Here is a 55020-nt window from a genome sequence, read left to right on the forward strand (position 1 = left end):
ATAACCTGACATCGGGCAAGGTCTTTGCCGACCTGAACCTGCCGCCGATGGATGCAGCGAATGACCGCGCCATGATCTGCGGCAGCCTTGCCTTTAACACCGACGTCAAAGCGGTGCTTGAGGGCTTTGGCCTGCGCGAAGGCGCCAACAGCGAACCGCGCGAATTTGTGGTCGAAAAGGCCTTCGTGGGCGACGGGATCTGATTTGGCACAGCCCGAAACCCTGAATTTTCAGGGATATTCGGGCGGGACGGCAGGCCGGCGTTGACAGTTCGTCGGCTGCCCCCCATGTTCCGGCGCCGAATCAAGCGAAGGAATCTTCATGCCTGTCGTCGTCGTTGAATCTCCGGCCAAGGCCAAAACGATCAACAAATATCTGGGCGACGACTATACCGTTCTGGCCTCGTTCGGTCATGTGCGCGACCTGCCGCCCAAGGATGGCAGCGTCGATCCCGAGGCGGATTTCGCCATGAAATGGGAGGTCGCGGCCGAATCGAGAAAGCACGTCAAGGCGATCAAGGACGCGCTGGCTTCGGACCCGACCCTGATCCTTGCCACCGACCCTGACCGCGAAGGCGAGGCGATTTCCTGGCACCTGCTTGAAACCCTTGCCCCGGCGCTGAAGAAAGGGGCCGAGGTCAGCCGTGTCACCTTTAACGCGATCACCAAATCCGCAGTGACCGAGGCCATGGCGAACCCCCGCCAGATCGACCAGCCGCTGGTCGATGCCTATCTGGCGCGGCGGGCGCTGGATTACCTTGTCGGTTTCAACCTGTCTCCGGTCCTGTGGCGCAAGCTGCCGGGTGCGAAATCGGCAGGCCGGGTGCAATCGGTCGCCCTGCGCATCATCGTTGACCGCGAGATGGAGATCGAGGCCTTCAAGGCCCGGGAATACTGGACCGTCCACGCCCGGCTTGCGACGCCGCGTGGCGATGAATTCGATGCCAACCTGACAGTTTTTGGCGGCAGGAAGCTTGAGCGTTTCGACCTGGCGACCGAAGAGCAGGCGAAATTGGCTGTCACTGCCATCACCTCGCGCGATCTCAAGGTGCTCAGCGTTGCGGCCAAGCCTGCCAGCCGCAATCCGTGGCCGCCCTTCATGACCTCGACCCTGCAGCAAGAGGCCAGCCGCAAGCTGGGTCTTGGCGCGCGGGCTTGCATGTCCGCGGCGCAGCGCCTCTATGAGGCGGGCTATATCACCTATATGCGAACCGACGGCATCGACATGGCGCCCGAGGCGGTGATGGCGGCGCGCGATGCGATCAGGGCGCGGTTCGGCGCCGAGTACCTGCCGAAATCGCCGCGCATGTACAAGAACAAGGCCAAGAACGCGCAAGAGGCGCATGAATGTATCCGTCCGACCGACATGATGCTGTCGCCGGACCGGTTGCCGGTTTCGGACAAGGATCAAAAGGCGCTTTACGACCTGATCTGGAAGCGGACGCTGGCCAGCCAGATGGAATCGGCGCGGATGGAGCGTACCACGGTCGAGATCGGCTCGGCCGATGGACAGGTCGGTCTGCGGGCCACTGGTCAGGTGATGCTGTTTGACGGCTTTCTCAAGATCTATGATCAGGGCCGCGACGACGAAGAGGATGAGGACGGCCGCCGCCTGCCGCTGATCCACGAGGGCGAGACCCCCGAAAAGCGTTCGGTCACGTCCGAACAGCATTTCACCCAGCCCCCGCCGCGCTATACCGAGGCAACGCTGGTCAAACGCATGGAAGAGCTGGGGATCGGCCGGCCTTCGACCTATGCCTCGATCATCGGCACGATCCAGGAACGCGACTATGTCCGCAAGGAACAGAACCGCCTGATCCCCGAGGATAAGGGCCGCCTGGTCACGATCTTTTTGCAAAAATACTTTCCGCGCTATGTCAGCTATGACTTCACCGCCAATCTGGAAGGTGAGCTGGACGATATCTCGTCGGGCGAGCGGGCCTATCGTGAAGTGCTGCGCCGCTTTTGGCGCGATTTCACCGCGGCGCTGGAAAGCACGGCGGATCTGCGTATCGGCGAAGTGCTTGAGGCGATTGACGACGCGCTGGCCCCGCATCTTTACCCGCCGCGTCCCGATGGTTCGGACCCCCGCGAATGCCCGCTGTGCCACAAGGGGCGGCTGCATCTGAAAACCGCGCGTTCAGGTGGGGCGTTCATCGGGTGTTCAAACTATCCCGAATGCCGCTTTACCCGGCCGATCAGCTCGCCCGAGGGCGAGGTCATGGGCGACACCGTCCTGGGCGTCGACAATGGTGATGAGATCAGTCTGAAGAACGGCCGATTTGGCCCCTATGTCCAGCGCGGCGAGGCGACGGCCGAGAATCCCAAGCCGCCGCGCGCCTCGATCCCCAAGGGTTGGGATACCGGGTCGGTCGATCTTGAGCGGGCGCTGGCGCTGCTGGCCCTGCCGCGCGAAATCGGCCCCCACCCCGAGGACGGCGTGCTGGTCGAGGCCGGGATCGGCCGCTATGGCCCCTATGTCAAACATGGCGCGACCTATGCCAACCTGCCCGATGTGGACGAGGTGTTTACCATCGGCATGAATCGCGCGGTCGAGGTCCTGGCCTCGAAACGGGGTCGTGGCCGGGCGGCGCCCGCTGCACCTTTGGCCGAACTGGGCGAGCATCCCCAGGGCGGGCCGGTGCAGGTGCTTGATGGGCGTTATGGGCCCTATGTCAAATGGGGCAAGGTCAACGCCACGCTGCCCAGGGATCTTGCCCCCGGCGATGTCACGCTTGAGCGCGCGCTTGAGCTGATTTCGGAGAAAGCGGCGAAATCGGGCAAGAAGCCGGCCAGGAAAGCTGCGGCGAAAAAGCCGGCAGCCGTCAAAAAGCCTGCTGCCAAGAAGACGGCCTCAAAGGCGAAAAAAGCCGAGTAACGGCGTTCCCCCGGTGGTGGGGGCGCTGACCGGGACCGGATGCGGCGATCCTTTGCCGCATCGCAGGCTTGCGGCATATCGCTTTTGACCTTCGCCATTCTGCTGCTAGGCTCGCCCCTGCGCGGGTCAAGCAGAGGGCGTGATGAACAAACGAATTTTCAAAACGGGCAGCATTGCAGCATTCGCCTTGGCAGTCGGCATCAGCCAGCCTGTCATGGCGCAAGAGTCGGCGTTCTTTGATCCGATGGATCGCATCCATCCGGTCTGGGCTGAAAATGGCATGGTATCGGCCCAGGAGCGGCTGGCGGCCGAGATCGGCCGTGATATTCTGGCCAAGGGCGGCAATGCGGTCGACGCCGGTGTGGCGGTGGCCTTTGCGCTGGCGGTGACGCTGCCACGGGCAGGCAACATCGGCGGCGGTGGTTTTATGCTGATCCATGACGCCAAGACCGGCCAGACCCACGCCATCGACTATCGTGAGATGGCGCCGCAGGGTGCCTCGCGCGATATGTTCCTGAATGCGGCGGGTGATGCCGACAGCGACAGGTCGCTTTACAGCGGCGCGGCATCAGGGGTGCCGGGGACGGTCGCGGGGATGAAACTCGCGCTTGAGAACTATGGCAGTATGGAATGGGCCGAGGTCATCGCCCCGGCGATCCGGCTGGCCGAAGAGGGGATCTCCGTCACGCCCGAGCTTGCCGACAGTATCGAGGCCGAGCGTGAGCATCTGGAGAAATTCCCCTCGACCGCCGCGGTCTTTTTCAAAGAGGGCGGGGAAGCCTATCGCCCCGGCGACCAGCTGGTGCAGGCCGATCTGGCCAAAACGCTGAAAAAGATCGCTGCCGGAGGGCCGGACGGTTTCTACAAGGGCGAGGTGGCCGAGGCTATCGCCAAGGCCGTGCAAGAGGCGGGGGGCGTGATCACGCCCGAAGATATGGCCGCCTATAAGCCCATCCTGCGCGAACCCGTGCGCGGAACCTACCGCGGCTATGAGGTGGTCTCGATGCCGCCGCCGTCTTCGGGTGGGGTACACCTGATCCAGATCCTGAACGCGCTTGAGGGCTATCCGATCGGGGCGCTGGGGCAGAACTCGGGTGCGACGATTCATCTGATGGCCGAGGCGATGAAGCTCGCCTATGCCGACCGCTCGGAATATCTGGGCGACCCGGATTTTGTCGATGTGCCGGTAGAGGCACTGACCAGCAAGGATTACGCGGCCGAGATGCGCCGCAAGATCAGTGCTGATTTCGCCACGCCCTCGGTGATGATCAAACCGGCCGGTTTGGCCCCCTATGAATCCGACCAGACCACGCATTTCTCGGTGGTGGACAAGGACGGCAATGCGGTCTCGAACACCTATACCATCAACCTGAATTATGGTTCGGGGCTGGTGGCGGCGGGCACCGGCGTTCTGATGAACAATGAGATGGACGATTTTTCGGCCAAGCCTGGGGTGCCGAATGCCTTTGGCCTTGTCGGGGGCGACGCCAATGCCATCGCGCCGGGCAAGCGGCCGCTGTCGTCCATGACGCCGACCATGGTGCTTAAGGATGGCAAGGTCTGGCTGGTCACCGGCTCGCCCGGCGGGGCACGGATCATCACCACGGTTCTGCAGGTGATCATGAACATGATCGACCACGGCATGAACGTGGCCGAGGCCTCGACCGCGCCGCGCGTCCATCACCAATGGCTGCCTGATGAACTGCGGGTCGAAGAGGGGATCAGCATTGACACCGTCCGCGTCCTGCAGGCCAAGGGTCATGCCGTGGCGCTGAAAGAGGCGATGGGTTCGACCCAGTCGATCATGCGCGACCCCGAGACGGGTTCGGTCTATGGCGCCTCGGACCCGCGCCGGCCGGATGCGGCGACGGTGGGTTACTGAGCCAGATAATCGCGCAGGGCGACGGCGTTGTTATGTTCGCCGTCCCTTGCACCATAAAGCAGCGTCACCGGCCCTGCGTCGATCAGGTCGCGCAATTGCTGCAAGGGGCCGGGGTTCGCATCAAGTTCGGCGGCGTAGCGGCGGCGGAACTCGTCCCACTTTGCCGGGTCATGGCCGAACCAGCGGCAAAGTCCGGCCGAGGGCGCGATTTCTTTCAGCCACAGATCCGCAGCCAGAGCCTCGCGCCGGATACCACGCGGCCAAAAGCGATCGACAAGCACGCGTCTGCCCTCATGTGGCTCGGGTTTGTCATAGGCGCGACGCAAAATGATTTCGTTCATGGCGCACCTCTTTACAGCGTAGCCGGTTATGGTTTGGCAGGTTTTCGCTGCGTTGACTAGCTGTGCGAAACTGGCCAAAACGGCCCCGGTCAGCGTGGGAAAGGAGCATGAGCATGATCATCTCTGGTGCAATGAGAGGCATCGCCAACCGCGCAACCTGCGACACGACAAGGGCGGGCATCGCCTGCTGAAGGCACCCGGCGCCAAGGTATTCACCGGTCAAGGAAAGGCGACATCATGCTCGATGCCGAAGGGATCGCAGCGCTCTTCACGCGCGAGGGGCAATATCTCTGCGCGCGCTGGGGACGGCCGGTTGCGCCGGTGATCTTTGGCCTGACCGATGAAAGTCTGGCGGTCTTTCGTGACGCCACCCGGGCCGTTCTGGCCCATGCCCGCCACCCGATTGCCGATACCGATCCCGAGATGGGCGCGAACATGCTGACCTTTTTCGTGCGCGACTGGGATGAGTTGCAGGGTGTACCCGATCTGGACCGGCTTACCGGCCAAAGCGGGCTGCCCGAGCGGTTAAAGGCCAGCGCCGCTGATCAATACCGGCTGTTCCGCTTTGATGCCGACGGGGCGATCCGGGCCTGTATGGCCTTTGTCAATATGGGCGGCGCGCTGGCTGACGCCCATCCGGGCCAACTGGCCGAGACGCTGGCGGTGCGCGCGATGCTGTCCTTTACCCGCGATGTGGTACCGACGCCGGAACTCGCCAGCCTGATCCGCGCGGCCTATGACCCGGTCATGCCCGCCGTGGCGACCGATCCATCACATGCGCTGCGGCTGGCGGCGCGAATGGATCGTGAAGGCTAGAGGGGGCTGTCTGCCAGATAAGGCGACAGTTTTTCGATCAGGGCTGCTGGTATCCGTGCCGCGCGCATCTGGGCGTTGATATGGGCCAGCTCAATCTCGATCTGCACCAGCATTTCCTTATCGCGGTAGAATGCGTGGCGAATGCGCAGGCTCGCGCCCCGGATGGCGATGACCGAGGATTCGCAGCGGATCAGATCGTCAAGCCGCGCCGGCCGCTGCCATGAGATCGAGGCGTTGCGCGCGACGAACTGCCCGCCCTCGGCGCTGACCAGCGGATAGCCGACATGGCGCAGCAGCTCCGAGCGGCTGCGCTCGGCGAACTCCATGTATTTTGAATGATAGACGATCCCGCCCGCGTCGGTTTCAGCGTAATAGACCCGGTAGGTCTGGACAAAGACGTTTTCGGCCTGCACGGGGGATGTAGACGGCATGTTCCGGGTTTCCTTGTTCTTTGGGGACAGGGCCCAAGGACATGAAATCAGCGTCCGCAGGTGCGGGGCGGCTCATGCCCTGCTAGCCAGATTGCCCCTTTGGGTCAATGCGGGCGCCCCCTTGGACCGATGTGGCGGGATCGCCGCGGATGGCTGTTCTCGCGGTCAATTGACGCAGATTTGACGCAAGCCGGCTTTGCCCCGTTCGGCGGTTCTGTTAACTGCCCATGCAGAAGCCGCACGTCAGCGGCCCAAGGACAGGCCGAATTCCATGGAACAACTCGCCGGAGCCGGACAGCCGGTCGATTTCTCGCTTATCGCGCTTTTCGCACGCGCCTCGCTGACCGTTCAGATCGTCATGGTGATCCTGATCCTCGCCTCGTTCTGGGGCTGGGCGATCATCATTCAGAAGTTCATCACCTTCAACGCCGCCCGGCGCGAGGCGGATCGCTTTGACCGCGCCTTCTGGTCGGGTCAGCCGCTGGATGATCTTTACGACCGGATTGGCGAAAATCCCTCGGGTCCTGCCGAACGCATCTTTTCCTCGGGCATGGCCGAATGGCGCCGCAGTTTGCGCGACGACGGCAATCTGATCGCCGGTGTAACCGCGCGTATCGACCGGGCCATGAATGTCGCCATCAACCGCGAAAATGATCGCCTGACCCGTGGCCTGCCCTTCCTTGCCACGGTCGGTTCGACCGCGCCCTTCATCGGGCTGTTCGGCACCGTCTGGGGCATCAAGACCGCGTTTGAAGAAATTGCTATCTCGCAAAACACGTCGCTTGCCGTGGTTGCGCCGGGCATTGCCGAGGCGCTGGTTGCGACCGCGCTGGGTCTGCTTGCGGCTATTCCGGCGGTGATCTTCTACAACAAGCTCAGCTCGGATGCCGACCGTATCACCGGTGGCTATGAGTCCTTCGCCGACGAATTCTCGACCATACTTTCACGCCAGCTGGACGACGAATAAGATGGGTGCCGGGGTCGTCAAACGCAGCCGCAACGGCAGGGGCAGGGCGCGCGGGCGCAGCCAGCCGATGGCTGAAATCAACGTCACGCCCTTTGTGGACGTGATGCTGGTGCTGCTGATCATCTTTATGGTGGCGGCACCGCTCCTGACCGTGGGCGTGCCCCTGGAGCTGCCCAAGACCGCCGCCCAGGCCGTGCCGGCCGAGCCGGAGGAACCGCTGAGCGTCTCGGTCACGCCCGAGGGGCCGATCCTTGTCATGACCACCGAAGTCCCCGAGGATGAACTGGTCAGCCGTCTGCGCGCTGTCGCCACCGAACGGCAGAGCGACAAGATCTATCTGCGCGCCGACGGCTCGATCCCCTATGCGCGGGTGATGGAGGTGATGGGCGCGCTGAACGCGGCGGGCTTTAACAACATCGTTCTGGTGACCGATGCCGGCGGGCCGCGTATGGATGCGGGTGGGGAAGGCTAGGACGATGGACCGCGCTGAACGCATCGGCTTCTGGGTCTCGGGCGTCGCCCATGCCGGACTGCTGGGCGCGGCGCTGGTGGGCGGCGCGCTGTTCCGGCCCCAGCCGCTGGAGGCCGTGCGCATGGCCGAGGTCGCAACCATGACCGAGGCCGAATTTCAGTCCCTTGCCGCCGCAGCCGCCGGGCGCGGGCCGGTGTCGGACGAGGCTGCGACTACGCCCGCGCAACCGCGCCCGCCCGCCGATGAGAACCGGCTGGGCGAGATCGAGGCGACGAGTCCGCCTGATCCCGATGCGACGGCGGCTGAGCTGTCGCGCCCCTCGGACCGGCCCGAGGCGCGTCCGGACCTGTCAGATTTCGAAAACGCCAGCCGCCCGGTCGAGGTGGCGACCGACACGCCGCGTCCGACCGAGCCTGACAATGCCGTCGAGCTTGCGGCGCTACCGCAAAGTCAGGATCGGCCCGACCCGGCCCGCAACCCGGCACAGCCGCAATCTCCGGCCCCGATTCCGCAGCGTTCGGCGCTGGCTCCGGTTGACTCGGTGCGCCCGCGTGGCCGTCCCGAGGGGCTGGCCGAGGCCGTTCAGGCCCGCCGCGCCGCTGCCGAGGCTGCCCGTGAGCGTGAGCAGCTTTTGGCCCGCGAAGAGGCCGAGGCTGCTGCTGAACGTGCCGCCGCGGCCAAGACTGAGGAAGCCGCCGCCAAACGCGCCGCCGATGAGCGCGCCAAGGAAGAGCGGCGCGAGACGGAACGTAAGCAGGCCGAAGCAGAAGCCGCCCGTAAGGCCGAAGCTGCCGCCGAGCGCGCGCGCCGTCTGGCAGCAGCCGAAGCGGCCGAGAAAGCCGAGGCTGACAAGGCGGCTGCCGAAAAACGCGCCGCTGAGCGTAAGGCAGAGGCCGAGCGCCGCGCAAAAGCCGAAAAGGCCGCCGCCGAGAAAGCTGCCGCCGAGAAAGCTGCTGCTGAAAAAGCAGAGGCAGAGCGCAAGGCCGCTGAGGCCAGGGCCCGCAAGGAGGCTGAGGAAAAGGCGGCCGCTAAGAAAGCTGCCGAGAAGGCCGCAGCCGAAGCCAGGGCCCGGGAAAAGGCCGAGGCCGAGCGCAAGGCAGCCGAAGCTGCCAAACAGGCCGCGCTGGCCGAGGCGATGAAGGATCAGGGCTCGGCCGGTTCGGGTGGTGGCGGGGCTGCCGCGAGCGGTCCTCCGCTGAGCCAGGGCGAAAAGGATGGCTTCCGCGTCGCGGTCGAGGCTTGCTGGAACCGCGGCTCTCTTTCGACCGAGGCCAGCCGTACCACGGTTTCGGTTCGCTTCTCGATGGCCCCGGATGGCACGGTCGAAAAGGGTTCGTTACGCATGATCGGCCATGATGGCGGATCGGACGCGGCGGCGAAACAGGCTTATGAGGCCGCGCGCCGGGCGATCCTGATGTGCGAGCGTGGCGGCTACAATCTGCCGCCCGAGAAATACAACCGCTGGAAGGATGTCATCATCGACTTCAATGCCAGCGGCGGCGCGCGGGTAAAGTGACATGGTATCTCGCCGCGCGACACTTTATCCTGCAACCAAGACCTCCAGAGGGCGATTCATGTTGCGAAAACTTTTTCTGACTTCTGTCATGGCCCTTGCGGGGCTGGGGCTTGCTGCGCCGGTGTTTGCGCAGGACGGGCCGTTGCGAATCGAGATCACCGATGGCGTGATCGAGCCGATGCCCTTTGCTATCGCCCAGTTCCATGATGAGGGCGGGGCAGGCGAATACCTGCAACAGGTGCAAAGCCTGATCGCCGCCGACCTGACCGGGACGGGCCTTTTCCGCGAAATCCCCGCCAGCGCCCATATCGCGCGGCCTGAAAGCTTTGACGCACCGGTTTCCTACGAGGACTGGAAAGCGATCAACGCGCAGGCGCTGATCACTGGCGCCGTGCGGGTCGAAGGTGGCAAGGTCATCGTCAAGTTTCGCCTGTTTGACGTTTTTGCCGGTCAGCCTTTGGGCGATGGCATGCAGTTCGACGCGGCCACGGGCAACTGGCGCCGCGCTGCGCATAAGGCCGCCGATCAGGTCTATTCGCGCCTGACGGGCGAGGGGCCTTATTTCGACAGCCGTGTGGCCTTTGTGCAGGAAAGCGGTCCCAAGGATGCGCGCCGCAAGCGTATCGGCATCATGGATTATGACGGCGCCAATGTGAAATGGCTGACCGACGATTCAACTCTGGTGCTGAAGCCGCGTTTCTCGCCTGACGGGTCGCGGCTGCTTTACACCAGCTATGCCACGGGGTTCCCGCAGGCGATGGTCATGGATGTGAACACGCTGGCCACCCGCTCGCTGGGCTCGGCCCAGCAGGGCACGATGAGCTTTTCACCGCGCTTTTCGCCCGACGGGCGCTGGATCGTCTATTCGCTGGAAAAGAACGGCAATACCGATATCTATCAGATGGATGCCGCGACCGGTGCGCAGCGGGCGCTGACGAATGCCCCGTCGATCGAAACTTCGCCCAGCTACAGCCCCGATGGCCGCCAGATCGTGTTTGAAAGCGACCGTTCGGGTACGCCGCAGCTTTACATCATGGGTGCGAATGGCGGAGAGCCCAAGCGGATCAGCTTTGGCGAGGGGCGCTATGGGACCCCGGTCTGGTCGCCGCGCGGTGACATGATCGCCTTTACCCGGCAGGTCAGCGGCAAATTCCACATCGGGGTCATGCGCACCGATGGTTCAGAAGAGAAAATGCTGACGGAATCGTTTCTTGACGAGGGGCCGACTTGGGCCCCCAATGGGCGCGTGGTGATGTTCACGCGGGTGACACCGGGCGGCGACGGCGAGCCGCGCTTGCATTCGGTGGATATCACAGGGCGCAATATGCGTCCGGTCAAGATCAACGGTGCGGCCTCGGACCCCGATTGGGGACCGTTGCTGCCCTGAGGCGCGTGAAATGGACAGAGTTATGAAAACTTTCATTAAAATTGCCGCAGTCGGCGCCGTTTTCGCGCTGGCGGCCTGCGCCCGGCCTATGCCGGATGCGCAGGTTCAGGATCCCTATGCCGGGGCAGGCGGTGCTGGCGGCGTCGGGTCAACGGCGCTGCCGGGCACGGCTGAATATTTCAAGACCGCCGTTGGGGACACGGTTCTTTTCGCCGTTGACCAGTCGACGCTTTCGCCCGAGGGCCGGGTTATTCTGGCCAATCAGGCTGGCTGGCTGAACCAGAACCAGGGTTTCTCGGCGGTGATCGAGGGGCATGCGGACGAACAGGGCACCCGCGAATACAACCTTGCCCTGGGCGCGCGCCGGGCCAACTCGGTTCAGGAGTACCTGATTTCTCAGGGCGTGCCGCCGGGCCGTCTGCGCACGGTCAGCTATGGCAAGGAACGTCCGCTGGCGATCTGTTCGACTGAGGAATGCTATTCCAAAAACCGTCGGGCTGTGACTGTGGTCAGCCCCGGGGCAGGTATGTGATGACCGTCCGGGGCCTCAGGGGATTGATGCTTGCAGCCGGGCTTGCGCTGGCTGCGCTGCCGGCGATGGGGCAGGATGCGGGCACCCTGGCCGACATCCGGGCCGAGCTGAACCAGCTGTCGGCTGATCTGCAGTCGCTGCGGGCGCAGCTGGTTGCCTCGGGACCGGCCGGTTTCGCGGCGGCCGGAGGCGACAGCGCCATTGACCGCATGAACTCGATGGAAATGCGTCTGCAGCAGCTGACCGGCCAGACCGAGCAGTTGCAGAACCGCATCGACCGCATCGTCAGGGATGGTACCACCCGTATCGGCGATATCGAGTTTCGCTTGTGCGAGATGGAAGAGGGCTGCGATCTTGGCAGCCTGACCACGCCTCCGCTGGGCGAACAGGGCGGGACAGGTGCGCTGCCCTCCTCGGACCAGCAAGGTGCCTTGACGCAACCCAGGACCCCTGCGGCTGGGGTCGCCGTGACCGCGGCGGAAAAAGCCGATTTCGACCGGGCCCGGGAGGTGCTCGGTCAAGGTGACTTTCGTCGTGCTGCGGAGCTCTTTGCGGCCATCGCCGAAACCCATACTGGCGGTCCACTGACCGCCGAGGCGCTGTTCCTGCGAGGGGCGGCGCTTGACTCTGCCGGTGATCTTTCAGGCGCGGGGATCGCCTGGCTTGAAAGCTTTGCCGCCAATCCCAACGGACCACAGGCGCCCGATGCCCTTCTGGGCCTGTCCCGGGCCATGTCTGCCAAGGCCGGCCCGCAAGAGGGCTGCTATTACCTTCAGGAAATCCTTGCCCGTTTCCCTGATGCGCCACAGGCCACCGAGGCCGAAAAGCGCATCGCAAGCGCCGGCTGCGACGCCCCGGCCGAGGGCGAGCCCGGGGAGATGGACCCCGAGGCTGCAGCGGATCTTGTTGATGGCGGCTGAGCCCGCAACAGTCGAACCCCTTGTCCATACCGTGCTGGACCGCCTTGCCGGTGAACACCAGGCCATCGGCATCGCCCTGTCAGGAGGCGGAGACTCGATGGCCCTGATGCACCTTGCCCATGGCTGGGGGCGCAGACCACTGTTTGCCGCGACAGTCGATCACGGTTTACGCGCGGCCTCGGCTGATGAGGCACAGCAGGCCGGTCTGGCGGCAGCCTCACTTGGTATTTCCCACGAAACTCTGCACTGGACCTATGGCGGCGACGGCAATCTGATGGCGGCCGCGCGCGAAGGACGCCTGCGCCTGCTTTCCGACTGGGCGCGGCGGCGCGGGCTGTCAGCCGTACTTCTGGGCCACACGCTGAATGATCAGGCCGAGACGCTGTTGATGCGGCTTAATCGTGGAGCGGGGGTGGACGGGTTGTCAGCCATGGCCCCCGCGCGTGAGGCTATGGGCGTCACCTGGCTGCGCCCCTTGCTGGAGGTTTCGCGCGCCGATCTGCGGCAATGGTTACGTGGGCGCGGCATTTCCTGGGCTGATGACCCCTCGAACGAGAATGAGGATTATGAGCGTGTGCGTGTCCGCAAGGCCATTGCCGCGCTGGACCTGCCCATACGCCAGATCGCGCGTTCGGCGGCCAATCTTTCGATGGCGCGTGAGGCGCTGTGCGATTTTGCAGCGCGGTTGTCCGAGGGGGCATTCAGTCGCGCGGGGTCTCTGGCACTGCCATTGGATGCCTTTCGCGGTGCCCCGGTCGAGATCAGGCGGCGACTTCTTGTCGCAGGGCTGCGCTTTGTCAGTGGCGCGGCCTACCCCCCCCGGGGGGAGCCGGTGCTGCACGCGCTTGAGGCGCTGGCGGACGGTGCGCGTCTGACACTTGACGGGGTGATCCTGCAACCGCGCGATGGGTTTTTGCTGATGATCCGCGAACCCGCTGCTGCGCGGCGCAGCCCTCCGGTCGAGGGGGAGGGGGCGATTTGGGACCGCCGCTGGCAGATCAAAGGGCTAGAGCCGGGCCAGCAGGTCCGGGCGCTTGGCCACGAACCGCTGCCCGATCTGGAATGGCGCGCCTTGGGCCTGACCCGGGATGAGGCTGCAGCAACGCCGGGTATCTGGGCGGGCAGGAATCTGGCTGCTGCGCCAGCCCTGCAACCGGACATAAAGCTTACCGCGCAACCGCTGCGCGGGCTGGGCGAATTCCGCGCGTTGCTCTATACGCATTGAACCTGACGCCGGAATCCCTATTTTCAAGCGGAAGCCTGTTTACCCGCGGAGGACATGCCTTTGGGCAATGCGCGCAATATCGCCTTCTGGGTGGTTCTGTTTTTGATGATCCTGGCGCTGTTCAATCTGTTCAGCGACGGATCGGCTCAGATGAACAGCCGCCAGATCAGCTATTCCGATTTCATCCAGCGGGTGGAAAAGGACCAGGTCGCCGCCGTCACTATTGATGGCGAGAATGTCGGCATTACCGGCAAAGACGGCCAGCAATACTCGACCGTCCGTCCGCAGGGCGAAGAGCTGGCAAGCCGCCTGGTCGACCGTGGCGTCGATGTCCGGGTCGAGCGTCAGCAGCAATCCGGCTTCATGTCGCTTCTTGGCGTCTGGCTGCCCTTCATTCTGCTGATCGGCGTGTGGATCGTTTTCATGAACCGCATGCAGGGCGGCGGCAAAGGCGGGGCGATGGGCTTTGGCAAATCGCGCGCCAAGCTGCTGACCGAAAAGCACGGCCGCGTGACTTTTGACGATGTCGCCGGTATCGACGAAGCCAAAGAAGAGCTGGAAGAAATCGTCGAATTCCTGCGCAATCCACAGAAATTCAGCCGTCTGGGCGGCAAGATTCCAAAGGGTGCGCTGCTGGTCGGCCCTCCCGGCACCGGTAAGACGCTGCTTGCGCGTGCCATCGCGGGCGAGGCCGGCGTGCCCTTCTTTACCATCTCGGGCTCGGATTTCGTCGAAATGTTCGTCGGCGTCGGTGCGAGCCGCGTCCGCGACATGTTCGAGCAAGCCAAGAAATCCGCCCCCTGCATCGTCTTTATCGACGAGATCGACGCCGTCGGCCGCGCCCGTGGTGTCGGCATCGGTGGCGGCAACGACGAACGCGAGCAGACGCTGAACCAGCTGCTGGTCGAGATGGACGGCTTTGACGCTAATGAGGGCGTCATCATCATCGCGGCCACCAACCGCAAGGACGTGCTTGATCCTGCGCTGCTGCGTCCGGGCCGCTTCGACCGTCAGATCTATGTACCCAATCCCGATATCAAGGGCCGCGAAAAGATCCTTGCCGTCCATTCACGCAAGGTCCCCGTCGGCCCTGATGTGGACCTGCGCATCATCGCGCGTGGGACCCCGGGCTTTTCGGGCGCCGATCTGATGAACCTTGTGAACGAGGCTGCGCTGATGGCTGCCCGTATCGGTCGCCGCTTTGTCACCATGGAGGATTTCGAGAACGCCAAGGACAAGGTCATGCTGGGGGTTGAACGTCGCAGTATGGTGCTGACGCCCGAGCAAAAGGAAAAGACTGCCTATCACGAGGCCGGGCATGCCATCGTCGGGCTTAGCCTGCCGAAATGTGACCCGGTCTATAAGGCGACGATCATTCCGCGCGGCGGTGCCTTGGGCATGGTGGTTTCACTGCCGGAAATGGACCGGTTGAACTACCATAAGGACGAGGCCAAGGAAAAAATCGCCATGACGATGGCCGGCAAAGCAGCCGAGATCATCAAATATGGCGAAGAAGGCGTCTCGAATGGTCCGGCGGGCGACATCCAACAGGCCAGCCAGCTGGCCCGGGCCATGGTGATGCGCTGGGGCATGTCCGACAAGGTCGGCAACATCGACTATGCCGAGGCACATGAGGGCTATTCCGGCAATACCGGCGGCTTCTCGGTCTCGGCCGCGACCAAAGAGCTGATCGAGCAAGAGGTTCGCGACCTGATCGAGGAAGGCTACCAGACCGCATATCGCATCCTCACCGAGAAAAGCGAGGAATTCGAGCGTCTGGCCAAGGGCCTGCTGGAATATGAAACCCTGACGGGTGAGGATATCGGTCGCGTGATCCGGGGCGAGCCTCTGGGCGGTGACGATGATACGCCCGGCTCCTCGATCCCCTCGGTCAGCGCCATCCCGCGGGCCGGCGTGGCCACCCCGCCCTCGGATGCCGCGCCTCAACCCCAGGGCTGAGCCTGCGCGCTGATGAAATAGCCCCCGGTCACCAGGCCGGGGGCTTTTTGTTGTCTTCCAACGTGGTGACTGGCGGAAATTTGTCCTGTGCTGGGGGTCAGTCAGGGGCTGGCGGGGCTTGCACTGCCAGCCGGCGCAAGGCATGGGACAGACATGAACCGTCGCTACCCTGAACTGTCGCCGAACTCTGCCATGCCTGAACTGCGCGCGCGCATCGACGCGCTGGACGCGCAGCTGGTGGCGCTGCTTGCCGAACGTTCGGCGCTGATTGACGAGGCGGCACGGATCAAACTGCGCGAGAAACTGCCCGCCCGTATCGACAGTCGTGTCGAAGAGGTTGCTGCGAATGCCCGCCGCCTTGCCGGCAAGCATGGACTTGACCCCGATCTGGCTGAACGGCTGTGGCGGCTGATGATGGAGCATTTCATCGCGCAAGAGGATCGCGTCCTCTCCGCCCGCCCCGAGTGAAAGCCTCAGACGCTCCGACCGTCACTTACTGAACCGCACATGCAGCCTCTGGCCCGGCCCATGCATTCTTCCGTGATTAAATATCCATTCCGGAGGCCGCGATTGCGGATCTTGCGCATAGCGAGCCGGTCAGACCGGGATCATCGTGCCCTGCAACATGGCGACCTGTTTGCGTCCGCCCTCGGCTTCGGCCCAGACATCGGCGGCGACCACGGTGATACGACGGCCCGAGCGGACGACCCGCCCTTCGGCCACCAGCCTGTCCCCGATGGCGGGCGAGAGCAGGTTGATCTTCATCTCGACCGTCATCACCTCGGCACCCTCGGGCATCAGTGTCAGCGCCGCATATCCTGCTGCCGAATCGCCGATCGAAAACGCCAGTCCGGCATGACCCGCACCATGCTGCTGCAACACGGTCGGCAGGATTGGGGCGGTGATGACGACCTTGCCCCGCGCGACCCGGTCAATGCACGCGCCCAGCGTGTGCATCATGCTCTGGCGGTCGAAACTGCTGCGGATGCGGCTTTCCAGGTCACTCATCGAACAGGCTTTCCTGTGCACGTGGCGCATCAAGACCCAGATGCCGCCAGCCCAGTCGCGCCAACATGCGACCGCGTGGCGTGCGGCTGACCAGTCCCTGCTGCATCAGATAGGGCTCGATCACCTCCTCGATGGCGTCGCGGCTTTCCGACAAAGCGGCAGAGAGGGTTTCCACCCCGACAGGCCCGCCGCCGTAATGTTCAGCGATCAGCGTCAGATAACGCCGGTCGGCACCATCAAGGCCCAGATGATCCACCCCCAGCCGGGTCAGCGCCGAATCGGCGATCTGGCGCGTCAGTCGGCCGTCGCCCTCGACCAGAGCAAAGTCGATCACCCGGCGCAGCAGCCTGCCGGCGATACGCGGGGTGCCCCGGGCGCGGCGGGCGATCTCGCGCGTGCCGTCAGGCTCGCTCGGGATGCCCATCAGCCGCGCGCCCCGGCTGACGATCAGGTCGAGTTCTTCAATTGTATAGAATTGCAGCCGTGTCGGGATGCCGAAGCGATCACGCAGCGGCGTGGTCAGCAGGCCAAGACGCGTGGTCGCGCCGACAAGGGTAAAGGGTTGCAGCTCGATCCGCACCGTGCGGGCGGCGGGACCCTCGCCAATGACCAGATCCAGCTCGAAATCCTCCATCGCCGGATAAAGGACCTCTTCGACTGCCGGGTTCATGCGGTGGATCTCGTCGATGAACAGGACGTCGCGTGCTTCAAGATTGGTCAGAATTGCGGCCAGATCGCCCGCACGTGCCAGAACCGGTCCCGAGGTCATCTTGAAGTTCACGCCCAGCTCGCGCGCCATGATCTGCGCCAGCGTCGTCTTGCCAAGACCGGGTGGTCCATGAAACAGCGTGTGGTCCATGGCTTTGCCACGCATCCGCGCGCTTTCGATAAATACGCGCAGGTTGGCCCTTGCCTCGGCCTGACCGACGAAATCTTCCAGCCGCTGCGGGCGCAGGGCGCGGTCTTCGCCATCGCTTTCCAGCGGCTCGGGCCGCAGCAGGGGGTCGGGCTGGCTCATCTTGCGCCCCATGGGCCAGCGCCAGCGCCGGTCGTCATGGCCTGCAGGCGGGCGATGCGCTCTTCGGTCGGGGGATGGGTGGCAAACAGCCGGTCCATGCGCAGGGCGTGCAGCGGGTTGATGATAAACATGCTGGCCGAGGCCGGGTTCTGTTCGGCTGGCAGGTTCACCACCTGCGACGCTGCGCGCGAAATCCGCGCCAGCGCCGAGGCCAGGGCCAGGGGCTGGCCGCAGATTTCGGCCCCGATACGGTCAGCCTCATACTCCCGGGTGCGTGAGATCGCCATCTGCACCAGACCTGCCGCCAGAGGCGCAAAGATCATCGCCAGAATCGCAGCAAGCCCACCGCCGCGGTTTTCATCGCGGCCGCCAAACATCGACGAAAACATCAGCATATTGCCCAGCATGGCAATGGCCCCGGCCATGGTGGCGGTGACGGTCATGGTCAGCGTGTCGCGATGCTTGATATGCGCCAGCTCATGCGCGATCACCCCGGCCAGCTCGTCCCGGTTCAGCACGCGCATGATCCCTTGTGTTACCGCGACGGCGGCGTTTTCGGGGTTGCGGCCGGTGGCAAAGGCGTTCGGCTGTTCGGTTTCCAGAACATAAACCTTGGGCATCGGAAGATTGGCGCGCTGTGCCAGCGCCGCTACCATATCCACCAGCTCTGGCGCCTGTTCGCGGGTAACAAGATGCGCGCCCTGCTGGCGCAGCACCATCTTGTCGCTGTTCCACCACGCGAAAAGATTGCCTGCCCCGGCGAGGATCAGCGCGATCACTGCGCCGCCCTTACCGCCGATCAGCCCCCCCATGCCCATGACCAGCGCGGTCAGGGCGGCCATCAGGATGAAGGTGCGGATATTTCCGGTCATCGTCTCACTCCTTGGGCGCCAAAAGCCGCAGCGCCGCGCGGATCAACGCCGCCGTCTGGGCCTCGGGTTCCCGGGCGGCCGCCTCGGCCACCGCCGAAGCGGCCTCAGAGGGCGCATAGCCCAGATTGCCAAGCGCCGAGAGTGCATCCGCCGTTGTCTGCGCCGAAGAGGGCGCGGCGGGTTTTTTTGTGTTGGGGGCCGGGGCAGTAGGCGCGGCGGGCTCGGGCTCGGCCAGAACGCCGGGATCGACGGTCAGCGCACCGCCAAGTGCCATCACCGCCGGAGCCTTGTCCTTAAGCTCCATCGCCACCCGCTGGGCGAGTTTGGGCCCGACACCCGGAGCCTTGCGCAGCGCGGACCAGTCGCCAAGCGCCAGCGCCCGTGACAACCCTTCGGGTCCCAAAGTGCCAAGGATCGCCAGTGCCACCTTGGCCCCAACCCCCTGAACCGAGATCAGCAGCCGGTGCCATTCCTTTTCCAGCAGGGTGGTAAAGCCGAAAAGCTGCAACAGATCCTCGCGAACCAGCAGCTCTGTATATAGCGCGGTGGCCTGCCCTGCGGGGGGCAGGCTGGCGGCTGTGCGTTCGCTGACATGGACGATATAGCCCACGCCGCGCACGTCGATCAGAACATGGTCCTGAGCGCGATGCAGGATGATCCCCGCGATACGTCCGATCATGGCTTGACCCTCATGCGCTTGCCTTGATGCGCAGGGCGCGGCCCTGCTGGTGATGGGCATGGCAAATTGCCACTGCCAGCGCGTCAGCGGCGTCGGGGCCGGCGAATTCGACCCCCGGCAGCATAAAGCGGACCATATGCTGGATCTGCTCTTTGCCGGCATGGCCGACGCCGACGACGGTTTTCTTGACCGCGTTCGGGGCATATTCGCCGATCTCAAGCCCCGCCTCGGCCGGGGCGAGCAGGGCGATGCCGCGTGCCTGCCCCAGTTTCAGCGTGCCCACTGCGTCCTTGTTGACAAAGGTCTGCTCGACCGCGGCGCTGTCAGGGGCATGGCGGGCGATCACCGCGCAAAGCCCGCGATAAAGCGCGGCCAACCGCGGCCCCAGATCGCCCGCGTCGGAATGGACGATGCCGTTTTCCAGATGCCGCAGGCGCGGTCCGTCCACCGCGATCACGCCCCAGCCCATATTCCGCAGGCCGGGGTCTATGCCGATGATCTTCATGCCTGTTCCCTTTTTCCTCAGCGTTAGCACGAAAGGCGAACATCGCCTAGCGGCTTTCGTGAATTGCTTGACATCTCTGGCCCTCGCCGCGAACAGAGGGGCACGAAAAGGAACGAGGGACAATGTCGCCAGCACTGATCGCCGCGCTTCCGTTCATCGGGGCGCTATTGCCCGGTCTTCTGATCCGCTCGGGGCGCAATGTCGCGGCGATTTCTTGCGCGACGGCAAGTTTTATCGCGCTGCTTGGGCTTTGTCTGCATATCCCGGCCATCATGGCGGGTGAGGTGGTGACGGCGCGCCTTGAATGGCTGCCTTCGCTGGGGCTGAACGCGAATTTCCGTATTGATGGGCTTGGGCTTTTGTTCGGGATCCTGATCCTTGGGATCGGGCTGCTGATCATCGTCTATGCGCGCCATTACCTGTCGCGCGAAGATCCGGTCGGGGTGTTTTACACCTATCTGATGCTGTTTCAGGGCGCGATGCTTGGGATCGTGCTGTCGGATAATATCCTGCTGCTTTTGATCTTTTGGGAACTGACCTCGCTGTCTTCGTTCCTGTTGATCGGCTACTGGAAGCATCTGCCCGAGGGCAGGCAGGGCGCGCGCATGGCCCTGACCGTGACCGGCATGGGCGGGCTGGCGATGATTGCTGGTATGCTGATCCTTGGCCAGATCGCCGGCAGCTATGACATCGGTGATATCCTGCAAGCGCGCGAGGCGGTGCAGGCCAGCCCCTATTACCTTCCGGCACTGCTGCTGATTCTGCTGGGCGCCTTTACCAAATCGGCGCAGTTTCCGTTCCACTTCTGGCTGCCCCATGCGATGGCGGCGCCCACCCCGGTTTCGGCCTATCTGCATTCGGCCACCATGGTCAAAGCAGGGCTGTTCCTGATGGCGAGGCTGTGGCCGGTGCTGTCGGGCACGCCCGAGTGGTTCTATATCGTGGCGACCACCGGCCTTGTGACCATGGTGCTGGGCGCGTGGATCGCCATGTTCCGCGATGATCTGAAATCGCTGCTGGCTTTCTCGACCGTCTCGCATCTGGGGCTTATCACCATGCTTCTGGGCTTTGGCACCGAGGCGGCGGCGGTGGCGGCGGTCTTTCACATCATCAACCACGCCACATTCAAGGCGGCGCTGTTCATGACCGCCGGTATCGTCGATCACGAGGCCGGGACCCGCTCGATCGCGGGTCTGGGCGGGCTGCGGCGGCTGATGCCGGTGACTTTTGTGATCGGCACGGTTGCGGCGCTGTCCATGGCCGGCATCCCGCCGCTGAACGGCTTCCTGTCCAAAGAGATGATGCTTGAGCAGGCAGGCCATGCCGTCTGGCAGGGCCACCCCAGCCTGATCGCGGCGTTCGCGACGGCGGGCGCGCTGTTTTCGGTCTGCTATTCGCTGCGGTTTGTCTGGCAGGTGTTCTTTGGCGCGCCACGCAACGATTATCCTCATCACCCCCATGATCCGGGCTTTGGCCTGTGGTCAGCCCCGGCGGTGCTTGTGGTGCTTGTGGTGCTGATCGGGCTGTTCCCCGCCGTTATGGCTGGCTGGCTGGTCGATGCGGCTGCCAGTGCTGTCACCGGGACGGCCCAGCATCCGCATCTGGCGCTGTGGCATGGCGTGACCCCGGCGCTGATGATGTCGCTGACTGCGCTTGTCGGCGGGGTGCTGCTGCTGGTGCTGAACCGCAGGATGCTGGCCATCCGGGCGGCTATGGCCTGGCCTGATGCCAAGGCGATCTTTGATGCCGTCACCCGCGCCGTGACGTGCGCGGCGGTCGCGCTGACCGACCGGCTGACCAATGGTTCGATGTCACGGGCCTTTGCGGCCTTTTCGCTGACGGTGATGCTTTGCGGTTTCTGGGCCTTTTCGACCGGAGGCTGGCAGGGCGCGACACGTCCCATGCTGCCTATCCAGCCCGTGCCGCTGATCGGCTGGGCGGCGCTGATGGTCGCATGCGGCTGCATGGTCGCCTTTCATCGCAAACGCATCCTTGCGCTGGTGCTGGTGGGGATCATCGGGCTGATGGTCTCGGTCAGCTTTATCTACCTGTCGGCGCCTGACCTTGCGCTGACCCAGATCTCGGTCGAGGTGGTCACGGTGGTTTTGCTGCTGCTGGCGCTGAACTTTCTGCCCAAGTTCACCGTCCTTGACAGCCGTGACCGCAAGCGGGCGATGGATGCCTTTATCGCCACGCTGACGGGCCTGGGCTTTGGCGCGCTGGCCTATGTCATCATGCGCAGCGATTTCGCCTTTTCCCCGATCTCGCAATATATGCTTGCCAATAGCCACAAGCTGGGCGGAGGCGACAATGTCGTCAACGTCATCCTCGTAGACTTCCGCGGCTATGATACCTTTGGCGAGATTACCGTTCTGGGTATCGCGGCGCTGACCATCTATGCCCTGACCGAGACATTGCTTGCCGGTGCAAGCGGTCGCCGGCTGCGCAACTGGGTTCATGACACCGCCCGTGCAGGGGATCGTCATCCGCTGATGCTGGTGGTCGTGACGCGGCTGGTGCTGCCGATTGCACTGGTGGTCGGGCTTTATATCTTCCTGCGCGGCCACAACGTGCCGGGCGGCGGGTTCATCGCCGGGCTGGTGGTCTCGGTGGCGCTGGTATCGCAATACATGGCTTCGGGGTTTGCCTGGGCGCAAGAGCGGCAAAAGATCAACTACCACGCCCTGATCGGCGCCGGGGTTATCGCCGCCGGCATCACTGGCATAGGGGCCTGGTTCGCCGGACAGCCGTTCCTGACCTCGACCTACGGCTATGTGAAGCTGCCCGGGCTTGAAGAGTTCGAGCTGGCCTCGGCCATGGGCTTTGACCTTGGCGTGTTCCTGTGCGTGCTGGGGGCCGTGATGCTGGCGCTGAACTCGCTGTCGCGGATTGCACGGCAGGCGGGAGGCACGGTCAACCTGGACCCGATGGACATCGACCCCAGCAAGGAGGCGCGGCGCTGATGGAGCTTCTGTTGTCAGGCGCGATCGGGATGCTGACGGCGGCGGGGGTCTATCTGATCCTGCGTCTGCGGACCTTTGCCGTCGTGCTGGGTATGACGATGCTCAGCTATGCGATCAACCTTTTTCTGTTTGCGACCGGCAGGCTGGTGGTGAACGCGCCGCCGATCCTGAATGAGGCAGGCGGCCCCTATACCGATCCGCTGCCGCAGGCGCTGGTGCTGACCGCAATCGTGATTTCGTTCGGCATGACGGCGGTGGTGGTGATGATGGCGCTTGGCGCCTTTCTGGAAGGCGGGGACGACCGGGTGGATATGCCGCGCGCCGACCGCCTGCCTCCGGCACCGCAATCGCAGGACGGTGACGTATGAGCCATCTTATCATTGCCCCCGTTATCCTGCCCGCTGTCATCGGGCCGCTGATCATCCTGTGGATGCGCAACGACCTGATGTTGCAGCGCGTCTTTTCGATTGCGGGAACGGCGCTGCTTGCCGGGGTGGCGATCTATCTCAATGCCCTTGCCATGGGCGGCGACGTCCATGTCTATCGCCTGGGCAACTGGGCCGCGCCTTTTGGCATCGTGCTGATGCTCGACCGGCTGTCGGCGCTGATGCTTTTGCTGACGGCGGTGCTGGCGCTGGCGGTGCAGCTTTACGCCGTGGGGTCTGGCTGGGACCGCAAGGGGCGGCATTTCCACGCGCTATGGCAATTTCAGCTTATGGGGATCTGCGGCGCTTTTCTGACCGGGGACGCCTTTAACCTTTTCGTCTTTTTCGAGGTGCTGCTGATCGCCAGCTATGGGCTGATGATCCATGGCGGGGGCGGGATGCGCCTGCGCGCCGGTGTCCAGTACATCGCCTATAACCTTGCCGGCTCGACGCTGTTTCTGGCGGCGCTGGGGGTGCTTTATTCGGTTACCGGCACGCTGAACATGGCCGATATGGCGCTGCGCGTCGCGGCAATGCCGGCCGAGGATACCGCGCTGCTGCGGACCGGGGCGGTGCTGTTGATGCTGGTCTTTGCCGTCAAGGCGGCGCTGGTGCCGCTGCATTTCTGGCTGCCTTCGACCTATGCCAATGCTCCGGGGCCGGTGGCGGCGCTGTTTGCCATCATGACCAAGGTCGGGGTCTATGGCATCATCCGTTTCTTTACGCTGGTATTTCCGCAAGATGCGGTGATCGAGGGCGTGGTCGCCGATCTGCTTTTGCCAGCGGCGCTGTTCACGCTGGCCATCGGCCAGATTGGCATTCTTGGCACCCGCCATCTGGGACGGCTTGCCGCCTTTGCGGCCATCGGCTCGATCGGTACGCTGATGATCGCGGTGGCGCAGTTCAACCCGCAAGGGACCGCGGCTGCGGTCTATTACATGATCCATTCGACGCTGGCCGCCGGTGCGCTGTTTCTGATCATGGACATGATCGGCGCGCGGCGTGGTGACCTGTGGCTGCGGCTTGAACAGGTGATGCCCGGTAACGGGCTGGTCGCGGCGTTGTATTTCATTGCCGTAATTGCGGTCGCCGGAATGCCGCCGCTGTCGGGTTTTATCGGCAAGCTGCTGGTGATGCAGGCCACCCGCCCGGCCCCCGGGATGGTGTGGATCTGGGCGACGATCCTGATCACCTCGCTGATCGCGATCTATGCGCTGGCCCGCGCTGGCTCGATCGTGTTTTGGAAAAGCTACGAACTGGGCCCGGCCCCGGTTCCCGCACCACCAGCCGCCACTGGTCCCAAACTTGAACCGGACGAACCAATTCAGGATCTGGGCGATGCGCCGGCGAACTGGCTGGCGGTGGCCTCGGTCCTGCTACTGTTGTCCGGGATTGTCGCCCTGACGGCACTTGCCGGTCCGGCCCTGCGGCTGGCCGAGGCGACTGCTGCGCAGCTGCATAACCCCGATGCCTATGTCTCGGCAGTGCTGGAAGCGCAGGAGGGCACGAAATGATCCGTCGCCTGCTTCCCCATCCCTGGCTGTCGGTTACGCTGGTTCTGGTGTGGATGGCGCTTGTCAACCGCTGGGCCGTCGGCTCGCTGGTCTTTGCGGTGATCATCGGCATCGTCGTCCCGCTGATGACCGCGCCCTATTGGCCCGGCGCGCAGGGCTATGGCAAGCCGCACAAGATCCCCGCCTATCTGGCCATCGTGCTGTGGGACATCATCAAGGCCAATTTCGCCGTGGCGCGCATCGTGCTGTTCACGCCGCGCCGGGCGCTGCGTCCGGCGTGGATATCGGTACCTCTGGATCTGCGCCGCCCCGAGGCGATCACCGCCCTTGCCGCAACCATCACCCTGACCCCCGGTACAGTCAGCTGCGACCTGTCCGAGGACGGTCGCGCCCTGCTGGTCCATGCCATGCACGCCCCCGATCCGCAGGGCATCCTTGATGAGATCAAGACCCGCTACGAGGCCCGGCTGAAGGAGATCTTTGAATGATCGCTTACGCGCTGATCTTCGCCTATGGCTGCTTTGGCATGGCGCTGCTTTTCTGTCTTTACCGGGTGGTCTTTGCGCCGGGGTTGTCGGATCGGGTGCTGGCGCTCGATACCATGTCGATCAATGTCATCGCGCTTTTGACGCTGTTTGGCATAGACAAGGGCACGACGATGTATTTCGAGGCCTCGCTGTTGTTTGCCATGGTTGGTTTCATTTCGACCGTGGCCTATGCGAAATTCGTCCTTCGCGGCGATATCATCGAATAGGGGGCGGGAATGATCGCGGAAATCATCGTCTCGGTTCTGTTGGTGGCGGGCGGGTTCTTTGGCCTTGTCGGCTCTTACGGGCTGGTCAAACTGCCCGATCCGATGACGCGCCTGCACGCGCCGACGAAATCGGCAACGCTGGGGGTCGGGGCGGTGCTTGTCGCCTCACTGATCTGGTTTCCGGCGCGCTATGGCGTGCTGACCTGGCACGAGCTGCTGATCACCCTGTTTTTGCTGCTGACCGCCCCTGTCACCGGCTATTTCATTGCCAAGGCCCATATGCATATGGGCTGGAGCCGCGACGAATTGCCGTGTCCCGCACCCGGCAAGGATTGGGCGACCTTTGCCGATCCGGACGAGGAAAGCTTTGTTGATCGCAAGCGCCGGGATCAGCAGGGCAGCCAGCCCCGCATATGAAAATGGGGCGGAAATCCCGCCCCGTTCTTTTTTGATCTGATTGTTCCGGCGTCCCGCGCCTAGATCAGCCCGGCGTGAGACATTGCCGCATCAATGCGGGCCTTGGTCGCGTCGCTGAGGCCGACCAGCGGCAGCCGCACGCGGTCGCTGATCAGGCCAAGCCGCGACATGGCGTATTTCGCCCCGGCGACCCCCGGCTCAAGAAAGATCGCCACATGAAGCGGCATCAGCCGGTCCTGATATTCCAGCGCCTTGGCGTAATCGCCAGCCAGAGTTGCCTCTTGGAATTCGGCGCACAGCTTTGGTGCGACGTTCGCCGTGACCGAGATGCAGCCCACGCCGCCATGAGCGTTAAAGCCAAGCGCGGTCGCGTCCTCGCCCGACAGCTGGATAAAATCCTTGCCGCAGGCGATACGCTGCTGGCTTACCCGCTCAAGCTTGCCGGTGGCGTCCTTGACGCCGACGATACGCGGCAGTTTCGCCAGTTCGCCCATCGTTTCGGGCGTCATGTCGATGACCGAGCGGCCGGGGATGTTGTAGATGATGATCGGCAGCTCGCTTGCGTCATGCAACGCGGTGTAATGCGCAATCAGCCCGTCCTGCGTCGGTTTGTTGTAATAGGGCGTCACCACCAGTGCCGCATTGGCCCCTGCGGCCTGAGCGTGCTGGACCAGCCCGATTCCCTCGCGCGTCGAGTTTGAGCCAGCCCCGGCGATAACCGGGATGCGGCCGGCGGACATGCGCACGACCTCTTCGATGACCAGACGGTGCTCCTCGTGGCTCAGGGTCGGGCTTTCGCCGGTGGTGCCGACGGGCACCAGACCATGGCTGCCCTGCTCGACATGCCACTCGACGAGCTTCTCCAGCGCTGGGAGATCCAGCTCCCCATCGGGGGTGAATGGCGTGACCAGCGCGGGCAGCGAGCCTCTGAACATGTGGGTATCCTGAATTTGCTTCTGTTGCGGGCTTACATCCGGGCGCGCGAATTGCCAAGGATTTGAGTTGCGCCCCCTGCAGGAAGCCCGCAGAAATGAAGCCATGATGTATCCTTTCCGTGACAGGCTTGTCGGGTTTGCTCTGGCCTTTGCCCTTAGTCTGGCCTTGCCGGCCCGGGCCGAGGATGCCCAGCGTTTGTCCCGGGCGTTGGGCGCTGCTGCGATGCGTGACTGGTCCGCTGCCACGGCCGAGGCCGAGGCCTCGGGTCCTGTCGCCCGCGACCTGATCCTGTGGCAGCGGCTGCGGGCAGGGCAGGGGACTTGGGCGGAATACCGCGACTTTGCTGCCCGTAATCGCGACTGGCCCGGCATGGCGCTGTTCTGGAAGCGCGGGGATGCACTGTTGCGGGCCGACCTGCCGCCGGATGAGGTGATCGGCTGGTTCGGCACGCGCCACCCCGACACGCTGAACGGTGCGATGGCGCTGATCGCGGCGCTAAAGAAAACCGATCCGCAGGCCGCCCGCGACGAGATTGCCCGTTTCTGGTCCGAACAGGCGCTAAGCAAGGCCGAGGCCGATGTTTTCCTGGCTGCCCATGGCGAAACGGTCGCGGGTCTGCACGATACGCGGCTGATGCGGCTTTTGGATCAGGGCGAATGGCAGGCCGCGCAGGTTGCCTTGCCGCTTGCCTCGGCTCCGGCGCAGGCCTTGGGCCGGGCGCGGCTGGCGCTGCAAGCTGGACAGACCGGCGTGGATGCGCTGATCCTTGCGCTGCCCGCCGGACAAAGAGATGACGCCGGGCTTGCGCTTGACCGCTTTCGCTGGCGGGTATGGGCCAAGATGCCGGATCTGGCACGCGATCTGATGCTGGAGCGTTCGACCAGTGCCGAGGCCTTGCGCGACCCTGCCGCCTGGGCTGGCAAGCGGGCCGATTACGCCAGGCTCGCGCTGCGGCAGGGCAACTGGGCGCTGGCTGAAAAGCTGGCCGCCGGGCATTTCCTGTCTGCGGGCGGCGATGATTATTCCGATCTGGAATGGCTTGCCGGTTATGCGGCCTTGCGAGGTGGCGCGCCGGACCGGGCGTTGGCGCATTTCCAGACGCTGGAAAAGGCGGTGGCAAGCCCGATCTCGCTATCGCGCGCCCATTACTGGCAGGGCCGGGCATACGAGGCCGCAGGGAAAACCGCCGACGCCAGTGCCGCCTATACCCGCGCCGCTGGCTACCAATCGGCATGGTATGGCCAGCTTGCCGCTGAAAAGCTGGGCCTGCCCATGCAGCCGGAGCTGGCGATTGCCGGGCGCAGCACCGAGACCTTGCCCGACTGGCGCGGCAGTGATTTGCGCGAAAACCGGATCTGGCAGGCGGGCGTCTGGCTGATCGCGGCAGGTGAGCCTGATCAGGCGGCCCGCTTTTTTCTGCATCTGGCCGAGACTGCCGCGCCCGAAGATATCGGTCGCATGGCCCGGCTGATGATGGAAATGCGCCTGCCTTGGCACGCGCTGCGCTTGGCCAAGGCAGCGGCGGCCAAGGGCGTCGTCTATCCTGCGGCCTATTACCCTCTGACCGGGCTTGAGACCCGTCCGCTGGGCCTGCCGCCCGAACTGGTCATGGCGATTGCGCGGCGGGAAAGCGAGTTCAACCATACCGTTTCATCGCATGCCGGGGCGCTGGGGCTGATGCAGGTGATGCCCGACACCGCGCGTTCGATGGCGCGGCGGCTGGGTGAGCCCTTTGATCAGGCGAGGCTGACCCGTGACGCCGCTTATAATGCCCGGCTGGGCGCAGCCTATCTGGCCGGGCTGCGCGACCGCTTCGGCCCCTCGATCGCGCTGGTCGCGTCGGGGTACAACGCCGGTCCGGGTCGTTCGGCCCGCTGGCTGGGCGAATTCGGAGACCTGCGCGGCGGGGTCGATCCGGTCGATTGGGTCGAGATGATCCCCTTTGACGAGACGCGCAACTACGTCATGCGCGTGGCCGAGGCGCTGCCAATCTATCGCGCCCGCATCAAAGGCACGCCGGTGCCTCTGGTCCCGACATGGGATCTGACCGGGGGCGGGATGAAACCTGCGCCCGCGCCTCCGCCGATCCGGCTGGTGCGTTCTGCCCGGCCCCTGATGACCACGCGGTCGCTGACCGGCTATGCGGCGGGTGGCGCGCTGGCCGAGGTATTGGGGCAGGCGGCGTTCTCGGTCGAAGAGGCGAATGCCGCCCCGCTCAGTTCAGTCCGGCCCGCTCGCGCTGGCGTGCGCGCCACCAGGTAAACAGGCCCGCGCCGACGACGATCAGCCCGCCGATGGCGACATTCGGTGCCAGCGTTTCACCAAAGATCGTCACGCCAAAGATGCTGACCCAGACAAGCTGAGTGTATGAAAAGGGCTGCAAGGTCGAAGCTTCGGCCAGTTCATAGGCCTTGATCAGCATGTAATGCGCGACCACCGCCGTCAGGCACAGCAGCAAAAGCCAGGGAATGTCGCGTCCTGCGATCGGTTCCCAATGCCAGACGCCGACAAGGGTGATGGCGATGGCTCCGACGATGCCGGTCCAGAAAAAGCTGACCATGGCCGGATCGTCGCGCCCGACCAGCCGGGTCAGCAGGCCATAAACCGCAAACATCGCCGCGCCGGCAAAAGGCAGGATCGCGTCAGAGCTGAAGACCCCGCTGCCCGGTTTCAGCACGATCAGGATGCCGACGAAACCAACCGCGACGGCTGCCCAGCGTCTCCAGCCGACCTTTTCGCCCAGGAACGGTCCCGACAGCGCCGATATCAGCAGCGGATAGCAGGAAAAGATCGCATGGGTGTTGATCAGGCCCAGACGCACAAATGCCTCGACCGTGACCACCACTTCGGCCACCAGAAGGACGCCGCGAAAGGCTTGTGTCCATGGCCGTTTTGACCGCGCTGCCCGCGCCAGCCCGCCCGAGGAGCGGGCGCAGAGCAGGATGACGAATGCCGCGAAGAACCAGAACCGCAGCATGATGACAAAGATCGGGGAATAGGTGGCGCCCAGATAGCGCGAGATACCGTCCTGGGCTGCAAAGATCAGCGCCGATCCACAGATCAACAGGATGGCCGTGCCCTGACGCTCTGTCCGTGGGGCGGCAAGCGGTGGTGGAACGGCAGGCGGGCGGGCTGCCGGGGCCATCAGCGGCCCCGTCTGGCTGTCATTTGGCATCGGCGCATTTCCAGACTTGAAATCCGCCCATGCCTTTCCCGGCAGGAAAGGTCAAGCCGGGCTCAGTCGCGCTGACGCACTATTCCTGCCAATTCGTCGAAAAGCTGGGGGTTGGCGGCGACGATCGAGCCTGATTCCACCGGGCTTTGGCCGGGATGGATCGAATCGACCCGACCGCCAGCCTCTTTCACCAGCAGAACGCCAGCGGCCACGTCCCAGGATTTGATCCCGCGTTCCCAGTACCCTTCGTAGCGGCCCGCGGCGACATAGGCGAGATCCAGCGAGGCCGCGCCCCAGCGGCGCACGCCTGCGGTCAGCGGCATCAGCCGGCCAAGATCACGCAGCGTTGCAGCCAGGGGACCGCGCCCCGCGAAGGGAACGCCGGTGGCAAAGATCGACTCGATCATCTGCCGACGGCCCGAAACGCGGATACGGCGGTCGTTGAGAAATGCGCCGTCGCCCTTTTCAGCGGTAAACAACTCGTCCTTGGCGGCGTCAAAGACCACCGATGCGACAATCTCGCCCTTGTGCTCAAGGGCGATGCTGACCGCCCAATGGGGCAGGCCGTGCAGAAAGTTGGTGGTGCCGTCCAGAGGATCGACAATCCAGCGCCGGGTCGGGTCCTCGCCGTCCTCTTCGCCGGTTTCCTCGCCGATCCAGCCATAGTTCGGCCGCGCGTTGCGCAGCTCTTCCTTGATGATGCGCTCGGCCTCGCGGTCGGCGCGGCTGACGAAATCGCCCGCGCCCTTGACCGAGACCTGAAGGTTTTCGACCTCGCGGAAGTCTTTGACGAGGCTGCGGCCCGCCTTGCGCGCGGCCCTGATCATGATGTTGAGATTGGCGCTGGCCATGGCTTTTCCTTTTTGGGATTGGCCGATGTCTTAGGCGAAGGCCGTGGCAAAGTGAAGCGGGCGCGCCCCTCAGTGCGTTGCAATCATGGTGTGGCCGGGATGAAAGGCCACACGGACGGTCGTGATCGCGCCCAGATCGTTGAAGGTCGTGCGCTGCAGGATCAATAGCGCACTGCCTTGCCGCGTCTCTAGCAGGCGGGCATCGCGGGCATTGGCGTTCTCGGCTGAAAAGGCGATCTCGGCGCGCAGCCATGGCGCGTTGCGCACCAGCCATTCATTGGCGTTGACACGGTGAAAGTCGATCCCATCAACGCCCGGGGCAGCAGCCGGGTTGATCCAGCGATCCTCGGCCTGAAACGGCTTGCCGTCGCCGTAATGGACCGTGCGCAGATGGATCAGCATCTGACCCTCTGGCAGTTCCATCCGTTCGGCAATGGCGGCGGGGATCGGGCTTTTCTTTTGTGCAACGACGCGGTGGCTGTATTCCATTCCCGCCTGCTCGATCTGTTCGCGCACGATGGGAATGGTCAGTGTCGCCTTGCGCGTCGGGTTCACCGTCACATGTGTTCCGGCGCGGCGTTTGCGGTCCAGAAGCCCCTCTTTGGCCAGCAGTTGCAGGGCCTTGTTCACAGTGGCCCTGGCAACGCCGAATTCGACGGCCAGCTCTGCTTCGTCCGGGATGCGGTCGCCCTGCCGCCATTCGCGGTCAGCGATACGGCGACGCACCTCGGTAACGATGGCCTGTGCCTTGGATGAGCTTTTTTCGGTCACATGTGGTCCTGAAGCCGTGAGATAGTCGTCAGATAATCCGCGATAATGCGATCGCGTTCCATATGCCGACCTTCGCTGACGACATGGCGGCCCGCCGACCAGACGTCCCGTACCAGCCCGTCGTGCCCGGCAAAGATCAGACTGTCGAGCATCTGATCGCCCTTGCGTCCCGCCATTACCGGATTTTCAAGGTCTACCGCGACCAGATCAGCCCACAGACCCTTGCGGATCGCCCCGGTCTCGCGCCCTGCGGCGGTCGCACCACCGTCAAGCCCGGCTTCATAAAGCACCCGTCCGGTCGAGCGTTCCTGCTCGGCCAGGATCGCCCGGCCCCGATCACGCAGGCGCTGGCTGTATTCCAGTGTGCGCAATTCTTCGACCAGCGAGATGCGGATGTTGCTGTCCGAGCCAAAGCCGACTCGGCCCTTTGCCGCTGCCCAGATCGTGCCGTTGAAGATGCCGTCGCCAAGGGATGATTCGGTGATCGGGCACAGCCCGGCGACTGCGCCGGTGGCGGCAAGGCGGCGGGTCTCATCCTTGGTCATGTGGGTCAGGTGGATCAGCGTCCAGCGCCGGTCGGGCTGGTGGTTGTCGAGCAGCCATTCGACCGGGCGGCGGCCATAGGCGGTGCTGATTTCCTCGATCTCGGGGACCTGCTCGGCCAGATGCATGTGCAACGGCCGGCCGGGCCGCAGATCGACGCAGGCCGCCAACCCCTCGGGCGAGACGGCGCGCAGCGAATGGGGCGCAACGCCGATACCGGCATCGGCGGGCAGGCCGCCAAGCGCCGCCTCCGAGGCGTCAAGCAGGCGCTGAAACTCTTCGGGCGTCGTGCCAAAGCGGTTCTGGCCGGGGGCAAGCGCGCGCTGGTCTACGCCGCCAAACTGGTAATGCACCGGCAAAAGCGCCAGGCCGATGCCCGTCCGGCTGGCTGCTGCTGCGATGCGCTCGGCCATCTCGGCGATATTGTCATAGGGCGCGCCGCCGGGGCCGTGGTGCAGATAATGGAACTCGACATTGGTGGCGTAACCGGCCTCCAGCATCTCCATCTGCACAAGGGCGGCGATGGCCTCGACATCATCTGGGCCAAGGTGGTCAAGAAAGCGGTACATGATTTGCCGCCAGGTCCAGAAGGTATCGCGTGGCTCGGGGCCCTTTGCCTCGGACAAGCCGGCCATGGCGCGCTGAAAGGCATGGCTGTGCAGGTTTGCCATCGCCGGCAGCAACAGTCCCGCCTGATGGCCGCGCCGCGCCGCGCCCTTTTCGACCTTGGCGATTCGGCCCTGATTGATCGTCACCCGGACATTTTCTGCCCATCCTTCGGGCAACAAGGCCCGTTTCGCCCAGATAACCGTCATCTCGTCACTCTTCCTTGCGTCAAAATAAGTTTAGACATAGAGGTTAATTAAGTTTAGACATAGAACAACCTGGAAATCAATCGGGGATGCGAGCCGATGAAGCTTCTTCACCACGCACATCTTGTAACAATGGACGAAAAGTCAGGCGGTTATGGCCTGATTGAGCAAGGCGCGGCGGTGATCGGAGACGACCGAATCATCTGGGTTGGGGCTGAAGCGGATCTGCCTGCCGAATATACCGGTGCGACGCGCGAGGATCTGGGCGGGCGGCTGGTGACCCCCGGGCTGATCGACTGTCACACCCATATCGTCTTTGGCGGCGACCGCGCGCGCGAGTTCGAGATGCGGCTGGAAGGCGCCTCTTACGAAGAGATCGCCCGCGCCGGCGGCGGCATCCTGTCCAGCGTTCGCGCCACGCGCGAAGCGGACGAAGAGGCGTTGCTGGCCTCGGCCCTGCCGCGTGTCGATACTTTGCTGGCCGAAGGGGTCACGACGCTTGAGATCAAGTCGGGCTATGGGCTCGATGTTGATGGCGAGCTCAAGATGCTGCGCGTTGCCCGTCGTATCGGCCAGATGCGCAAGGTAACGGTGCGCACCACCTGGCTTGCCGCCCATGCCCTGCCGCCGGAATACAAGGATGACCGTCAGGGTTATATCCGCGATGTCGTCATTGCCGGGATGGAGCGCGGCCATGCCGAAGGGCTGATCGACGCCGTTGACGGATTCTGCGAAGGCATCGCGTTTTCGCGCGAGGAAATGGCGGGGATCTTTGATCACGCCGTCCGGCTTGGCCTGCCGGTCAAGCTGCATGCCGAGCAGCTGTCCGATCTGGGCGGTGCGGCTATGGCTGCGCAGCATGGCGCGCTGTCGGCCGATCACCTTGAATATCTGGGCCAGGACGGGATCAAGGCGATGGCGGCCTCGGGCACCGTCGCGGTACTGCTGCCCGGTGCATTCTATACGCTGCGCGAGACCCAATATCCGCCGATGCAGGGGCTGCGTGATGCTGGCGTGCCGATTGCGCTGGCGACGGATTGCAACCCCGGCACCTCGCCGCTGACCTCTCTGCTTTTGACCATGAACATGGGCGCCACACTGTTTCGCATGACCCCGGCCGAATGTCTGGCGGGCGTTACGCGCCATGCTGCGCAGGCGCTGGGCCTTGAGGATCGCGGCCGGCTTGCTGCCGGGATGCGCGCCGATCTGGCCGTCTGGGACATCCGGCATCCGGCCGAGCTGACCTATCGCATCGGTTTTAATCCCCTTCATGCCCGCATCGTCGGAGGCGAACTTGTCTGAACTGATCCTTATTCCCGGTGAAACGACACTCGCGCAGCTGGAGCGTATCTGGCGCGAGGGGCTGGCCGCGCGGCTGGACGACTCGGCCCGTGCGGGCATTGCCGAATCTGCCGCCCGGATCAATGCCGCCGCCAATGGCGAGGTTCCGGTCTATGGCGTGAACACCGGCTTTGGCAAACTGGCCTCGATCAAGATCGCGGCGCAGGACACCGCGACGTTGCAGCGCAACCTGATCCTGTCGCATTGCTGCGGCGTGGGCGAACCGGTCGAGCCCGAGACCGTGCGCCTGATCATGGTGCTGAAACTTTTGTCGCTGGGCCGTGGCGCTTCGGGTGTGCGTCCCGAGGTAATCCGGCTGATCGAGGACATGCTTGCCCGTGGCGTGCTGCCGGTGATCCCGTCGCAAGGTTCAGTCGGCGCTTCGGGCGATCTGGCGCCGCTGGCCCATATGGCTGCTGCCATGCTGGGCGAAGGCCGCGCAATGTTCGAAGGCCGCGAAATGCCCTCGGCCGAGGCGCTGGCGGCCGCGGGTCTCAAGCCCGTGGTGCTTGCTGCCAAAGAGGGGCTGGCGCTTATCAACGGCACGCAGGTTTCGACCGCATTCGCGCTTGCCGGGCTGTTTGACGCCTTTGCCGCCGCACGGGCTGCGCTGGTCACCTCGTCGCTGTCGACCGATGCGATCATGGGGTCGACCGCGCCTTTCCTTGACGAAATTCACACTTTGCGCGGTCATCGCGGCCAGATCGTCGCGGCGCGCACCATCCGCGCGCTGATGGACGGGTCAGAGATCCGCGAAAGCCACCGCGAAGGCGACAGCCGCGTGCAGGACCCTTATTGCATCCGCTGTCAGCCTCAGGTCACCGGCGCCTGTATTGATCTGCTGTGGCAGGCTGCCCGCACCCTTGAGATCGAGGCGAATGCCGCAACCGACAACCCGCTGGTGCTGGTCGGCGCTGACCTTATCGTCTCGGGCGGGAACTTCCATGCCGAGCCGGTGGCCTTTGCCGCTGACCAGATCGCGCTGGCAATTGCCGAGATAGGGGCCATTTCGCAGCGCCGCATCGCGCTGATGGTCGATCCGGCGCTGAGCCATGATCTGCCGCCCTTCCTGACCCCCGATCCGGGTCTGAACTCTGGCCTTATGATCGCCGAGGTGACCTCGGCCGCGCTGATGAGCGAGAACAAGCATCTGGCCACGCCATGCAGCACCGATTCCACGCCCACCTCGGCCAACCAGGAAGACCACGTGTCGATGGCGGCCCATGGTGCGCGGCGGCTTAAGCGGATGAATGCGAACCTTGCGCAGATCCTTGGTATCGAGGCGCTTTGCGCCAGCGCCGGGGTCGAGTTCCGCGCCCCGCTGCGGACCTCGGGCCCGCTGCAGGCGGTGCTGACGGCGCTGCGCCAGACGGTGCCCGCGCTGGAACAGGACCGTTATCTGGCCCCCGACCTGGCCGAATCCGCCCGGCTGGTGCGCGAAGGCGTGTTGGTTGGTGCCGTTCCCGGCCACCTGCTGGATGAGGTGCGGCCGTGAATCCCGTCGAGGTCATCCAAGGCGACAGCCCGGTCATTCTGGGCCTGCCCCATACCGGGACCTGGCTGCCGGACGACATTCGTGCCCGGCTGAACCCGCGCGGACAGGTGCTGGCCGATACCGACTGGCATATCGAGCGGCTTTATGACGGGCTGCTGCCCGGCGCGACAACGGTGCGCGCGACCTTTCATCGCTATGTCATCGACGCCAATCGCGGGCCGGATGATGCAAGCCTTTATCCCGGCCAGAACACCACCGGCCTTGTGCCGCTGACCGATTTCGACGGCGAAGCGATCTGGCTGACCGAACCGGATGCCGAGGAAATCGCCGACCGCAAAGCCCGCTTTCACACCCCCTATCATCAGGCGCTTACCGCCGAGATCGAGCGGGTGCGGGCGCGCCATGGCGTGGCAATTCTTTACGACTGCCACTCGATCCGCTCGGTGATCCCCTTTCTGTTCGAAGGCGTACTGCCGGATTTCAATATCGGCACCAACAGCGGCGCGTCCTGCGACAAGCGCATCGAAGCAGCCACGGCCGAGCTTTGCGCCGCCACTGGTCGCAGCAATGTGGTGAACGGCCGCTTTAAGGGCGGCTGGACAACCCGGCACTATGGCCAGCCGCAGCAGGGCGTTCACGCCATCCAGATGGAGCTGGCGCAATCGACACATCTGGCGACCGAGACCCCGCCCTTTGCCTATGACGAGTCCAAGGCCGAGACATTGCGGGTAACGCTGCGGGCGATCCTTGAACGTCTTGCGGCACTGGCACCGGAGCTGCGCGCATGAAGCCGTTGCAGGGCATCAGGGTACTTGATCTGTCCCGCGTGCTGGCGGGGCCATATTGCACCGCGCTTCTGGCCGATCTGGGGGCCGAGGTCATCAAGCTGGAGCCTCCGGCCGGTGACGATTACCGCCATATCGGCCCGTTCAAGGACGGGGAAAGCGCGCTTTTCACCTTGAACAACCGGGGCAAGCAAAGCCTTGTCCTGGACCTCAAGGCGCCCGAAGATCTGGCGCTGGCCCGCGACATTGCCGCCCGCGTCGATGTGGTGGTCGAGAATTTCCGTCCGGGCGTCGCTGCGCGGCTGGGCCTTGGGCCCGAGGCGCTGCGCGAGGCAAATCCGCGGCTGGTCTATTGCTCGATCTCGGGCTTTGGCCAGAATGGGCCGTTCCGTGACTTGCCGGCCTATGATCTGGTCGTGCAGGCCATGTCGGGCCTGATGGCCGGCACAGGCGAAGAGGGCGGTGCGCCGCTAAAGACCGGCGAAAGCATGGCCGACCTGATCGCGGGGCTGTTTGCAAGCTGGGCGATCATGGCCGCGCTTGTGAACCGCAACACCACGGGGCAGGGCGCGACGCTGGACGTTGCCATGTATGACGCGCTGTTCTCGATGCTGACGACCAGCCATGCGCTGCATTTCTATGCCGGGCAGGTGCCGCAGCGGGTGGGCAACCGTCACCCCCTTTCCACCCCGTTTGGCTGCTTTGCGACCCGCGACGGGCAGGTGGTGATTGCGGTTCTGAACGGTAAGCAGTTCACCACGCTTGCAACGCTGATCGGTGCGCCCGAGGCCGCGCAGGATCCGCGCTTTGCCAGCGACGAAAGCCGCACCGCGCATGAGCCCGAGGTGAAGCGCCTGATCGAAAACTGGTCGCGTGAGCTGACGACAGAGGAGGCTGTCGCAGCCCTTGCCGGGGTGGGCCTGCCCGCTGCGCCGATCTGGGACATTGCCCAGGCGGCGGACAACGAACATGCCCGGACCCGCGAACTGGTCAGCCAGTTGCCGCATCCGGTGCTGGGACTTGCGCCGACCATTGGCCAGCCGGTGCGCTTTGAAGCAGCAAAGCCTGTGGCCACGACATCGGCCCCGCGCCTTGGCGGAGATCGCGCCGCCATCCTGCGCGAATTCGGATTGGAGGAGACCGCATGAGCGATGACTGGCACATGCTGAACGAGGAAGAGCGGCTGTTCTGCGACGTGCTGGAACGCATCTGCGCCGAGCAGATCGCGCCGAAGGCTGCCGGGACTGATGAAACTTCGGCTTTTGTCCACGACCAGCTTGCCGTTCTGGGCGAGGTCGGGATGATGGGCGCCAACCTGCCCGAGGAATATGGCGGCAGCGGTATTTCCGCCCCGGCGCTGTTGCGTGCGGTGGCGATCGTTGCAGGGACCTGTGGCTCGACCGCTTCGGCGCTGACAGCGCATTACCTTGCGACCGATTCTATCCTGCTGGGCGGGACCGAGGCGCAGAAACAGCAGTGGCTGCCGAAAGCCGCATCGGGCGAAGCTCTGGGCGCTTTTGCCCTGACCGAGCCGACCGCCGGGTCCGACCCCGCCGATATGAAGACCCGCGCCCGCCGGACCGAGAATGGCTGGCATCTGAAGGGCACGAAATGTTTTATTTCGAACGGCGGCGTTGCGGATTTCCTCGTCGTCTATGCGGTGACCGACGCTGAAAAGGCGCATCGCGGCATCTCGGCCTTTATCCTGCCCAAGGGCACGCCGGGGCTTGAGCCGGGTGCCCCTGAAAAGACCATGGGGCTGAAGGGCGGGCATGTGTTCACCCTGAGCCTTGATTGCCATCTGCCCCATGACGCCCTGCTGGGCGAAGAGGGCCGGGGTTTCCGCACCGCGATGCAGGTGCTGGACAACGGCCGTATCGAGGTCGCCGCGCAATGCCTGGGTCTGGCCGAGGCGGCGATGAAGGCCTCGATTGCCTATGCCAAGGATCGTGTGATCGGTGGCCAGCCGCTCAGCGAACGGCAGGGCATCCGCTGGATGATCGCCGATATGGGCGTCGCCTATCGGCAGGCGCTTTTGCTGTCGCAGGATGCGGCACGGCAGCGGCAGGCGGCGCATCATGGCGGTGGGCGCTTTTCGCTTGCCTCCAGCATGGCCAAGCTTGCGGCCAGTGAGGCGGCTGGCCGCATCGCTGATACCGCGCTGCAACTGCACGGCGGCTATGGCTACACCCGCGACTTCCCCATCGAGAGGATCGCCCGCGATCTGCGCATCATGCGGATCTACGAGGGCTCCTCGGAAATCCAACGCATCATCATTTCCGGCCATCTGCTGGCTTGAACGGAGAGAGACATGGACAACCCCCGTCAAAACACCCGCGACATCTTCCCGCCCACCGGCACCGAGATCACCGCGAAAAGCTGGCTGACCGAAGCGCCGATGCGGATGCTGATGAACAACCTGCACCCCGATGTGGCCGAGAATCCGCATGAGCTGGTCGTCTATGGCGGCATCGGCCGCGCCGCCCGCACCTGGCAGGACTTCGACCTGATCGTCGACAGTCTGCAAAAGCTTGAGACCGACGAAACCCTGCTGGTGCAGTCGGGCAAGCCCGTGGGTGTCTTCAAGACCCACAAGGACGCCCCGCGCGTGCTGATCGCCAACTCGAACCTTGTTCCCCATTGGGCGAATTGGGATCATTTCAATGAACTCGACCGCAAGGGGCTGGCCATGTACGGTCAGATGACCGCCGGGTCGTGGATCTATATCGGCTCGCAGGGGATCGTTCAGGGCACCTATGAAACCTTCGTCGAGGCGGGCCGTCAGCATTATGACGGCAATCTTAAAGGTAAATGGATCCTGACCGGCGGCCTTGGCGGCATGGGCGGTGCCCAGCCTCTGGCGGCTGTCATGGCTGGTGCCTGCTGCCTTGCGGTCGAATGCGACGAGACCCGCGCCGATTTCCGTCTGCGCACCCGCTATGTCGATGAAAAGACCCATTCGCTGGACGAAGCACTTGAGATGATCGACCGCTGGACCAAGGCGGGCGAGGCGAAGTCGGTGGCGCTGATCGGTAACGCTGCCGAAGTTTTCCCCGAGCTTGTCCGTCGCGGCGTGCGCCCCGATATCGTGACTGACCAGACCTCGGCCCATGACCCGGTCCATGGCTACCTGCCGGAAGGCTGGACCGTCGCGGAATGGCGCTCGCGTCAGGAGACCGACCCCAAGGCGGTCGAGCGTGCGGCCCGCATCAGCATGCGCAAACAGGTCGAGGCGATGGTCGCATTCGCCGATATGGGTATTCCGACCGTCGATTACGGCAACAACATCCGTCAGATGGCGCTGGAAGAGGGCTTTGAGCGCGCCTTTGCCTTCCCCGGCTTTGTGCCGGCCTATATCCGGCCGCTGTTCTGCCGGGGCATCGGGCCGTTCCGCTGGGCGGCGCTTTCGGGCGACCCCGAGGACATCTACAGGACCGACCAGAAGGTCAAGGAACTGGTCGACGACCCCCATCTGCACAACTGGCTGGACATGGCGCGTGAGCGGATCAGTTTCCAGGGTCTGCCGGCGCGTATCTGCTGGGTCGGCCTTGGCCTGCGTCACAAGCTGGGCCTTGCCTTCAACGAGATGGTGCGCAACGGCGAGCTGAAGGCCCCGATCGTGATCGGCCGCGACCATCTCGACTCGGGCTCGGTCGCCAGCCCCAACCGCGAGACCGAGGCGATGCAGGACGGTTCGGACGCCGTGTCCGACTGGCCGCTGCTGAACGCGCTGCTGAACACCGCTTCGGGCGCGACCTGGGTGTCCCTGCATCATGGTGGCGGGGTCGGCATGGGCTTTTCGCAGCACTCGGGCATGGTCATCTGCTGCGACGGGACCGAGGACGCCGATGCGCGTCTGGCCCGGGTGCTGTGGAACGATCCGGCAACCGGCGTGATGCGTCACGCGGACGCGGGATACAAGATCGCGCTGGACTGTGCGCGGGAGCACGGCTTGAATCTTCCTGCCATTCTCTGATCCATAGGCGCGGCGTCGCAACGCACCGGTGCCGCGCCTCATTTCCGTCCAACCAGGAGAGACTGACATGACCTTCCACACCAGCATCAAGGCTGCCCTGTTCGGCCTGACCGCGCTTGCGCTCGGCACTGCCGCGCAAGCCGACCAACTTGCCGACATCAAGGCAGCCGGCAAGATCGTCACTGCGACCGACATGCACTACGCCCCCTTCGACATGCTGAACAACGGCAAGTATGAGGGCCTGACCAAGGATCTGTTTGACGAAGTCGCCAAAGAGCTGGGCGTCGAGCCGGTCTATCAGGACATCCCCTGGACCGCCGAGCTGCCGGGGCTTGAGGTCGGCAAGTTCGATATCATTATCGCCCCTGTGACCATCACGCCCGACCGGGTCGAGCGTTATACCTTTACCCTGCCGATCGCGGATGCCAGCGTCGCGCTGATCAAGGCAGCCGGCAACACCGAGCTGACCAAGCCCGAGGACATCAAGGGCAAGACCGTCGGTGTCCAGCAGGGTACCGCTCAGGCCCGCATCCTGCAGACCTTTGGTGAAAGCCTTGGCGGCGTGAACGTCAAGGAATACGGCACCACGGACGAGGCCTATGCCGACCTTGCCGCCGGTCGCCTGGACGCGGTGACAGGTTCGCTGCCGAACCTGACCTATCTGGTCAGCAACCGCCCCGAGACCTTTGCCCTGTTCGATCCGCCCCAGTATGGCGAGCCGAGCTATTTCGCCTGGGTGCTGCGCAAGGGCGATGACAGCGCAAGCTTTGCCAAGGCTATCAACGACGCGCTGCTGAAAATGACGGACGACGGTCGCGTCAAGGCGATCCAGGAAAAATGGCTGGGCAGCTATACCGAACTGCCCCGCGAAGTCCCGACCAACTGATCGCTGACGGGCGGGGCTGGCCCCGCCCGTTCCCAAGGGCCAAGGCGAGGCGCGCATGTTCTCCATTCCGGTCTTTCTTGATAGTTTCGAACCACTGATCTGGGCGGCGCGGTACACGCTGTTGATTTCGGTCCTTGGCATCGTGCTGGGGCTGGTGATCGGCACGCTGATCTGCGCGGCGCGGCTTTCATCCAACATGGTCTTGCGCAAACTTGCGGCGCTCTGGGTCAGCTTTTTCCGTGGAGTGCCGCTGCTGGTGCAGCTGCTGGTGTTCTACTATTCGCTTGCGGTGATCGGCATCGACGTGCCCGCCACTTTTGCGGCGGTCTTTACCGTCGGGATATGCGCCAGCGCCTATATCTCGGAAATCTGGCGGGGCGCCATCGCAGCTTTGCCCAAAGGGCAGGCCGAGGCCGCCGTTGCCATTGGCATGAAGCCGAGCGATGTCTGGACCCGGATCATCCTGCCTCAGGCCGTGACCATCTCGCTGCCGGCGCTGATCAATGAACTGATCCTGCTGGTCAAGGCCAGCTCGCTGGTCTCGGTTGTCGGCATCATGGAAATCACCCGCGCCAGTCAGGCGCAGGCCGCCACCACCTTTCGCCCGCTTGAGGTCTATATCGCGGCCGCCTGCATCTATCTGATCATCAACCTGTGCCTTTCGGCGCTGGGACGCTATCTCGAACACAGGACGGCCATCTGATGGAATGGAGCATCCTTGAACAATACGGCCCGTCCCTGCTCAGGGGCTTTGGCGTCACCGTGCTGTGCTGGATTCTGGGCACCATCTTTGGCATGGCGCTGGGGCTCGTCATCGCGCTGGTCCAGCGTTACGCACCGCGCTTTGTCGGCTGGATCGTCCAGGCCTATATCGAGGTCATTCGCGGCACGCCCTTTCTTGTCCAGCTGTTCGTGCTTTACTATGGCGGACCGCTGATCGGACTGCGGCTGGACGCGATCCCGGCGGGCCTTCTGGGCCTTACGCTCTATGGCAGCCCTTATTTCGCAGAGATCTTCCGCGCAGGCTTCCGGGCGGTGCCGCATGGCCAGATCGAGGCTGCGCGCGCCATTGGCATGGCCGAGCCGACCATCGTGCGCCGCATCCTCCTGCCTTTGGGGCTGGTGTCGTCGCTGCCGGCGCTGGTCAATTTCTCGATCATCCTGACCAAGGAGACGGTGATCCTGTCGATCATCACCGTGCCCGAGCTGATGTATCAGGTCGGCCGCATGTCCGCCGAGACCTACCGTTACCTCGAGGCGAATCTGGTGCTGGCACTGTTCTTCTGGGTGCTGGTCGAAGCTATCTCGCGCGTTGGCCGCAGGGTTGAGACGCGTATCACCAAACATCTGATCGAAAGGACCTGAGCCGATGCAGGCATCCGCCGTCGAGATCCGCAAGATCAACAAATATTACGGGCCGTTCCACGCGCTGAAGGACGTTGATCTGTCCATCCCGCCGGGCAAAGTGACTTGCCTGATCGGGCCCTCGGGTTCGGGCAAGTCCACGCTTTTGCGCTGCATCAACTTTCTCGAGGAATACGACTCGGGCGAGATCCGCATAGACGGCCAGCTGATCGGCTATGAAACCCCGGGCCGCAAGATGTCGGGACGCAAGCTGCGCGAGATGCGCCGTTCGATCGGTATGGTGTTCCAGCAGTTCAACCTTTGGCCACATATGACCGCGAAAGAGAATGTGGCCGAGGGGCTGATCCGCGTGCGCGGCCTTTCAAAGGCCGAGGCCGAGACCCGCGCGGCCGAGGCGCTGACCAAGGTGGGTCTTGCCGACAAGATGGAAAACCACCCCTCGCGCATGTCCGGCGGTCAGCAGCAACGCGTCGCCATCGCCCGCGCCATCGCTATGGAGCCGCGGCTGATGCTTTTTGACGAGCCGACTTCGGCGCTGGACCCCGAACTGGTGGGCGAGGTGCTGAACGTCATGAAGACGCTGGCGTCCGAGGGTATGACCATGGTGGTCGTCACCCATGAGATGGGCTTTGCCGCCCATGTTGCCGATCAGGTCGCGTTCATGGAAAAAGGCGAACTGGTCGCCGTGGACAGCCCTCAGGGCATCTTCCACGCGCCGAAGGACCAGCGCATATGGAACTTCCTGCGCACCTACCACGAGCGCAACAGCTTCTGAACGAACAAGGGGGCGTTTTGCCCCCCGAAACGCCCTTGCCGGCAGGAACCGCGCGGGCAGGGCTTGTGGCAAGGGATCGGCGGCCTATGTGAAAGGGACAACCGTAAGGACCTTTTCATGCCCAGATCCCAGCTATTTCAGCCGATTGCCATTGGCGGCAAGACCCTTTCCAACAGGATCGTCATTGCTCCGATGTGCACCTATTCCGCCGAGAATGGGCGGATGACCGACTGGCACCTGATCCATCTTGGCGCCCTGTCGCATTCCGGCGCTGCCATTCTGACCATCGAAGCCACCGCCGTCCTGCCCGAGGGCCGCATCTCTTATGGCGATGTCGGGCTGTGGGATGACGAAACCGAAGCGGCGATGGATCGCGTTCTGAAAGGTGTCCGGGCCTGGTCCGACATGCCCATCGCGATCCAGCTTGCCCATGCCGGGCGTAAGGCCTCGACCGCGAAGCCATGGGAAGGCGGGGCCCAGATCGCGCCTGATGCCGCGAATGGCTGGCAGACGGTCTCGGCCTCGGATCTGCCCTTTGCGGAAAGTGACCATCCTCCGGTGACGCTGGACCGGGCAGGGCTTACACGTGTACGTGACGCCTTTGCCGCAGCGGCGCGTCGGGCGGTGCGGCTGGGGATCGACGCGATCCAGATCCACGCCGCGCATGGTTATCTGTTGCATCAGTTCCTGTCGCCACTGTCGAACCGGCGCGAAGATGAATATGGTGGCAGCCTTGAAAACCGCATGCGTTTCCCGCTGGAGGTTTTTGAGGCGGTGCGAGACGCCGTGCCAGAGGGCTATCCGGTGACGGCCCGCATTTCGGGCACTGATTGGGTCGAAAACGGTTGGGACATCGAAGGCAGCATCGCCCTTTCGCAGGCGCTGGAGGCGCGGGGATGTGCCGCCATTCATATCAGCAGCGCCGGGCTGGACCCGCGTCAAAAGATCCCGGTCGGGCCGAATTATCAGGTGCCGCTGGCGCGCGCCGTCAGGCAGGCGGTAGGTATCCCGGTCATTGCCGTTGGTCTGATTACCGAGCCTGAGCAGGCCGAGGCTATCGTCGCCACGGGTGACGCAGACATGATCGCACTGGCTAGAACCGTGCTTTACGATCCCCGCTGGCCCTGGCACGCGGCGGCCAAACTTGGTGCCAGCGTCAAAGCCCCACCGCAATTCTGGCGCAGTCAGCCTTCGACACTAAAGAGCCTGTTCCAGACTGACTGATCCCCCAACGCTGATATTGCCCCTGCTGTCATGTCACACCGCCCGCAACCAGCCGGGCGGTGTGTCCATGTGATGGTTCAGCTGGCGGCCGCCTCTTGGTGATGCGGGTCGCTGATGTCAAAAATCATCAGCCCATCCTGCGGTACCTGCCGGTTGATCCAGCGCGGATCGCGCAACGAGCGTTCTGCGTCCCGCCGCCCGTCGTGCCAGTGATCCAGCATCGAAAGGCGCGAGAATTCGTAATCCTTGGATGCGCCTTCATAGCTTGCATGGCGATAGATCAAATGCATCAGGCTGACCGGATGGGCAGGGCCTGCCTCGATCAGCCGGGTCAGATCCGGGTCGTCACGGAATTCGCGGGGCAGGCGGGCGCGCAATCGGCGCGCTGCGCTGGCCAGCGCATGACGGTTGCGGAATTCATCGGTGTTCAGCCGTGTACGGCTGGAAAAGCGGATCTCGCGTTCGCGTTGTTCAACCTCGGCCATGGAGCGGGGCAGGCTGTCCCGCGACGGGTAAAGGTCCACCTGATAGATGGACAGTGGCCGGGTGCTGGGTGTTTCCAAGACGAATTGCAGTGGTGAGTTCGACACCAGCCCGCCGTCCCAATAGTGTCGCCCCTCGATCTCGACCGCAGGAAAACCCGGCGGCAGCGCACCCGAGGCCATGATATGATCAACGGTGATCGTGGTCTCGCGGCTGTCGAAACAGGTGAAATTGCCCGTCTCGACATCCACGGCGCCGATAGACAGCCGGGGTCCATAGCGGTTCAGGTGGTCAAAGTCGATCAGCTCTAGCAGCGTATCGCGCAGGGGCCCGGTGTCATACCAGCTGGTCTGGCGCATCAGGCCGGGCAGAAACGAAAAGAGGTCCGGCAGACGCGGGCGGAAAAAGCCTGGCGCACCCAGCAGCGCAGTCATGGCGGCGCTGCCTTCGTTGCAGGCAGCACGCATCTGTTCATGCAGCGGCCCCTTGCCAAGGCAGGGGGCCATGAGCCAGGGTGCCCCCGTCACCCGATCCCAGAACTGACGCAGCGCTGGCAAGCGTTCACCCGGAGGGTTTCCCGCAATAAGCGCCGCATTGATCGAGCCGATCGAGATTCCGGCCAGCCATTCTGGTTCCTGCCCTGCGTCGCATAGTGCCTCGTAAGCGCCGGCCTGAAACGCCCCCAGCGCGCCGCCCCCTTGCAGAACCAGCACAATTTTTTCGGGGGTTTCCCGATTTTTGTCCCTCATTCCGGCTCCAGATCTTCTGGTGTGATTCCCTGCACGCTATGTCTCAGGAATGAAGAATTCCATAACGCGGAAAACCGCGGATAAAAAATTGTTAAAAATCAAATTTATAACTGACATATGTCACAGTGACGGCAAGGAAATCGGTCGGAACGATTGCCACGGCGCTGTCAACGGATATATTGAAGGGTGACACAGCCGGAGCCAACCGCCGACAAGCGCATGATCGACGACCCTTCCGACAGGTGCAGCATGCTGCATCCGACCAGCCTTCCGGCTTTGCCCCTCCCCCAGCGAGCTCCCTAGATGTGGATCGAAATCCTAGTCGTTCTTGTCCTGACCCTGCTTAACGGGTTGCTGGCCATGTCCGAGCTGGCGATTGTCTCTGCCCGCCCTGCGCGGCTGAAGGTCTTGGCCGAGCGTGGCGACCGGGGGGCGGGCACCGCGCTTGCATTGGCCGAGGAACCGGGTCGTTTTCTGTCCTCGGTCCAGATCGGCATCACGCTGGTTGGTGTGTTGTCGGGGGCCTTTTCCGGCGCGACCCTGGGTGCGCGGCTTGCCGCGGCGCTGCCGGGTCTGGGGGTGCCACCTTCGCTGGCACAGCCTTTGGGCATGGGCGGTGTGGTCGTGGCGATCACCTATCTGTCGCTGATTGTCGGCGAGCTGGTGCCAAAACAATTGGCGCTGAAATCGCCCGAACGGGTCGCGGCGCGGGTGGCTCCGTTGATGCAGGCGATCTCACGCGGGGCGGCGCCGCTTGTCTGGCTGCTTGATCGTTCGGGCAAGCTGCTGCTTGCGGCACTGGGGCAGTCGAGTGAGGACCGCCAGACCATCAGCGACGAAGAGATCAAGCTGGTCATCTCGGAGGCCGAGACGGCGGGCGTCATCCACCGGGCCGAAACCGAGATGATTGCGGGCGTCATGCGTATTGCCGACCGCAGCGCGCGCGGGCTGATGACCCCCCGGCGCGAGATCGAGGCGATCGACCTTTCAGACAGCTGGGAAGAAATGGCGCGCAAGTTCCGCGACAGCCGCCGTACCCGTCTGCCGGTCAGCGACGGCGACCCGAACAACCTGATCGGTGTCATCGCCAGCGTCGACCTGATGTCGCAGAGCCGGGCCGAGGCGGTTGATCTGCGCGAGGTGATGCAGCCCGCTCCGATTATCCCGGAAACGATGGATGCCCCCGAGGTTATCGCCCGGCTGCGCGCCGCACCGGGTCAGATGCTGCTGGTCTATGATGAATACGGCCATTTCGAAGGCGTCGTCGCGCCGATGGACGTGCTTGAGGCGATTACCGGTGAGTTCGCGGGCTTTTCGGATGATGAGCCAAAACTGGTCGAGCGGGATGACGGTAGTTTGCTGGTCGCGGGCTGGATGCCGGTCGATGAATTCGCGGATCGTCTGTCGGTGCCTCTGGATGAGGATCACGATTATTCGACCGTGGCTGGTCTGGTTCTGGATCTGGCGGGCCGCCTGCCGCAAGCCGGGGACCGCGTGATCTGGCAGGGTTGGCAGATCGAGGTCGTCGATATGGACGGCCGGCGCATCGACAAGCTGCTGGTTCACCGGCTGCCTGCCTGAGCGGACCAGCTGCACGGCGCCTTGTGACTTTCGCTGGGGCGGGTAACCTTGGGCCATGAATTTTACCCTGCGCCAGATCACCTATTTCCTCGCGGTTGCCCGGCTGGGCAATTTCGGTCGCGCCGCCGAAACCGTCCATGTTTCGCAGCCGGGCCTGTCAAGCCAGATCGCCCAGCTTGAATCGCGTCTGGGCGGTACGCTGTTTGAGCGTGGGGCAGGGGCGGGGCCCGTCCGGCTGACGGCCTTGGGTGAGCGGCTTTTGCCCGTGGCCGAAGAGTTGATCGACACTGCCAGGCGGCTGGATGCGCTGGCGCGAACCGGGCCTTCGCCCCTGTCTGGCCGGCTGCGGCTCGCGATCATTCCGACGGTTGCGCCCTATCTGATCCCGCATCTGATTCCGGCCTTGCGGATCAGTCACCCCGGTCTGGATCTGGAGCTGCATGAGGTTGTGACCGACGATCTGATCTCGGGCGTGCAGAGGCGGCGCTTTGATGCGGGGATCATGGCCCTGCCGGTCAGTGAGGCGGGGATCGAGGCCGAGGCGGTCTTGCGCGACGCCTTTCTGATTGCGCTGTCGGGCAATGATACCACCATCCTGTCGGGTCCGGCCCGTCCTGACAATATCGAGGCCGAGCGGCTGCTATTGCTGGCCGATGGCCATTGCCTGCGCGATCAGGCGCTGGAGGTTTGCGGGTTGCGCAGTCCGCGCCGCAAGCTGAATCTTGAGGCGGCCTCGATGGCGACGCTGATGCGGATGGTGGCAAGCGGCATGGGTATGACGCTGATCCCGCGTCTGGCGCTAAAGGATGAGAACCGCGATGGCGGGCTGCGCATCGTGCCTTTTGCCGAGCCTGCCCCCTCACGTGATCTGGCTGTGGTCTGGCGGCATAACGCCGAGACAGAAACCGATGCCCGCGCCCTTGCCGCAGCAGTGCGCGGCATTGCGCCGGTGCTGGGGGTCGAGCCCATCGGGCCGCCCGGAGCGGCTGCCGGTGATCAGATCAGGATCAGCGCAGAACGATCTTGACCGGCAGCACCAGCGAGGTGGTCTTGCCCGAAGGCGGCGCGGGCAGGCGCGGCATACGTGAAGCCTGACGGTTCAGCACCGAATCGATTCCCGCATCTCCGGTCGAGCTTGCCAGTGCCGCCCCCGCCACCCGACCGCTGGGGTCGACGGTAAAGCGAACGGTGATGGTGATGCTGCCCCGGCCGCGGCTGGAAAAGTTGGCACGCTGCATGTGACGGGCGACGGCGGTCTGAACCTTGGACTGCCAGCTTGCGACCTGCTTTGCGCTGGGGGCGCTTGCCCCGGCTTGCGGGGCGGCGGTGCGCTGGCCCTGCGGTGCCCGCACCTGTGTCGCAGCCGTGCGGGCCTGTTGCGGCTCGGGGGCTTTTTCCTTGGGTTCGCGCTTTCTTTGCTCGGGTTCGCGCTTGACGACCTTGGGCTCGGGTTCGGGCTCCGGCTTTTCACGCTCGGGCCGTTCGGGCGGACGGGGGGATTTCTGCAGCACGACCGCATCCGGCGGCGGCGGAAACAGCGAGTTCATGTCTGCCATCGGCTCAAGCTGCTGCATGGGCAGCATGGGCATTTCCGGTTCCGGTTCCGGTTCTGGCTCGGGTTCCGGCTCGGGTTCCGGTTCCGGTTCTGCTTCGGCGGTTTCGGTTATCTCGGCTTCGTCCGGGGGGGCGGCCGCTTCGGGCATCGGGGCCAGGTCGACAAACACCGGTTCGGGCAGGCCGGGTGGGGTGGCCGCCTCGGCGCGGTGCAGGATCCATAGCGCGCCGCCCAGATGGGCAGCCAGCACCATCACCGCGGCGCTGCCCCAAAGCACGCCTTCGCGCATCATCAGGGATGAGGGTTTCAGGCTCATGGCTGGCTCGTTCCACTGGCCGCGGTTGCTGGGGCAGGGGCAGCCGCTGGCGCGCCCGCTGGGGCATCGGCAGCGGCCTCAACGGCAACTGGTGCCGCCTCAAGCCCGACCAATGCGATTTTCAGATAGCCCGTCTCGCGCAGGGTATTCATCACCCCCATCAGGTCCCCGTAAGAGACGTCCCTGTCCGCGCGCAGAAAGATGCGTTCTTCCCGGTTGTTCTTGGTCGCCTCGGCCAGCGCGGCGGCCAGTCCTCCGGCCGGGACATCATCGTTGCCGATCGACAGCGTCAGGTCGGGTTTGACGGTGACATAGACCGGCAGATCCGGGCGCTGCGCCGGGGTCGCGTTCGAAACCGGCAGATCCACGTTCACATCAACCGTGGCCAAGGGGGCTGCCACCATGAAGATGATCAGCAGCACCAGCATCACGTCGATGAAGGGCGTAACGTTGATCTCGTGATTTTCGACCAGGTCGTCGCCTTGAGATTCGCGGATGCCGCCGGCCATGGCTCAGACCTCCGTGCGTGAGGTGGTGCCGCGAAAATCAAGATCGCGGCTGAGAAGGCGCCGGACACCAGCGCCGGCATTGCCAAGCCGCAGGCGATAACCGGTGATGGCGCGGGCAAAGACGTTATAGATCACCACTGCCGGAATTGCCGCGACAAGGCCGATGGCTGTTGCCAGCAGCGCCTCGGCGATACCGGGGGCGACGACGGCAAGGTTGGTGGTCTGTGCCCTCGAAATGCCGATAAAGCTGTTCATGATGCCCCAGACGGTCCCGAACAGCCCGACGAAGGGCGCAGTCGAGCCAATGGTCGCCAAAACACCAGTGCCCCGGCTCATGCGACGGCTGGCGATGGCCTCGATCCGTTCAAGGTAGGAATCGACGCGTTCTTTCAGGCCGGTGTCGCCCGCCTGATCCAGTGCAGCGGCAGAGCGGTCGTATTCCACCGCAGCCGCGCGGATCATCTGCGACACCGGATCGCGGCGGTTACCAACGGCGGATTGTGCCGCCGTAAGGCTGGCCGCACCCTCGATGCGGCGGATGCCGGATTGGGCCCGGCGCATTGCGCCCAAAAGCTCCAGCATCTTGGCGACCAGCACGGTCCAGGTCACGACCGAGGCGAAAGCCAGACCGATCATCACGCCCTTCACCACCCAATCGGCGGCAAGGAACATGCCCATGGGCGAAAGGTCGTGGGGCAAGTTCGGGTCGCGGGCGGGCGGGTTCAGGACCGGAGCCAGCGCGTCCTGAACCGATTGCGGCAGGATGCCGGAACCTGCGGGCGCAGCCGTTTCGGGTGCGGTGGCGGATTCGGCCACCGGAGTCACCGCAGTTGCGGCTGGTTCGGTGGGCTGTGTTTCAGCCGGGACAGTGGCCGCCGGCGCGTTTTCGGCCGGCGCCGGGGCAATGGCTGCCGGTGCGGTCTGTTGTGGCGCAGCGGCGGGTGCCTCGGTGGTTGTCGCAGCGGTGGCGGGCTGTGACGCGCTGTCCTGTTGCGCGGTTGTCTGCGCCGGAGCGGTTTCCGATGCGGCATTCTGCGGCGCAGGTGCTGCCGTTTCCGGCTGGGCGGCGGGTTCAGGTGCAGGTTGGGCGCCGGAGGGGCTTTCCTGTGCCGAAAGGGGGGCAGCCATCAACAGGCAGGTCAGCGCGAGGGCGGTCCCCGCTCGGAGGCGCGGCAGCGGAAGATGAGTCATGGCGATCCTTAGTCGTTCCGGCATTTGATCCGTCCGCATCTGGCTGGGGCGAGGCAGGCACCAAGAGCTGTGCCATCAGGCCCATTGGCCGCGGTCCGGGGACCGTATCAATCACCAAGGTAAAATTGTCAACTATTCCGGGCGACCTGTCACCGGTCAGGCGGACCAATAGGCGGCAAGGTGGGTAAGGCCCTTGTCATGGCCCAATTCTTCATGCAGCAGGGTGCGGATGGCGGTGACGCCCGATTTCTCGGCGGCCATCCACGCATAGCTGTCAGGCGCGGGCGGGCTCTTTCTTAGCTGTGCGCAAAGCGCCGCAGCACCTTCCGGCAGATGGATGAGGTCAAAGCCCCGGGGTCTGGGCAGGGGATAATCGGCGCATTTCCCAAGCAGCCAGACCTGCCCCTTTGCATGGTTCGCCTGCGATTCAAGGATGCGGGCAAGGGCGGGATAGGCGGTTTCATCCCCGGCAAGAAGCAGGTGCCGCTGCTTGGGGATACCACCGCCGCTTGGGCCAAGCAGGCCGATGTGCTGACCGGGCAGGGCGTGGCGCGCCCATTCGGCCGTGCGTCCGCCAGTGTGGTCAAAGATATCGAGGTCGAGCCAGCCAGCATCGGGGTCGATATGGCGCACTGTATAAACCGGACGGTGCAGCGCCTTGCTGCCCTTGGGCCAGATAATCTGACCGTTCGCGCCGATTCGGGGCCATTCCGGGGACAGGTCCCCGGCCGGGGGCAGTACCAGCCGGAAATGGATCGAATCGGTTCCGGCGAGGCGATGCAGATCCGGGGCCGTCAGCCGCACACGCAGGAAATCGGGGCATAAAGGCGTAATTGCGCTGACCTCGGTAAGGCTGAAGTTGCCCGGAAATGTGCCAATATCCTTGTCCGAGGGCCAGCGCAGGGCCGCCCTGGGCAGGTGACTGGCAAGATACTCTGAGATTTCTCGCTGCATCGCGCCCAGCCACTCGGCCCGATGGGCGCGGGCAAAGACCAGAACGCCGTCGCCGCGCTTTTTTGCGCCGAACTCTCCCTCATCGACCTGGCACCAGATCGAGCGGCCATGCCCGATGTGCAGATCCAGCCCCTGCGCCCGCGCCTTGTCGCGGATCAGTTGCTCAACCGGCGCGAAGTCCTGACCGGGCAGCAGCGCTTCGGACTGGAATTCGGGCAGAGGAGTAATGCGCATGTCTCGTCGTCGCCTGTCACGGATTTCCGACCCAAACGGCCTTTAGATTATCGGCGCTGCGGGTTCACAACAGCCATTCCTCGTCCAAACTTACCGGGCAAGTTCGGATGCTGCCATCGCCGCAATCGTCAGATCCACCTTTGCCAGCGGATCTTTATCTTGCAGGAACCAGGCCGCCGACAGCCCCGTCCATGCGAGAATCCATTGCAACAAGCGGCGGCGCTCCAGGCCCGATGCCTCGACCACCACGCTAAGCCTTTGCTGAAAGCGCCCCGGCTGGGTCGCAACCGGGTGCGTTGGGTCGCTTAGATCGGGATTGGTGAAAATATTGGCATAGTCAAAGCCACGCTCACCGATAAGCCCATGCGGATCTGTCGCGCGCCAGCCGCGTTCACCGAAGTCTAGGACGTTATCGTGGTGAAGATCACCGTGCAGGACGGTCTGCTCTCTTTGGTCGGCAAGCAGGTCCCGCGCTGTCTGCAGGCTTTGGACCAGAATGCCCCCATGGTTTACAGCACCTGCTTCAAGGTCATGGAACCAGCGGTCCAGAGGGACCAGATCGGGTAACTTGCCGGAACGCTGACGATGCAGCCGCTTAGCCGTCGCACAAAGAATGCGGCAGGCGCTATCGTCCCCGCCCGTGCGCGCCATATCGGCCAATGACCGCGTGCCGGTCGCCCGCTCCATCAGTATGGCGTGATCATCCCGGGCCAGGACCTTGGCCGCGCCGTCGCCTGCCCACCAATCCATCAGGGCCGCTCCGCGCTGCTGATCCGGCTGCGAAGAGAGTTTCAGCATCGCAGGCATTTCCTGCCGCAAAACCGGAAGCAGACGGGCGGTCGCCGTGATGACCGGCTCACCATCGGCTAGCAGACCCCAGCGATGTAAGTAAGGCCTGAACATGGCGTTCTTTATAAGCCGATGTGGGGGCGGAGGCTATGTGAACAACGGCAGAGGGGTGAGCTGTAACGCAATAGTTCTTTGCTGACGTTCAGAACCCATGGCGGGCGGCTGTGATGGCGTGGTATCCTTGTTCACGCAGTCCCCTCACAGCATCGGCATTCATCGGAATAATGATCTTTGTCGCAGTTTCGATGCGAGAGATGATCGCCTCGCGCGGACCTGTTTTCCACGCGTCACCGGCATAAAATGCCGACTGCGCCTCATCCAGTTCCGCCATATCTGCAAAGCCCCGGATCAATCCATATCCGTCGGGATCATGCATGGATTGCCCGTGCCAGATCACATCAATCCCATTCTGCCGGTGAAGCGGGACACTGATGTTATGCATGATATCAAAGAATTCACCCCCTGTGCCGGGCTTAAGCTTGTAAAGCAATATTTCGATAAGGCGGGGCATGGCGTTCTCCTTTTGTCCCGGCAGTTATCCGAAAACGCACCATCTGCGCAATGACTGCCTTCTTTCACCCAGAGACCTGCCATCGCTGATGCAAGGCGCTCATTGCGGGTGGTCGTGCATCTATGCAGAGACCATGCGTGTGAATACATCGTTCAGATATGCTTGCTCTCGGATGCGGAAATGCGTGGTGCCGATTTTTTCAAAGCCGTGCTTCAAATAAAAAGCTATCGCCGGGGCGTTTTCGGAATTAGCGGTCAGCCACACTGACGGGCTGCCCAGACTGCCCGCGCAGATCAGCCCTTGTTCAAGCAGAGCATTCCCGATGCCTCTGCCATGGTGGCGCGGCTGCACGTAGAGGGTCGATATCTCTGTGTTTGAACAGGCTGAAAAAGGCACGTTCTCACGTTGAGTGAGGCGGATGAAGCCATCAATGCCGTCTTCATTTTCCGAAACGATCACATGCTCGCCGGAGTTGCCGAGCAAGGCTGCAAACTTGGCTGTTGTGAACTCGTTCAGCGCATATTCAGCAAAGAATGCGCTTACACCTTTCCGGAGATAGGTCCCCACCCAAACCTCGATAGAAATGGCGGCAAGGGCCGGCGCGTCAGTTGGTTGCGCTGTGCGGAGCTTCATTTGTCAATTTCCAACGTTGTGTGACGCGGGGCGTGATTGCGAACAAACGGTAACTGGGGCTGCGCCCCTTACCAGATGTCCGCCGTCAGCCATGCGCCATTGAGGCGATAAGGTGTCGGCCGCCGTCCGGCCCCCAAACATTCATGCGAGGCGGGCGACCTCGGCTGTGGCGGCGTCAAGCGCGCCAGACCCATGAGGGATGTTCAGCGCGGTCATTCCGGCCTCGATTACTGCCAGAACGCCCAGAAGCTGATGGGCATTGGCGTGACCCATATGGGCGATGCGCAGCGCGTGACCGGGGTCGGGCGCACCAAGGCCGACACCCAGCGTCACCCCTGCCTTGCCAGCCGTCCAGTCGCGCAGGGCGCTGGCCTGTGTCACCCGCGCGGCAGTGACCGAGCGGGCGCGGCCGGCTGGATCAGAGATCATTGCCCCGATCCCCGGATTGTCCGCGCCCCAGCGGTCCAGTGCCGCCCAGCAGGCCCGGGCCAACCCTTCATGCCGGGCCCATGCGGCGGCCAGGGTTTCTTCGTCAAGCAGGATGCGCAGCGCCTCGTTCAGACCAAAGACCAGCTGTACGGGCGGGGTGCCACCCCAGAATTGCCATAGTTCTTCTGCCTCGGCGCGGGGGGTCCAGTTCCAATAGGGGGTGGCAAGGCTGCTGGGTTTGCGCGCCTTGAGCCGTTCCGAGAACCAAACGAAGGTCAGGCCCGGCGGCACCATCAGCCCTTTTTGGCTGGCCGATACCAGCAAATCCACGCCCCATTCGTCCATCAGCATCGGCTCGCAGCCGAGTGAGGCGATGGCGTCGACAGCCAGAAAGGCAGGGTGGTCGCCCATTGCGGCGCGCAGGGCAGGGATATCGGCGCGGGCCGAGCTGGCGGTATCGACCTGACAGACCAGAACCGCACGGATCTGCCCCTCACGGTCCTGCGCCAGCCGCTCGGCCAGCCGCTGGGGATCGGGGGGCGCAAGGCCGAAATCAAGCTCTTCGACCTCGATCCCCATTGCGCGGGCCGAGGCTGCCCAGCTGCGTCCGA

At 64.0% G+C, this 55020-nt stretch carries 54 protein-coding genes (2 of these 54 running past the window's edge); 33 read left to right on the forward strand and 21 right to left on the reverse strand.

All coding sequences use genetic code 11. The features are described from left to right. The 3 genes from PARACOCCUSGL_RS0104875 to ggt form a co-directional block, all read left to right on the forward strand. Positions 1–203, forward strand: partial view of a ferredoxin--NADP reductase gene (locus PARACOCCUSGL_RS0104875; RefSeq protein ID WP_010393694.1) — the 3' end only. 634 nt of this gene lie to the left of the window's left edge; the window shows 203 of its 837 coding nt (coding positions 635–837); the start codon falls outside the window, past its left edge; the stop codon is at positions 201–203. A 118-nt stretch (positions 204–321) separates the two neighbouring features. Beyond that, positions 322–2877, forward strand: a complete 2556-nt coding sequence (topA, locus tag PARACOCCUSGL_RS0104880; protein WP_010393696.1) for a type I DNA topoisomerase — start codon at positions 322–324, stop codon at positions 2875–2877. Positions 2878–3019: 142 nt separating this feature from the next. Further along, a complete protein-coding gene (gene ggt, locus PARACOCCUSGL_RS0104885) occupies positions 3020–4759 on the forward strand; it encodes a gamma-glutamyltransferase (RefSeq protein ID WP_010393698.1) in 1740 nt (579 codons plus the stop codon). Here the strand turns inward: ggt and PARACOCCUSGL_RS0104890 are convergent. After that, the gene (locus tag PARACOCCUSGL_RS0104890) at positions 4753–5100 is read right to left on the reverse strand and encodes a DUF488 domain-containing protein (RefSeq protein ID WP_010393699.1); all 348 of its coding nucleotides are present in this window, start codon (positions 5098–5100) and stop codon (positions 4753–4755) included. The two genes, ggt and PARACOCCUSGL_RS0104890, sit on opposite strands and share 7 nt — an antisense overlap. A 237-nt stretch (positions 5101–5337) precedes the next feature. Here PARACOCCUSGL_RS0104890 and PARACOCCUSGL_RS0104895 point away from each other — a divergent pair, with 237 nt between their 5' ends. Next, entirely contained in the window at positions 5338–5916 is a 579-nt protein-coding gene (locus PARACOCCUSGL_RS0104895; protein WP_010393701.1) for a hypothetical protein, read from the forward strand. On the opposite strand, the gene PARACOCCUSGL_RS0104900 is transcribed toward PARACOCCUSGL_RS0104895, so the two are convergent. Then, on the reverse strand, positions 5913–6347 hold the full coding sequence (locus PARACOCCUSGL_RS0104900) for a YbgC/FadM family acyl-CoA thioesterase (RefSeq protein WP_010393703.1): 435 nt from the start codon (positions 6345–6347) through the stop codon (positions 5913–5915). The genes PARACOCCUSGL_RS0104895 and PARACOCCUSGL_RS0104900 overlap by 4 nt on opposite strands. A 271-nt stretch (positions 6348–6618) precedes the next feature. On the opposite strand from PARACOCCUSGL_RS0104900, the gene tolQ reads away from it, so the two are divergent. The 9 genes from tolQ to PARACOCCUSGL_RS0104945 all read left to right on the forward strand — a co-directional run bounded on the left by tolQ (position 6619) and on the right by PARACOCCUSGL_RS0104945 (position 15793). Further along, a complete protein-coding gene (tolQ, locus tag PARACOCCUSGL_RS0104905; protein ID WP_010393705.1) occupies positions 6619–7314 on the forward strand; it encodes a protein TolQ in 696 nt (231 codons plus the stop codon). Between the two features lies 1 nt (position 7315). Next, the gene (locus PARACOCCUSGL_RS0104910) at positions 7316–7786 is read left to right on the forward strand and encodes an ExbD/TolR family protein (protein ID WP_010393708.1); all 471 of its coding nucleotides are present in this window, start codon (positions 7316–7318) and stop codon (positions 7784–7786) included. A 4-nt stretch (positions 7787–7790) separates the two neighbouring features. After that, positions 7791–9302 carry a hypothetical protein gene (locus tag PARACOCCUSGL_RS0104915; RefSeq protein WP_010393710.1) on the forward strand — a complete coding sequence of 504 codons (1512 nt, stop codon included), beginning with the start codon at positions 7791–7793 and terminating at the stop codon, positions 9300–9302. A 76-nt stretch (positions 9303–9378) separates the two neighbouring features. Next, positions 9379–10689 (forward strand): Tol-Pal system beta propeller repeat protein TolB, encoded by a 1311-nt coding sequence (gene tolB, locus PARACOCCUSGL_RS0104920; protein WP_369750405.1) that lies wholly within the window; start codon positions 9379–9381, stop codon positions 10687–10689. A 22-nt stretch (positions 10690–10711) separates the two neighbouring features. Next, complete coding sequence (pal, locus tag PARACOCCUSGL_RS0104925) at positions 10712–11221, forward strand: peptidoglycan-associated lipoprotein Pal (protein ID WP_010393715.1); 510 nt, start codon at positions 10712–10714, stop codon at positions 11219–11221. Continuing rightward, a complete protein-coding gene (locus tag PARACOCCUSGL_RS0104930) occupies positions 11221–12141 on the forward strand; it encodes a tetratricopeptide repeat protein (RefSeq protein ID WP_050804158.1) in 921 nt (306 codons plus the stop codon). The genes pal and PARACOCCUSGL_RS0104930 overlap by 1 nt, the downstream gene beginning before the upstream one ends. Beyond that, complete coding sequence (tilS, locus tag PARACOCCUSGL_RS0104935) at positions 12131–13366, forward strand: tRNA lysidine(34) synthetase TilS (RefSeq protein WP_010393718.1); 1236 nt, start codon at positions 12131–12133, stop codon at positions 13364–13366. Before PARACOCCUSGL_RS0104930 ends, tilS begins: the two co-directional genes overlap by 11 nt. 60 nt (positions 13367–13426) lie before the next feature. Then, positions 13427–15325, forward strand: a complete 1899-nt coding sequence (gene ftsH / locus PARACOCCUSGL_RS0104940) for an ATP-dependent zinc metalloprotease FtsH (RefSeq protein ID WP_010393720.1) — start codon at positions 13427–13429, stop codon at positions 15323–15325. A 153-nt stretch (positions 15326–15478) separates the two neighbouring features. Then, entirely contained in the window at positions 15479–15793 is a 315-nt protein-coding gene (locus tag PARACOCCUSGL_RS0104945) for a chorismate mutase (protein ID WP_040601711.1), read from the forward strand. Positions 15794–15922: 129 nt separating this feature from the next. Here the strand turns inward: PARACOCCUSGL_RS0104945 and PARACOCCUSGL_RS0104950 are convergent, their stop codons facing one another. Genes PARACOCCUSGL_RS0104950 through ruvC form a run of 5 tightly spaced genes read right to left on the reverse strand, consistent with a single transcriptional unit; the run spans position 15923 to position 19407 of the window. Then, positions 15923–16333 carry a PaaI family thioesterase gene (locus PARACOCCUSGL_RS0104950; RefSeq protein WP_010393726.1) on the reverse strand — a complete coding sequence of 137 codons (411 nt, stop codon included), beginning with the start codon at positions 16331–16333 and terminating at the stop codon, positions 15923–15925. After that, entirely contained in the window at positions 16326–17351 is a 1026-nt protein-coding gene (gene ruvB / locus PARACOCCUSGL_RS0104955; protein ID WP_010393728.1) for a Holliday junction branch migration DNA helicase RuvB, read from the reverse strand. The genes PARACOCCUSGL_RS0104950 and ruvB overlap by 8 nt, the downstream gene beginning before the upstream one ends. Beyond that, positions 17348–18223, reverse strand: a complete 876-nt coding sequence (htpX, locus tag PARACOCCUSGL_RS0104960) for a zinc metalloprotease HtpX (RefSeq protein WP_010393730.1) — start codon at positions 18221–18223, stop codon at positions 17348–17350. Before htpX ends, ruvB begins: the two co-directional genes overlap by 4 nt. Before the next feature lie 4 nt (positions 18224–18227). Beyond that, positions 18228–18902 carry a Holliday junction branch migration protein RuvA gene (gene ruvA, locus PARACOCCUSGL_RS0104965; RefSeq protein ID WP_010393732.1) on the reverse strand — a complete coding sequence of 225 codons (675 nt, stop codon included), beginning with the start codon at positions 18900–18902 and terminating at the stop codon, positions 18228–18230. 10 nt (positions 18903–18912) lie between these two features. Further along, complete coding sequence (ruvC, locus tag PARACOCCUSGL_RS0104970) at positions 18913–19407, reverse strand: crossover junction endodeoxyribonuclease RuvC (protein ID WP_010393734.1); 495 nt, start codon at positions 19405–19407, stop codon at positions 18913–18915. Positions 19408–19529: 122 nt separating this feature from the next. Between ruvC and PARACOCCUSGL_RS0104975 the strand changes: the two genes are divergently transcribed. Genes PARACOCCUSGL_RS0104975 through PARACOCCUSGL_RS0105000 form a run of 6 tightly spaced genes read left to right on the forward strand, consistent with a single transcriptional unit; the run spans position 19530 to position 25480 of the window. Then, entirely contained in the window at positions 19530–22370 is a 2841-nt protein-coding gene (locus PARACOCCUSGL_RS0104975) for a monovalent cation/H+ antiporter subunit A (RefSeq protein WP_010393736.1), read from the forward strand. Further along, a complete protein-coding gene (locus tag PARACOCCUSGL_RS0104980; protein ID WP_010393737.1) occupies positions 22370–22738 on the forward strand; it encodes a Na+/H+ antiporter subunit C in 369 nt (122 codons plus the stop codon). The genes PARACOCCUSGL_RS0104975 and PARACOCCUSGL_RS0104980 overlap by 1 nt, the downstream gene beginning before the upstream one ends. Then, positions 22735–24309: a monovalent cation/H+ antiporter subunit D gene (locus PARACOCCUSGL_RS0104985; RefSeq protein ID WP_010393739.1), complete on the forward strand. Its 1575-nt coding sequence runs from the start codon at positions 22735–22737 to the stop codon at positions 24307–24309. The genes PARACOCCUSGL_RS0104980 and PARACOCCUSGL_RS0104985 overlap by 4 nt, the downstream gene beginning before the upstream one ends. After that, positions 24306–24797: a Na+/H+ antiporter subunit E gene (locus tag PARACOCCUSGL_RS0104990; RefSeq protein WP_010393741.1), complete on the forward strand. Its 492-nt coding sequence runs from the start codon at positions 24306–24308 to the stop codon at positions 24795–24797. The genes PARACOCCUSGL_RS0104985 and PARACOCCUSGL_RS0104990 overlap by 4 nt, the downstream gene beginning before the upstream one ends. Then, positions 24794–25063, forward strand: coding sequence for a K+/H+ antiporter subunit F (locus PARACOCCUSGL_RS0104995; RefSeq protein WP_010393744.1), 270 nt, complete (start codon positions 24794–24796; stop codon positions 25061–25063). The genes PARACOCCUSGL_RS0104990 and PARACOCCUSGL_RS0104995 overlap by 4 nt, the downstream gene beginning before the upstream one ends. Before the next feature lie 9 nt (positions 25064–25072). After that, on the forward strand, positions 25073–25480 hold the full coding sequence (locus tag PARACOCCUSGL_RS0105000; RefSeq protein ID WP_010393745.1) for a Na+/H+ antiporter subunit G: 408 nt from the start codon (positions 25073–25075) through the stop codon (positions 25478–25480). Between the two features lie 59 nt (positions 25481–25539). On the opposite strand, the gene dapA is transcribed toward PARACOCCUSGL_RS0105000, so the two are convergent. Continuing rightward, positions 25540–26415 carry a 4-hydroxy-tetrahydrodipicolinate synthase gene (gene dapA / locus PARACOCCUSGL_RS0105005; RefSeq protein ID WP_010393747.1) on the reverse strand — a complete coding sequence of 292 codons (876 nt, stop codon included), beginning with the start codon at positions 26413–26415 and terminating at the stop codon, positions 25540–25542. A 106-nt stretch (positions 26416–26521) separates the two neighbouring features. On the opposite strand from dapA, the gene PARACOCCUSGL_RS0105010 reads away from it, so the two are divergent. Then, on the forward strand, positions 26522–28678 hold the full coding sequence (locus tag PARACOCCUSGL_RS0105010; RefSeq protein WP_010393749.1) for a lytic transglycosylase domain-containing protein: 2157 nt from the start codon (positions 26522–26524) through the stop codon (positions 28676–28678). Here PARACOCCUSGL_RS0105010 and PARACOCCUSGL_RS0105015 read toward each other — a convergent pair. The 4 genes from PARACOCCUSGL_RS0105015 to PARACOCCUSGL_RS0105030 all read right to left on the reverse strand — a co-directional run bounded on the left by PARACOCCUSGL_RS0105015 (position 28632) and on the right by PARACOCCUSGL_RS0105030 (position 32571). Continuing rightward, positions 28632–29591, reverse strand: a complete 960-nt coding sequence (locus PARACOCCUSGL_RS0105015) for a DMT family transporter (protein WP_010393751.1) — start codon at positions 29589–29591, stop codon at positions 28632–28634. The genes PARACOCCUSGL_RS0105010 and PARACOCCUSGL_RS0105015 overlap by 47 nt on opposite strands. 62 nt (positions 29592–29653) lie before the next feature. Further along, a complete protein-coding gene (locus tag PARACOCCUSGL_RS0105020) occupies positions 29654–30442 on the reverse strand; it encodes an inositol monophosphatase family protein (protein ID WP_010393753.1) in 789 nt (262 codons plus the stop codon). A gap of 69 nt (positions 30443–30511) precedes the next feature. Next, a complete protein-coding gene (locus PARACOCCUSGL_RS0105025; protein ID WP_010393755.1) occupies positions 30512–31213 on the reverse strand; it encodes a GntR family transcriptional regulator in 702 nt (233 codons plus the stop codon). Beyond that, on the reverse strand, positions 31210–32571 hold the full coding sequence (locus PARACOCCUSGL_RS0105030) for a formimidoylglutamate deiminase (protein WP_010393756.1): 1362 nt from the start codon (positions 32569–32571) through the stop codon (positions 31210–31212). Before PARACOCCUSGL_RS0105030 ends, PARACOCCUSGL_RS0105025 begins: the two co-directional genes overlap by 4 nt. A 96-nt stretch (positions 32572–32667) precedes the next feature. Here PARACOCCUSGL_RS0105030 and hutI point away from each other — a divergent pair, with 96 nt between their 5' ends. The 11 genes from hutI to PARACOCCUSGL_RS0105085 all read left to right on the forward strand — a co-directional run bounded on the left by hutI (position 32668) and on the right by PARACOCCUSGL_RS0105085 (position 44415). After that, positions 32668–33870 carry an imidazolonepropionase gene (hutI, locus tag PARACOCCUSGL_RS0105035; protein ID WP_010393758.1) on the forward strand — a complete coding sequence of 401 codons (1203 nt, stop codon included), beginning with the start codon at positions 32668–32670 and terminating at the stop codon, positions 33868–33870. Further along, positions 33839–35404 (forward strand): histidine ammonia-lyase, encoded by a 1566-nt coding sequence (gene hutH / locus PARACOCCUSGL_RS0105040; protein ID WP_202796766.1) that lies wholly within the window; start codon positions 33839–33841, stop codon positions 35402–35404. The genes hutI and hutH overlap by 32 nt, the downstream gene beginning before the upstream one ends. Then, entirely contained in the window at positions 35401–36192 is a 792-nt protein-coding gene (gene hutG, locus PARACOCCUSGL_RS0105045; protein WP_010393764.1) for an N-formylglutamate deformylase, read from the forward strand. Before hutH ends, hutG begins: the two co-directional genes overlap by 4 nt. After that, a complete protein-coding gene (locus PARACOCCUSGL_RS0105050; RefSeq protein ID WP_010393766.1) occupies positions 36189–37337 on the forward strand; it encodes a CaiB/BaiF CoA-transferase family protein in 1149 nt (382 codons plus the stop codon). Before hutG ends, PARACOCCUSGL_RS0105050 begins: the two co-directional genes overlap by 4 nt. Continuing rightward, positions 37334–38488, forward strand: coding sequence for an acyl-CoA dehydrogenase family protein (locus tag PARACOCCUSGL_RS0105055; RefSeq protein ID WP_010393769.1), 1155 nt, complete (start codon positions 37334–37336; stop codon positions 38486–38488). Before PARACOCCUSGL_RS0105050 ends, PARACOCCUSGL_RS0105055 begins: the two co-directional genes overlap by 4 nt. Before the next feature lie 12 nt (positions 38489–38500). Continuing rightward, entirely contained in the window at positions 38501–40165 is a 1665-nt protein-coding gene (hutU, locus tag PARACOCCUSGL_RS0105060; RefSeq protein WP_010393771.1) for a urocanate hydratase, read from the forward strand. Positions 40166–40232: 67 nt separating this feature from the next. Further along, on the forward strand, positions 40233–41051 hold the full coding sequence (locus PARACOCCUSGL_RS0105065; protein WP_010393773.1) for a transporter substrate-binding domain-containing protein: 819 nt from the start codon (positions 40233–40235) through the stop codon (positions 41049–41051). A gap of 55 nt (positions 41052–41106) precedes the next feature. Then, positions 41107–41754, forward strand: coding sequence for an amino acid ABC transporter permease (locus PARACOCCUSGL_RS0105070; protein ID WP_010393775.1), 648 nt, complete (start codon positions 41107–41109; stop codon positions 41752–41754). Next, positions 41754–42416 (forward strand): amino acid ABC transporter permease, encoded by a 663-nt coding sequence (locus PARACOCCUSGL_RS0105075; protein WP_010393777.1) that lies wholly within the window; start codon positions 41754–41756, stop codon positions 42414–42416. Before PARACOCCUSGL_RS0105070 ends, PARACOCCUSGL_RS0105075 begins: the two co-directional genes overlap by 1 nt. A gap of 4 nt (positions 42417–42420) precedes the next feature. Then, positions 42421–43191 carry an amino acid ABC transporter ATP-binding protein gene (locus PARACOCCUSGL_RS0105080; protein WP_010393780.1) on the forward strand — a complete coding sequence of 257 codons (771 nt, stop codon included), beginning with the start codon at positions 42421–42423 and terminating at the stop codon, positions 43189–43191. Between the two features lie 117 nt (positions 43192–43308). Then, on the forward strand, positions 43309–44415 hold the full coding sequence (locus PARACOCCUSGL_RS0105085) for an NADH:flavin oxidoreductase/NADH oxidase (protein WP_029371541.1): 1107 nt from the start codon (positions 43309–43311) through the stop codon (positions 44413–44415). Between the two features lie 77 nt (positions 44416–44492). Here the strand turns inward: PARACOCCUSGL_RS0105085 and PARACOCCUSGL_RS0105090 are convergent, their stop codons facing one another. Further along, positions 44493–45647, reverse strand: coding sequence for a patatin-like phospholipase family protein (locus PARACOCCUSGL_RS0105090; protein WP_010393785.1), 1155 nt, complete (start codon positions 45645–45647; stop codon positions 44493–44495). Between the two features lie 303 nt (positions 45648–45950). On the opposite strand from PARACOCCUSGL_RS0105090, the gene PARACOCCUSGL_RS0105100 reads away from it, so the two are divergent. Together PARACOCCUSGL_RS0105100 and PARACOCCUSGL_RS0105105 are read left to right on the forward strand one after the other, a co-directional pair. Then, the gene (locus PARACOCCUSGL_RS0105100) at positions 45951–47228 is read left to right on the forward strand and encodes a hemolysin family protein (protein ID WP_010393787.1); all 1278 of its coding nucleotides are present in this window, start codon (positions 45951–45953) and stop codon (positions 47226–47228) included. 55 nt (positions 47229–47283) lie between these two features. Further along, on the forward strand, positions 47284–48255 hold the full coding sequence (locus tag PARACOCCUSGL_RS0105105) for a hydrogen peroxide-inducible genes activator (RefSeq protein ID WP_010393789.1): 972 nt from the start codon (positions 47284–47286) through the stop codon (positions 48253–48255). Here the strand turns inward: PARACOCCUSGL_RS0105105 and PARACOCCUSGL_RS0105110 are convergent. The 8 genes from PARACOCCUSGL_RS0105110 to PARACOCCUSGL_RS0105145 all read right to left on the reverse strand — a co-directional run. Beyond that, positions 48236–49099: a TonB family protein gene (locus PARACOCCUSGL_RS0105110; protein WP_010393791.1), complete on the reverse strand. Its 864-nt coding sequence runs from the start codon at positions 49097–49099 to the stop codon at positions 48236–48238. The two genes, PARACOCCUSGL_RS0105105 and PARACOCCUSGL_RS0105110, sit on opposite strands and share 20 nt — an antisense overlap. Next, positions 49096–49608, reverse strand: a complete 513-nt coding sequence (exbD, locus tag PARACOCCUSGL_RS0105115) for a TonB system transport protein ExbD (protein WP_010393793.1) — start codon at positions 49606–49608, stop codon at positions 49096–49098. Before exbD ends, PARACOCCUSGL_RS0105110 begins: the two co-directional genes overlap by 4 nt. 3 nt (positions 49609–49611) lie before the next feature. Then, positions 49612–50799 carry a tonB-system energizer ExbB gene (gene exbB, locus PARACOCCUSGL_RS0105120; protein WP_010393795.1) on the reverse strand — a complete coding sequence of 396 codons (1188 nt, stop codon included), beginning with the start codon at positions 50797–50799 and terminating at the stop codon, positions 49612–49614. Positions 50800–50955: 156 nt separating this feature from the next. Next, positions 50956–51987: a siderophore-interacting protein gene (locus tag PARACOCCUSGL_RS0105125; protein WP_010393798.1), complete on the reverse strand. Its 1032-nt coding sequence runs from the start codon at positions 51985–51987 to the stop codon at positions 50956–50958. A 90-nt stretch (positions 51988–52077) separates the two neighbouring features. Continuing rightward, positions 52078–52890 (reverse strand): aminoglycoside phosphotransferase family protein, encoded by an 813-nt coding sequence (locus PARACOCCUSGL_RS0105130; RefSeq protein ID WP_010393801.1) that lies wholly within the window; start codon positions 52888–52890, stop codon positions 52078–52080. Positions 52891–52978: 88 nt separating this feature from the next. Then, on the reverse strand, positions 52979–53347 hold the full coding sequence (locus PARACOCCUSGL_RS0105135) for an NIPSNAP family containing protein (protein ID WP_010393804.1): 369 nt from the start codon (positions 53345–53347) through the stop codon (positions 52979–52981). A gap of 120 nt (positions 53348–53467) precedes the next feature. Next, positions 53468–53980, reverse strand: coding sequence for a GNAT family N-acetyltransferase (locus PARACOCCUSGL_RS0105140; RefSeq protein WP_010393806.1), 513 nt, complete (start codon positions 53978–53980; stop codon positions 53468–53470). A 141-nt stretch (positions 53981–54121) separates the two neighbouring features. Continuing rightward, on the reverse strand, positions 54122–55020 hold the 3' portion of the coding sequence (locus tag PARACOCCUSGL_RS0105145) for an alanine--glyoxylate aminotransferase family protein (protein ID WP_010393808.1). The gene runs 274 nt beyond the window's last position; 899 of the gene's 1173 nt are visible here — the last part of the coding sequence; the start codon falls outside the window, past its right edge; the stop codon is at positions 54122–54124.

The sequence above is a fragment of the Paracoccus sp. TRP genome (genome assembly GCF_000185925.1).
Lineage (GTDB): Bacteria > Pseudomonadota > Alphaproteobacteria > Rhodobacterales > Rhodobacteraceae > Paracoccus > Paracoccus kondratievae.

Coding starts and splice junctions, on each gene's coding strand:
- PARACOCCUSGL_RS0105020 (WP_010393753.1), bottom strand. CDS start 30,442: ATGGCCAGCGCCAATCTCAACATCATGATCAGGGCCGCGCGCAAGGCG.
- dapA (WP_010393747.1), bottom strand. CDS start 26,415: ATGTTCAGAGGCTCGCTGCCCGCGCTGGTCACGCCATTCACCCCCGAT.
- PARACOCCUSGL_RS0105105 (WP_010393789.1), top strand. CDS start 47,284: ATGAATTTTACCCTGCGCCAGATCACCTATTTCCTCGCGGTTGCCCGG.
- ggt (WP_010393698.1), top strand. CDS start 3,020: ATGAACAAACGAATTTTCAAAACGGGCAGCATTGCAGCATTCGCCTTG.
- PARACOCCUSGL_RS0105140 (WP_010393806.1), bottom strand. CDS start 53,980: ATGAAGCTCCGCACAGCGCAACCAACTGACGCGCCGGCCCTTGCCGCC.
- hutU (WP_010393771.1), top strand. CDS start 38,501: ATGGACAACCCCCGTCAAAACACCCGCGACATCTTCCCGCCCACCGGC.
- htpX (WP_010393730.1), bottom strand. CDS start 18,223: ATGACCGGAAATATCCGCACCTTCATCCTGATGGCCGCCCTGACCGCG.
- PARACOCCUSGL_RS0105130 (WP_010393801.1), bottom strand. CDS start 52,890: ATGTTCAGGCCTTACTTACATCGCTGGGGTCTGCTAGCCGATGGTGAG.
- PARACOCCUSGL_RS0105090 (WP_010393785.1), bottom strand. CDS start 45,647: ATGAGGGACAAAAATCGGGAAACCCCCGAAAAAATTGTGCTGGTTCTG.
- ruvB (WP_010393728.1), bottom strand. CDS start 17,351: ATGAGCCAGCCCGACCCCCTGCTGCGGCCCGAGCCGCTGGAAAGCGAT.
- PARACOCCUSGL_RS0105100 (WP_010393787.1), top strand. CDS start 45,951: ATGTGGATCGAAATCCTAGTCGTTCTTGTCCTGACCCTGCTTAACGGG.
- PARACOCCUSGL_RS0105135 (WP_010393804.1), bottom strand. CDS start 53,347: ATGCCCCGCCTTATCGAAATATTGCTTTACAAGCTTAAGCCCGGCACA.
- ruvA (WP_010393732.1), bottom strand. CDS start 18,902: ATGATCGGACGTATCGCGGGGATCATCCTGCATCGCGCTCAGGACCAT.
- PARACOCCUSGL_RS0105080 (WP_010393780.1), top strand. CDS start 42,421: ATGCAGGCATCCGCCGTCGAGATCCGCAAGATCAACAAATATTACGGG.
- exbD (WP_010393793.1), bottom strand. CDS start 49,608: ATGGCCGGCGGCATCCGCGAATCTCAAGGCGACGACCTGGTCGAAAAT.
- PARACOCCUSGL_RS0105075 (WP_010393777.1), top strand. CDS start 41,754: ATGGAATGGAGCATCCTTGAACAATACGGCCCGTCCCTGCTCAGGGGC.
- PARACOCCUSGL_RS0105070 (WP_010393775.1), top strand. CDS start 41,107: ATGTTCTCCATTCCGGTCTTTCTTGATAGTTTCGAACCACTGATCTGG.
- PARACOCCUSGL_RS0105085 (WP_029371541.1), top strand. CDS start 43,309: ATGCCCAGATCCCAGCTATTTCAGCCGATTGCCATTGGCGGCAAGACC.
- PARACOCCUSGL_RS0105015 (WP_010393751.1), bottom strand. CDS start 29,591: ATGCCAAATGACAGCCAGACGGGGCCGCTGATGGCCCCGGCAGCCCGC.
- PARACOCCUSGL_RS0105000 (WP_010393745.1), top strand. CDS start 25,073: ATGATCGCGGAAATCATCGTCTCGGTTCTGTTGGTGGCGGGCGGGTTC.
- tolQ (WP_010393705.1), top strand. CDS start 6,619: ATGGAACAACTCGCCGGAGCCGGACAGCCGGTCGATTTCTCGCTTATC.
- PARACOCCUSGL_RS0105050 (WP_010393766.1), top strand. CDS start 36,189: ATGAAGCCGTTGCAGGGCATCAGGGTACTTGATCTGTCCCGCGTGCTG.
- PARACOCCUSGL_RS0105055 (WP_010393769.1), top strand. CDS start 37,334: ATGAGCGATGACTGGCACATGCTGAACGAGGAAGAGCGGCTGTTCTGC.
- tilS (WP_010393718.1), top strand. CDS start 12,131: ATGGCGGCTGAGCCCGCAACAGTCGAACCCCTTGTCCATACCGTGCTG.
- PARACOCCUSGL_RS0104945 (WP_040601711.1), top strand. CDS start 15,479: ATGAACCGTCGCTACCCTGAACTGTCGCCGAACTCTGCCATGCCTGAA.
- PARACOCCUSGL_RS0104990 (WP_010393741.1), top strand. CDS start 24,306: ATGATCCGTCGCCTGCTTCCCCATCCCTGGCTGTCGGTTACGCTGGTT.
- PARACOCCUSGL_RS0104975 (WP_010393736.1), top strand. CDS start 19,530: ATGTCGCCAGCACTGATCGCCGCGCTTCCGTTCATCGGGGCGCTATTG.
- PARACOCCUSGL_RS0104985 (WP_010393739.1), top strand. CDS start 22,735: ATGAGCCATCTTATCATTGCCCCCGTTATCCTGCCCGCTGTCATCGGG.
- PARACOCCUSGL_RS0104900 (WP_010393703.1), bottom strand. CDS start 6,347: ATGCCGTCTACATCCCCCGTGCAGGCCGAAAACGTCTTTGTCCAGACC.
- PARACOCCUSGL_RS0105065 (WP_010393773.1), top strand. CDS start 40,233: ATGACCTTCCACACCAGCATCAAGGCTGCCCTGTTCGGCCTGACCGCG.
- PARACOCCUSGL_RS0104995 (WP_010393744.1), top strand. CDS start 24,794: ATGATCGCTTACGCGCTGATCTTCGCCTATGGCTGCTTTGGCATGGCG.
- PARACOCCUSGL_RS0104950 (WP_010393726.1), bottom strand. CDS start 16,333: ATGAGTGACCTGGAAAGCCGCATCCGCAGCAGTTTCGACCGCCAGAGC.
- hutI (WP_010393758.1), top strand. CDS start 32,668: ATGAAGCTTCTTCACCACGCACATCTTGTAACAATGGACGAAAAGTCA.
- pal (WP_010393715.1), top strand. CDS start 10,712: ATGAAAACTTTCATTAAAATTGCCGCAGTCGGCGCCGTTTTCGCGCTG.
- PARACOCCUSGL_RS0104915 (WP_010393710.1), top strand. CDS start 7,791: ATGGACCGCGCTGAACGCATCGGCTTCTGGGTCTCGGGCGTCGCCCAT.
- PARACOCCUSGL_RS0104980 (WP_010393737.1), top strand. CDS start 22,370: ATGGAGCTTCTGTTGTCAGGCGCGATCGGGATGCTGACGGCGGCGGGG.
- PARACOCCUSGL_RS0104890 (WP_010393699.1), bottom strand. CDS start 5,100: ATGAACGAAATCATTTTGCGTCGCGCCTATGACAAACCCGAGCCACAT.
- PARACOCCUSGL_RS0104930 (WP_050804158.1), top strand. CDS start 11,221: ATGACCGTCCGGGGCCTCAGGGGATTGATGCTTGCAGCCGGGCTTGCG.
- ruvC (WP_010393734.1), bottom strand. CDS start 19,407: ATGAAGATCATCGGCATAGACCCCGGCCTGCGGAATATGGGCTGGGGC.
- exbB (WP_010393795.1), bottom strand. CDS start 50,799: ATGACTCATCTTCCGCTGCCGCGCCTCCGAGCGGGGACCGCCCTCGCG.
- topA (WP_010393696.1), top strand. CDS start 322: ATGCCTGTCGTCGTCGTTGAATCTCCGGCCAAGGCCAAAACGATCAAC.
- hutH (WP_202796766.1), top strand. CDS start 33,839: ATGCCCGCATCGTCGGAGGCGAACTTGTCTGAACTGATCCTTATTCCC.
- PARACOCCUSGL_RS0105010 (WP_010393749.1), top strand. CDS start 26,522: ATGTATCCTTTCCGTGACAGGCTTGTCGGGTTTGCTCTGGCCTTTGCC.
- PARACOCCUSGL_RS0105110 (WP_010393791.1), bottom strand. CDS start 49,099: ATGAGCCTGAAACCCTCATCCCTGATGATGCGCGAAGGCGTGCTTTGG.
- PARACOCCUSGL_RS0105125 (WP_010393798.1), bottom strand. CDS start 51,987: ATGCGCATTACTCCTCTGCCCGAATTCCAGTCCGAAGCGCTGCTGCCC.
- PARACOCCUSGL_RS0105030 (WP_010393756.1), bottom strand. CDS start 32,571: ATGACGGTTATCTGGGCGAAACGGGCCTTGTTGCCCGAAGGATGGGCA.
- PARACOCCUSGL_RS0104910 (WP_010393708.1), top strand. CDS start 7,316: ATGGGTGCCGGGGTCGTCAAACGCAGCCGCAACGGCAGGGGCAGGGCG.
- PARACOCCUSGL_RS0104895 (WP_010393701.1), top strand. CDS start 5,338: ATGCTCGATGCCGAAGGGATCGCAGCGCTCTTCACGCGCGAGGGGCAA.